Source organism: Levilactobacillus humaensis (genome assembly GCF_024345185.1).
GTDB lineage: Bacteria > Bacillota > Bacilli > Lactobacillales > Lactobacillaceae > Levilactobacillus > Levilactobacillus humaensis.
Genome location: NZ_BROB01000019.1, coordinates 1 through 57,671, shown reverse-complemented (window position 1 = coordinate 57,671; position 57,671 = coordinate 1). Strand labels below are relative to the sequence as shown.

The window sequence follows — 57,671 nt, the reverse complement described above, 5'->3', positions numbered from 1 at the left end:
TGGTTTTGAATCAAATAGGTTTTAGCCATCGCCTTCCGGGGGTCTGCTAGGAGGCTGGAACGCGGTGGGCGCGACTTTGAGCCCGAAGGGCGGTCTCAAAGCTCGGCCTTTTCGTAACCTGAGAAGACCACTCAGCTAACGAAAACGACACGGCTGAGCCTCCTATCAGACCCCCTCCAGGCTTAGATCCAGCTTTGCCAGAAGTGAAGCAGTTTATTGGAGTTTATCAAATTGAATGGTCTGAACAGGACTACCCAATTATTAATCGGAATTTGGAAGTAGACCTAGCGTTGTTGGTAACGAAGAGTTGGGATCATCCTTCAGAGTGATCGGATCACTTCCAGACGTGTTCCTTTGCAGACTTAAAGCCACTAGAAAAGGGTCGAGACCAGACGTCTCGACCCTCATTTAAATTGTTCAGTTTTGTTGATTGAAAGCGCCAAAGGTTGGCAGTTTCGAACACCAGCGTTGACTTGAAGGACCAGTCTTAGCCGGAGGAGGCCAGGGATGGAGCCGGCCGTGGCGGTAGTGTTAGACCGAGTGTTCTTCTCGGCCTTACACTACGGGCGACTTTGAAGACACGTAGTCTTCGTGGCTTCAAATCGAGCGAGAAGCCCGGTTCTCAGGCTGAAGCGTCCCCACAGCAGGCGTAATCCCTGGCAGCCGCAGGCGGCCAATCTTACTCAAACCTAAGTTTAAGAACCGAAGAGCCGGCCTAACGGCCTTTAAGATTCCGAAGAAGTCTTTGGCGTTAATCGTTTTTCAATAAAGGACAGCACGAGGTCGGTGATGATTGCCATTAAGGCAGTCGGTAAGGCACCGGCCAGGATGATGGCCCCACCATTGGTGGCGTTGGTCCCGCGGACGATAATGTCCCCCAGACCACCGGACCCAATAAAGGACCCAATCACGGTAATCCCAATGCCCAAGACCAGGGCATTTCGAATCCCAGCGATGATCACGGATAGTGACAACGGAATCCGAATGGTCTTCATGACCTGAAACCGCGTCATCCCCATGCCTTTCCCGGCATCCAAGACGTCGGGATCAACACTGAGCATTCCCGTGTAGGTGTTCTTGATGATGGGCAATAGGGAGTACAGGAAGACGGTGGCAATCACCGTGTTCTGCCCGAGTCCTAATCCCAACATCAAGATGGATAACATCGCCAGGGAAGGAATGGTTTGAATCACATTGGCAATCCCAATGATAATTGGGGAGAGCTTGCGGTTCTGTGAAATCCAGATCCCAATTGGAATCCCCACAATGGCCCCGAACAAGACCCCATAGATTGAAACGAGGAACGTCAGGTTGAATTGATTGAGGACGTACATGCCGTTATGTGAAAAATAGTAAATTAACTGACTGAATAAGCCCATGTCTTTCATGCCTAGTTCCCCCCTTCAAAGTAGTGGTGTTGTTTCAGATAGGCCTTGGCCACGGTCTGTGGTTCTTGGAGTTGATCGTCGACCTGGTAGTTCAGCTGTTGCATGGTCTTCAGTGAAATCTTACCCACCATCCGGTTGATGACGGGTTTGAGTTCGGGGTGTTTCTTCAAGATGGCATCGGTGGCAACTGGACTCCCATCGTATGGTGGGAAGAAGTCCTTGTCATCCTTTAACAACTTCAAATTGTAGCTGCCGACCCGGCCGTCAGTGGAGTAACCCAGCACGGCGTCCATCTTGTCGGAGGCCAAGGCATCGTAGAGTAATCCCAGTTGCATCGGGTAAACGGTGCCAAAGCTAAACCCGTAGTCCTTTTGGAAAGCGGGGTAACCGTCACCGGGACGGTTTTGCCAGATTTGGTCAATCCCGACCTTCATGGTTGGGGCGAGCTTCTTCAAGTCACTGACATTTTCCAGATGGTGTTTCTTGGCATAACTCTGCTTGACCATCCAGGCGTAGGTATCGGCGAACCCATAGGACTCAAAGTAGGTCATATGGTAACGATCCTCGAAGGCCTTGGTGACCGTCGACTTTACGGTCGAGGGATCCCGTTCGAATTTTTCGTCCAGAACGGTGGTCAAATCGGTGCCGTAGAACCGGATAGAGGAGATGTCGGCGTTGCCGTTTTTGAGGGCGTTGAAGCTGACATTTCCAGATCCCAAATTATTAATAATGGTTGAATCTAAATTGGTGTAGTGGCTAATCATGCCTTGAATCATGTAGGCCATGATCTGTTGCTCGGTGGTATTCTGCGCGGCAATCCGAACGGTATTGTCACCGGAACCAGCCAACCCGGGCAGGCTACAGCCACTCATTGGTATGATCAAAATGACTAACAGAAGTCCGGCTAGCCATCGACGTAAGTGTTTTCGCATGACGGACCTCCTATCGTAATTCGCGTGGGGTTACGGTCGCTTCCAGTCTACCCAAGAGGTAGTCGACCACCAGTGCCAGGATGATAACGGGGATCGATCCGCCTAAGATCAGGTCGGAACGATATAGATTTAACCCGTTGAAAATGAAGTCACCCAAGCCACCGGCACCGATGTAGGAAGCCAGCGTGGCCCACGCAATGACGTAGGTCGCGGAGAGCCGAATGCCGGACATGATGACGGGCGCGGCCAGCGGAATCTCGGCGCGCACCATGGATTGCCACCAGGTCATCCCCATCCCCTTAGCGGCGTCACGGACGGCAGGGGAGACCCCCTCCATCCCGAGATACGTATTCCGTAAAATCGGCAGTAACGAGTAGATAAATAGGGCGACAATGGCTGGCGTGGACCCGATCCCAAAGATGGGAATCATCATGGCTAACAGTGCCATGGCGGGGATGGTTTGCAGCACCCCGGCCAGGGTAATCACGGCGTTGGCCCCGTGCTTCATCCGCGTGAGCAGAATCCCCAAGGGAACAGCCACGATGACCCCAAGTCCCAGCGCGGCGGCCGAGATGTAGAGGTGTTGACCGGTCTTACTGATTAATTGCATCCCATAAGTTTGCAGAAAGTGAATCATTGTGATGATTCGCCCCCTTCATGAGTTGCGGCAGCGTGGATGTCGGCGTTGATTGGTGAGGCTGGTTCCTCATCGGTTGCCGGTGCCCCGCGTAAGGCATCGTAGACGATGTCGACTAAGGCCGTCCGCGTGACGATCCCAACCAAGTGTTTCTTGGCATCGACAACGGGGACGTTTTTAACCCCCTGTTTCAAAATACGATCGACGGTGTCGCCGATCAGCGAACTGGCTTGAACGTAGAAGACCTCGCGATTAGTGAACCGGCTGACGGGGGTGGTGGCGTCCGTGATCCGGTTGATGTCATCCAGATCGACGTAGCCCTCGAGCACGCCGTCAGTATCGGTGACCAGCAACGTATCAACCCGCCGGCTATGCATCAGATCAATGGCGTCGTCCAACGTTTTGTCTGGTGTGATGGCAACGGGGTTCTTTAACATAATTTGACTAACGGAGAGAATATTTGGTTGCGCTCTGATCAGGCGTTCTTCCCCAATTAAATTGGTGACGAACTCGTTGGCAGGGTGCCGCAGAATATTATTGGGTGTGTCGACCTGAACCTGCTTCCCGTGGCTCATGATGACCACGCGAGTGGCGAGGTGGAGGGCTTCATCCATGTCATGGGTCACGAAAATAAAGGTCTTGCCCAGATCTTCTTGGAGCCGCTTGACCAGCTCTTGTAAGGATTCACGGGTGATAGGGTCCAAGGCACCGAAGGGTTCGTCCATGAGGATGATGTCCTGGTCGGCAGCTAAGGCCCGCACAACCCCGATCCGTTGTTGTTGCCCACCGGAGAGTTCCCCGGGGTAACGGTTCAACATTTCTTGGGGAAGTTGGGCAAGGTCAATCATCTTGACCGCCTGTTTGGCCCGTTTTTCTTTGGACCAGCCCAACAACTTAGGTACGATTTCAATATTTTCCTTGATGGTCATGTGGGGCATCAGACCGACGTTTTGAATCACGTAGCCGATCGAGCGCCGCAGCTTGACGGGGTCCATCTTGGCGATGTCTTTCCCGTTGATTTTGATGGTTCCTGACGTTTGATTTAACATGCGGTTGATCATCCGCATTGTGGTCGTCTTTCCGGAACCAGACGTCCCAATAAAACAAATAAATTCGCCGCGATCGACTTGTAAGTTGAAGTCGTCAACGGCGAGTTTGCCATTGGGATATTCTTTGTTTAAATGTTCCATTGAAAGTAGCATAGATTAACCTCCTGTATAGTGGTGTTGCGCCCGAGCGATCCCCGGGAAAAGAAATAACGATCGGTGTGCCAAGGTGGCGCACGCACGGCGGGCAACCTGGAGACCGGTCGTATTTGATTGTGAGACTAGCGAATTTAGTTGCTATCCATTGTACATGAAAGCAATAGTTTTTCCAAATGAAGACTATTGCTAGTGTTGATAGTCGCAAGGCCTATATGGCCAGCGATCCCTTAACGGCAAGGGGTTTAGCGACCGGATGACCGTTATCTGGGGATTTTATCTATTTAAGCATAACATATTTAGCCAGATGGTGGATAAGAATGGCCTAATCACGCGGGACTGTAGTCGCGTGAATTGGCCAAAACTTTTTTCAAATGAGGGCTTGCCTTCGACCTACTATAACCCCTTATAATAATGAACATAATCAAAAAGAGAGGAAGATCACCTTTGAAAAATATCTTAATCGTAGGTGCCCTGGATTCGTCCGGGCAAGCCTTTATTCGCCAGCTGAGCGACCTGAATTCGGTCAATTTGACCGTCTATACCCCGAGCGACGTGACGTTACCCGCTAACGTTGCCGGTCTAACCGGAGAACAGATTGACGAAGGTGGTCTGAGTGCCGCCATGTTGGACCAGGATGCCGTCGTGGCCTTGGTGCCAACGATTCGCCTCGTCGCCGTAACACAGACCATTGTCACGGCAGCTAAAGCCACTGGCGCGTCACGTGTTGTGGTCAGCCGTACCGATGACATCGAAGAACTTCCAGGTGAGTTACGTACCGCCCAACGCGCGCTGATTGACCTGCCCGTCGCCGATCTGGTGACCGGACTCGGCAGCGTGCGAGCACTACTAGGCCTGCCGATGGTAGTACCTAGCAGTCAGCCGTTGGTATCTGGGTTAGCTGGATAATAGGGAAAAGCCCGTTCACTGGTTGTGAGCGGGCTTTTTGCATGGTGCATGAATTAAAAAGATATGGGACTGTTGGTTCCTTGATAGGTGGCTGGAGATTAGTTAAATATAGTTGTATCCAATTCCTGGAACTTTGGCGTGGACGAAAGTACCATTACCACTCTTCACATTTTTCTTAAATTGTTTGTAGCTGTATCCCAGTATTATATAGTAGTGGCCATCTTCCTTAAAATGGGCAATATAGTCCGTCGTGTAGCCTTTGCCGATGCAATCTTTAAGTTTGATTTTGTAAAGTTTGCCATTGGTGTACTTTTTAAGTGTTTTTACTTTTACGGGCCGGTCGGGATAGGTATCGCTTTGTAGCATGCCAGTTGAAATGTACTTCTTTGTAACGACAATTGTTTCACCCGAATAATATGTTTTTCCATTCCAATGCTCTTTGGTTAACATCCCATGGTAATGGCCTCGTAAGGCTTTAGGCGTGTGGACATAGTGAATTTTGGCTTGTGCTGGTTCAGGGTTAGAATTCAGGGCGACTGTGCTTAAAGGGAGTGCCAATAACCCCACCATTAACATAATCTTTTTGTTCATATTTTCTAGATCTCCTCATCTTGACTATTGCTATCAGTAATATTTGAAACTGGCCAGAAGTATTGTTGTGTCGAACTTAATAAATGGGTTGGTAGTTTACTTTTACTTATAAAGGTTATACCGAATTCCAAAGTCTTTGAATGTCACATGGTGTTTGCTAACAAAGTGCATGGTTGGCGTCGATTGGTTTTTCTTTGCTTCAAACTCATAGCCTCTGAACTTATAGCGACGGTGGCCGACCTTTTTGTACCGTAAATGAGACAAGTGCGGATCGTTGTCACAAAAAACTAATTTGTTTTTAGAGATCCATAAAACGGCACCCATTCTTCCCTTTAGCGCATCTTTATCTGCCCACGTACCACGGGTAATCTTGGGTGCTCCTTTGTGCCAACTAGCTGCCTGTGCCGAGGCATTGCTGAGTGTGGTGGTTCCTAATCCTAAGCTCCCTAAAACTAGCAATGATGCAATAAATTTATGACGCATCTTTTGACATCCCCAAATCTACGTATTTTTAAATACTTTCTTGCCTTGACTATTACTATAATACATGTTTGTAAGCGTTTCAATCGTAACATAAGATGAATCCTCGGGTTCGATAAGGCTTTATGAATGGACTCGATTCTTCATAACTACCGGTTGGCGCAGGTGGAGTATTGAAACCGATATTGTTTACGCCCATAAAAAATGCCTACCCAATCAGTCCAATTAAGGATTGGTTGAGTAAGCATGTGTTTTTTATATTGTTGGTATGTCAGTGCTTCATTATTTTCATCAAGGCTAGCCTCTACGGAACCAACCGGGGGGCACCAACAACGACTGAGCCTAGTCCGCCACCTGAGCCTGAGGCTTCCGGATTTCCGGAACCAACCACCAGACTAGCCCGAGGTTAATCAGCATCAACATCGCCGTGGAGATGAAGACCGCGTTGTAGTTGAAGACCCCGGCGATCCAGCCACCTAGCAGAGAACCCATCATGTTACCGATCGATTGGAAGGATTGGTTCCAACTGAAGACGGTGGAGGTGAGCTCGACTGGTGAGTTTTTGGTCAGGAGCGTTTGGATTTCTGGGAACAGCGCCCCATCGGAAATCCCGATCATGAAGCGCAAGATCCCCAACATCCAGACGCTGGTGACGAACCCTTGGGGCAGGTACATCAGTGTGGCAAAAATATAGCCGAAGATGAGGACCCGTCCGGACCCGTGCTTATCCCCGTAACGCCCGAGGCGTGGGGAGGCAAAAATATTGGAAACCCCTGGCAGGGCCGCGATAATTCCGGCAACCACGGTGATGGGGCCCACGTTATGCATGAGTTCCTTGACATAGAGACTGATGATAGGGGAAATGGAAATATTCCCAAATTGCACGATTAACGTCGAACTCAACAGAACCAGAATCAATTTTGGATTCGGGAAGGCCGCCAACGGATTGTGACTCTTGTGGCCGTCGGTACTGGTGGCAGGAGCTACCGGCTTGAACTTTTCTTCCACGAAGATCCAACTCAGAAAGAAGGTCGACAGCAGGAGTAGCGCCGTGATGAAGAAGGTCAGGCGAATGGAGAAAATCTGCGCCAAGACCCCACCAATCACGGGTCCCAGCAACATCCCACTGGTCACTCCGGTCATCAGGGTACTCAGCGAAGCCCCGGAGTGTTTCCGCGGCGTCTGGGAGGCCACGAGGGCCTGGGCATTAGAAATGAACCCGGCGAAGACCCCTTGTAGCGCCCGCAAGGCCACCAATTGCCAGACGCTGGTGGCGAAACCCATCAGGGCCATGGCAAACGCCGTCCCCAATGAGGCCCGCAGTAACATGAGCTTACGGCCTTTACGGTCGGCGACCATGCCCCAAAGTGGGGATGCGATGGCGCTGACAAAGAAGTCGGCGGCGTAAACTAGGCCACTGTACATGGTGACCTGGGATTTGGTGTAGTCACCTAAGCTACTAATATATAATGACAAAAACGGCATGATTTCACTGAAAGCCATGCCGGCAACAAACGTACAGAACCAAAGAACCCGTAGATTACGACGCCACGGGCCACTTTCTCTCTCGGCTTCATCCAATGTGAGTCAACTCCTTATGGGGATAGATTAATTGATGATCTGACCAAAAGTCACACCCACCAATTTGATTTATTCGTTAGTATTAACCCCACTAACATACCCTCATAAGCCCGAAACGTCAATCTCCCGGCGACTTTTGTATGCGCTCGCAATTGTTTAATAATGCCCGGTTCCGCGATAATTATTTTTATTTCACATCAGGTGCTGAACTGCCTAACTGGTCATGATCGGTTAAAGTCGCGGCAGGCCGGGAAACATATACAGTAAACCAAAAATTCCGGGACCGTTTCCAAGTGAATGGAAAGTTTCCGGGATTTTTAGCATTTAAAGGGCGCTATTCGTCCGGATAGTCTACCGGGAAGAGATCCCCATCCGCGATACGGGCCAGTAGCGACCGTGCGGGGATGAAGAAGGCATTTCCTGTGATCGGCGTACTGAAGTCCAGCAACCGGTCGCTTTGGCTAAACATATTCTCCAGCATACGTTGCGTAACAGTGAAGTGGCGGGCATAGCCGATAAAGTAGGTACCGGCCACGCCGCGACTCGGGTCGCCATACGGTACGTTCATGCGGACAATCTTGTGTTCCACACCGTCATCGTTGTCTTGGGAGGCCAGGTTGTGGGCGTTGGGAAGTTTGTCATCATCGTAGAGTTCCTGGTCACTGAACTTGTGACGACCGATGGCTCGCTCCTGGTCCTCGGTGGCCAGATTGTTCCAGGCATCCAGGTTGTGGGTGTACTTCTGGGCAAAGGCGTAGGACCCGTTGATGAAATCGGGGTCCTCGTCGCCAATGATGGCGTAGTCCGGTGCCTCGGGTCCTGACGGATTCTCAGTACCGTCGACGAACCCAATGATGGCGCGACCTTCAAAGTAGCGGAAGCCGACCGTCTCATCGACGACGCTGGTCCAGCTACGGAGAAATTCGCGGAGTTCGGCGGCGACTTCGTAGACGATGGCCATATCATTGGCCCGGATATGCAAGAAGAGATCGCCCGGCGTGGCGGGTGCCGTGTACTTGGGCCCGACCACCGGTTGAAATTCGACGAGTTCTTTCGGTGGTCGAACGGTTGGAAATAGAAGTTGCCAGGCGCTGGCCCCCAAGCCAAACGCCACGCGGAGATCGGCCTGTGGATAGCGAACGTTTAAGCTGCGTTCGGTGGCCCCTAGGCGATCGGCGAAACAAGCCATGGCCTCACGGGCCTTGATGCGGTCTTTTCGGTCGATGAGAAAAGTGGTAAATAACACGTTTTTGCCGGCATCACGAAAGACGTCTTGTGCGTCGGCAAGGTTGATTTGTGGCATAGTGACTCCCCCTCGATATCAGAATGTTCAATCCTAGGTCGAGTATATCAGGGGACCGACAAATGATTTCGCTAGCTGACCGCTAAGCGGGTGGAAAGTTGGGGAAATTTAAAAACCAGCGACCGAAATCGCTGGTTTTTTATTAGTTATTTTGTTGACGGAAGGCTTGTAGACCGCGCTTGAGTCGGTCTAAACCATCTGCGAGTCGTTCGGCGGGACAGGCCACATTGATACGGACAAAGTCGTGGCCGTTGCCACCGTAAACGGCACCGGCGGTAATGAAGAGGCCGGTCGTCTGCCGAATAACTTGGCAGAGGGCCTGAGTGTCCGTCGTGACGTCACGACAATCGATCCAAACCAGATAGGTGGCATCGCCGGCAATGACGTGAAGTTCAGGCAGATTTTCCTGCACGAACGCGGTGACGGCTTGGCGGTTAGCGGTAATCTGGCGGTTTAAGTCGTGAACCCAGTCGGCACCGGTGGTGTAGGCCGCGATACTACCATCGATGGCAAAGGCGTTGGGTTCAGCTAATTCATCGGTGTTGATGCCGCGGTCCACCACGTTGCGGCGGTTCTCATCGGGGATGATCAGGGTTGCGGCGTGTAAGGCCGCAACGTTAAAGGTTTTGCTGGGCGAAACGGCCGTGATGCTAACGGCGGCACAGGTGTCACTTGCCGAGGCAAAAGGTGTGTAACCCTTGCCAGGCGTGGTGATGTCGCCATGGATTTCGTCGGAGAAGACGGTGACGTGGTTGGTCGCGGCTAGTTCGCCGATTCGGCGCAACTCGTCCGGCGTCCAAATCTTACCGACCGGGTTGTGCGGGTTACAGAGAATCATCATGCTGGTTAACGGATCCGCCATCTTAGTGGCCAGGTTGTCCCAGTCGATACTGTATTGGCCATCGGCGTAGTGGAGGTCACTAGAAAGGACGTGGCGGCCGTTGTTCACGATGGAGTTATAGAAGATATTGTAAACGGGCGCCTGAACCAGAACATTGTCACCCACGTGACTCACACGGCGCACGGCCGAGGAGATAGCGGGAACGACACCGGTAACAAAGCGCATCCAGTCTGTCTGGGGCGTCCAGTTGTGTTCCGTAGTCAGCCAATGTTGCACGGCGTCAAAGTAGGCTTGCGGGACTTCTTCGTAACCGAAAATCCAGGTGGCAGCCTTCTTTTGAATCGCGGCGACAATGCCAGGTGCGGTGCGAAAGTCCATGTCGGCAACCCACATCGGCAGTTCATTGTCAGCCACGTCCCATTTCACGGAGTTGGTATGACGCCGATCGACCATTTCAGAAAAGTTATGGCTCATGGGTGGCCTCCTCGGTGGTAATGGTGGTCTGACGCCGATCGATGGCGGGATCGTCAAAGATGATATCGCCAATAGCTGGGGCCGAGATGTGGCCGTTAATCGGGTTCTTCACGCTGTCGATGGTCGTGTTGATCGTGGCATCGATATCGGAACAGTATTCAAAGGACAAGTTGGTGTTGACCAGCGAACAGTTGCGCATGGTCAGGTGATCTACGTAACACAGCCCTTGTTCACTTTCCAACCAACAGTTAACGAAGGTGATATTCTTCGTATTCCAAGCGAGGTATTCCCCGATGATGGTTGAATCGTAGATCGTGACGTTGTCACAATTCCAGAAGGCATCGTGGGTGATGAAGGTTGAGTTGTGAACCTCGACGTTCTTACTCCCGTCAAAGGCGTAGTTCCCGTTGACCTTCAAGTTGTTTACGACCACGTTGGTACTGTTCATTCCGAAGTAGTCTCCGGTAGCGGTGACGTTGTCCAAGTGGAGATCGTCACACCACCAGAGGGTTTCGCCAGCATCGGCGAAGGTCACGTCGTCTAAGTGAAGGTTCTGGGCGTGCCGGAAGGTCTTGGTGGCCCGAATCATACTGTGAGCCATCGTCATATCCTTGGCATACCAAGCGCCAGCGTGGGCATCTGGCTGCCAGGTCGTGTGATCCAGTTGGGTGTGATCGGTGTACCACAAGGGATATTTGTACTTGAAAATGGTGTGGTCAATAGCGAGATTCTTCCCGTGCTTGAGGGGAGATTCACCGTCGACGAAAATACTGTTGGTAATGTGGAGATCGTGACCTTGGAATAAGGCCCGTTCACCAGTCAAGGTTTGTTGATTAACTTCTTTCAAATTATTAGCTCCTTTGGATTAACTCATCTGGATCCATTGTAGGACCTTCGAGCCACTCGAGGGCAAGTCATTTGTTAGAAATTGTTAGATCTGTCGACGATACCAGTAGAACCGATCGATAATCAGCAAGCCGCCGAGCCAGACGGTTCCCAGGATTAACCAGAATTGGCCCCGATCGATGACGGGCGCCACGTTTCGTTGCGTTAGGTGGAAGCGTAGATACTGGTCGGGGTGGCCGACGATTGGTTCTGGCAGAACGGGGTACGTCGCTGGAACCGTCACGAATTTAACCGGAGTCGGTTGAAGATTGGTGATCGTCAGGCGGTAGTGACCCGCGGGTTGAACCGGCAGGTCCTGTTTGAGCTGGATGAGCGGATCCGGCTCGAGTGTGTGCCAGACGATGCGACCTTGGTCGTTACGCAGGGAAATTTGGCCACGGAACGGGAAGGTCGGATCGATTGAGAGCCGGTCAAAGGCAATTGGGGCTGTCAGTGGTTGGGTGAGGCTCTGACCTGGTTTGAGTTTGAAGTGGTGGTTCTGGAAGTAGCGCCCCTCATTTTGATTGATCACGTAGATGGGATTGTCGACGGGGGTTGTGGTGAGCCCGTAGTTCTGCCAAGCACTGACCAAAATGAGGCCACTGAAGGCCAGGGCCATCCCCAACGGAATCCACCGACTACGGGTTGACCAACGCAGGAGGTTCAGCGGTTGGCGATAGCCCGCCGCGGTTCCAGCTATTAGAAGGGGCAGAATTGGCAGGGCGTAGCGTTCCTCGGTTTCCCAGAAGATGACGTGAAAGCAAATCAGGCCGATAACAAAGAGGCCCCCGATAAGATAAATCGCGCTCAGTCGGCGACGACGGATCTGCTGGACTCCCCAACCACAGGAGACGATGAGGAGCGCGAGGTAGTTGATCTGGCTCCAATTGGCCAGGAACCATTCAACCGTGTTGCGATGTTGTCGGTACCAGTTAGGGGCTTGCTCGAAGTCCGCCGTAATCTGAAAGGCATCGAAGGTTCCCGTGGCCAAGAAGAGTTTCGTTTTTTTAACGAGGTGATAAATAACCCCGCCAATGCCCAGCGTGTGCCAGGACTCCTCCAAATGTTTCTTGGCCAAGGCTTGTTTGCGAGCGGCGGTGGGTTCATCACGAATAGAATCCACGTCAGGACGACTGTATTCACCGTGCGTCGTCGGGTTCCAGCTCATGGCGATCCAACTGGTTGCTGGCAGAGCTAACGATGGATCTTCTTGGTAGCCAGCAGCGCGTTGAACAGCATGGCTGCCCCCGATACCGGCGCCGAGTATGGCGATCAAGAGCACCGTGATGCCAGTCCGAGCTAGCCAAGGCCGGGGACTGGCATTATTGACCAGCCAGAGACCTAAGATAACGGCAATGGCTAGGACAATAAAGTTGGCCTTCATGAGGATGGCAAAGGTGAGAAAGACGCCAACGAAGAGGGTCCAGCCCAACCGTTTCGGCCACGTAGTTGCGCGCAATAGGTTTGATAAACCGGCCAGGACAAGCAGGCCAATTGGCAACACGGCGAGGTCGCTATACGTGTTGAGCGCGTAAGCATAGAGAGGTACCGTACCCATGATGATCACCAAAAAGAGGTGTCCACGAGCAATGCTGCGGCGTCGCAGAACACACCAGAGGGCCAGCAGACCACAATCCAGCCAAGCAAATTGGATGAGGTTGAGATCGATGCCACTGAGGGTGGTTCCGAATAGTTGGGCGACCTTCATGAGGCCGGTCAAGACCAAGGTGAAGTTGATGTTATTAGGATAGGTGTAGAAGTAAGTCGACCAGTCAGCGTGACCGTGAAGCAACGTTAAGGCCTGCTGGTGAACGAAGTAGAGGTCGGCTCGCGGGGCACTGACCCAATTGAAGGCGACAAAGAGTTGAATGGCCAGGAGGACTCCCCAGAGTCCCCAGCTGAGCCAGCGGTGCTGAGTCGCGGTGCGGCGGTGAAACCAGCGAAAGAGTAGACCGATGATGCCGAGATAGACCCCGGCTCCTAAGAGGATGACCAGTGGGCTCAGCCAGTTGTGATCGGTACGAAAGGCAACAGGAGACACACCAGCCAACACGCCGGTCAGAAACAGAGTCAAACTGATGAGGCCGACTAAGCCAGTCGTTAAGCGTTGGCGTGTGGTCATGAGAGGTCCCTCCTTAGTTAACAGATTGATGCTCGTGGTGTGGTGTCACCGTGAGCGGTGCGGCTAGGAATGCCGTAGAAAAGGTTTCCGTTTGGATGATGAAATGCGGTCGGTGTTGCGTTTCTCTGAGAATCTGACCGACGTATTGGCCAATGACGCCCAGGCCGATCAGTTGCAGGCCACCGAGTAGCCATAGTGAGGTCAGAAGCGCACTGCTGGTGGTGAGACCATTTAGATGCAGGCCTAACAGCCATAACAGGGCAATTGTTGCGGCGGCACAGATGGTGAAGCCCAGGTACATGATGGCCCGCAGTGGTGCCAGGGATAGCGAGAAGATGCCACTTAACGCGAAACGCAGCATGCGCTTGAGTGGGTATTTCGAGGTTCCCGCCGTCCGTGGCTGGCGCTTGTAATAGAGCTTCGTGCTGGGAAAACCCAGCTTGGGGATGATTCCCCGGATAAAGGGCGCAGACTCAGTGTAGGTCATCAGTGCGGTGACTGCCCGGTGGCTGAGTAGGCGGAAGTCAGAGTGATCCGGAACTAGTTCGACACCGAGCTTGCCCATGGTCCAGTAAAAAGCCTCGGCCGTGGTGCGCTTGAACCAGGTATCGGTAGACCGGTCATTGCGGACGCCATAGACGATATCGAAGCCTTCCCTGGCTTGTTGAACCATCGCGTCGATGACCCGCGGGTCATCTTGCAGATCGGCATCGATGGTGATAATGAGATCAGAGAAGGGATGGGCAACTTGCATCCCTGCCATCAGCGCGGCTTCTTGACCGAAGTTGCGGCTGAATTTCAGTCCGGTAAACAGGGTGTCTGCCTGTCGGAGTTGCGTAATGATGGCCCAGGTATGGTCGCGGCTGCCATCATCGACAAAGAGAATCTTACTGTCAGTGGCAATCTGGTTGCTATCCATGAGGCGATGCAGAATGGCGCTTAAAACCGGTGCGCTCTTGGGTAACATTGGTTCTTCGTTATAACACGGCACAACTAAGGTCAGCCGTGGTGCAGTTAGTGTTTTCATTCAGATCAACTCCCCCAGTAAATCTAAGTTCGAACAACTTATTCTGAGTCGATGATAACTGGATAATCCCATTATGGGGTAAATTGCGCTCGAATTAAACGACTTTCTTCGGCAAGTTACTAATGGGTCTCAAGTACTTTCTCGATATCAGTGAAAGTGTTCTGGTTAACGTTAAATAAAGCAATCGACAGAAAAGGCGCATGGCAGTTCCAAACGATGAAACCGCCATGCGCTTAGGTGTGTGTGTTTTAATGTCTGAAGTGACGATGATTCGTGAAGACCAACGCCACACTGTGTTCGTTGGCCATGTCGATGGAAGCCTGATCACGGATGCTACCACCGGGTTCCGCAATGACGCGAATCCCATGTTCGGCGGCGTATTGAACGCAGTCGGCCATAGGGAAGAAGGCGTCGGAAACTAGCACGGAGCGATCGTAATTCGGTTTCTCTTCGGCCTTAGCCACCGCAATCTTTAAGGCGTCGATCCGATTCATTTGTCCGGGCCCAATACCTAAGGTCTGGTCGATGGTGTTGACGACGATGGCGTTACTCTTGACGAACTTAATTGCCTTTAAGCCAAACGCAATGGCTGCGAGTTGTTCCGGCGTCGGCTGAGCATTGCTGACGGTCTGAAAGGTTGCCGGATCGTCGATGATTTCGTCACGTTCCTGGCGCAGGAGGCCACCGCGAACGCTGACCAACTCGTCAGGCTCGGGATCGTTGGCCGCGCTGAAGTCGACCGTCAACAGCCGCAGATTTTTCTTCTTCGCCAACACATCGTAGGCATCATTGTCGAAGGCTGGCGCAATGATGATTTCCAAGAAGAGCTGATGCATCTTCTTGGCAGTTGCCAAATCGACCGGCCGATTGAGGACAATGATGCCACCAAAGATCGACATGGAGTCGGCGGCGTAGCATTTGTCCCAAGCGTGTTCGAGCACATCGTCGGTTCCAATTCCACACGGGTTCATATGCTTTAAAGCCACGACGGTCGGGTCGCTGAATTCACGAATAAGGCCTAGCGCGGCGTCGGCGTCCTTGATGTTGTTGAAGGACAGCGGCTTGCCGTGAAGTTGTTTAGCCGCGGCGATAGAGAACGGAGACGGCTGGCAGTCTTGGTAGAAAGTGGCCGTCTGCTGCGGGTTCTCGCCATAGCGCAGGGCTTCCTTGCGTTTGTAGGTGAGGGTCAGGGTATCGGGCTTGGCTTCGTCCGTCAAGTAGGTCGCGATCACGGCGTCATAGTGGGCCGTGTGGTGGAAGACCTTGGCGGCCAGATGCTTTCTAAATGTCAAGGTATCGCTGTGGGCCACTAAGGCCTGTCCGACCTGATCGTAATCGGCGACATCGCAGACCACGAGAACATCCCGATAGTTTTTGGCGGCGGCTCGGATGAGGCTTGGGCCACCGATATCAATCTGTTCAACCGCCGCGGCTAGCGTGACATCTGGTTGACTGATGGTCTCGGCAAAGGGATAGAGGTTGACGCAGACCAGGTCGATTGGGGTAATTGCATGTTCGGCCAACGTTTGTTGGTGATTAGGATCGTCTCGTTTAGCGAGAATCCCGCCGAACACCCGTGGATTGAGGGTCTTAACGCGGCCGTCTAACATTTCTGGAAATTGAGTGACGTCTTCAATGGGAATCACGGGGATGTCGGCATCGGCCAGAACGGCTTGCGTCCCGCCGGTAGAAACCAGTTCAAAGTCATTGGCAATCAACGTGTGAGCAAAGTCGACAATGCCAGTCTTGTCGGCAACACTGAGTAGGGCACGGCGCATAAGATAACCTCCTAAATGTGAGTAAAAGCTGTTAGAGTTATCATACGGGAATTATCCTGAACAATCAACGGGAACAAATTATAATAATTCGTATATTTAGCTAGGAAGCCTAACGATAGAAAGTAAAGTGACCAATCTATAAATTCACTTATAATTGGACTTTGTTTTGGCCCATCTGTTATTAGTCACTGACAGGCTGCAAAACACTATTGTTCGTGATTTACGAACAACACTGATTGAAAAGTGCTAATTGTCATGATTTGTCAAAAAGGCCGTAGATTACCTGATAAGTAATTCACCATCTCGCCAATATGACTACTTTTCCTATTAAACCAGCTAATCATTTTTAAACCGGATAATCACTACCATCGTTGATTTAACAGCGTTCCTGTAATAAATATAATTGTAAAATGCGGTAATGAAACTGAAATCCTGCTGTTATCGAATGCACATTTAAGAAGCCTATCCTTAAAGATGAATTTAAGCGTGAGGTGGTGAGCAAAAGCGTCGGGGAGATTTCGGTGTCGGGGAAGCATCAACACCAGTTTTTAGGAGTAGGGCACACCAAATTTAAGTAGGGAAGTGCCAATTATGTCAACTAATCATCGTTGGGCCAAGCGGTTAACCCAAGCAGCGGTTGCCGCCAGTGCCCTCGTTGGAATCGCCTGGGGCGGTCAGACCGTCGCCAGTGCCAGCACGCTCGCCATTCCAGATATTTCCGAATGGCAGGGGAAGTTAACGTCAACGCAGGTTTCAAATTTGAAGAGTCAGGTGTCATTTGTCATCAACCGGCGGCAATACGGGTCATCCTACGTGGATAAGTATGCCGCTAACAATACCTCGCTCTATGCGAAGTATGGAATTCCGTTTGGGGAGTATGATTACGCCACCTTTACCAGTGCGGCGAGTGCCAAGACGGAAGCCAAGAATTTCTACAATCGGTCGAACAAGAATGCCAAGTTCTACGCGCTGGATTTCGAAGAAAATGATGTGACGTCGGGGACCACGAACGCCGCCGTTAAGGCCTGGTATGATGAAATGAGTTCACTGACCGGTAAGAAATTAATCTTCTATTCTTACCAATCATTCGCGACAACTTACGCTAATAGTGCCCGGACTAAATTCGATGCCCAGTGGATCGCTAACTATTCTTATACGCCAACGATTTCCTTTGCACTGTGGCAGTACACAGATAGTAACTACCTGTCTTCATTAGGTGAGGCCACGGATAATAGTCGCGCCGAAACGTCGGTGCACCCAATTAGTTGGTGGACGGATGGAGTAACGACGGCCTTAGCGCACACGTATTCGTACAGTAGTTTCCGAACCGGGCAGCACGTTTATCTACATAAAGGGGCTTCCAAGTACGTTGACCGCACGAAGATCGACACGTCCGATCGGCAGAAATTTTACACGATTTCTGATGTTAAACCACTGACCATGTCGAATTCTAAACAAGAATTGTATATTAAGGAATTGGGTCAATGGGTCCTGTCCCAAGACGTTACTGGCTATTGGGTCGGTCAACATGGGTCCTTCAATTTACACGATAATGTGAATATTTATTCTGATTCTAGCCTGACCAAGAAGACGGGGCAGAAGTACAAGAACGGGACGCAGGTTGCGGGTAAGGTCGTCAAGGCACCGGATGGTAAGTCCTACCGGATCAAGACCGACAAGGGGTACATTACCGCCAATTTAGCCCGGTTAAACCATGCCTATTTTGAAAGTATGAATTCTTCAAAGACGGTTACCACCAAGCAAAAGATCTATGCTTACAATAAGACGTCGATGACCAAGGCGAGTCGCGTTAAGTCGTATAAGAAGGGCACCACACTTAATGTCACGGCGATTAAAAAGCGGTCGACAGGTTCCCGTTACTACGTCTTAACCAATGGAAATTACGTCACGGCATTGCATGGTCACGTCGATAAATAAGCGGAGAGAGGTTGGATAAAGATGCAACGTAAAACAAAATTAATTACGGCCGTTACGGCGGCTTTGGCGGTGCTGGCACTGGGTTCAGGCAGTGTACTTCAAATGCATGCGGCTAACGATGTCAGTTCCACGGGTCAGACGGTGGCGCCGAATTCGGCATCCGTTGATGGGACTAAGGTGACGGCCACTACGGCTAGCGGAACCAAGCAGAATTACACGGTTAAGTACACAGATCAGAGTACTGGCGATCAGTCCACGACCCTCCAAAAGAAGACCTATGGCACGAGTGCTACGGCCAAGGATCAGGTGGATTACGTCGGTAATGCTGACGGTGAAACGGTCAAGTTGAACAAATCGACGAGTGCCGTGGTTCAAGGCGTCATGGGCCATACCTACGTCCATTGGACCAAGGGGGATTGGTCGGTCACGGCGGTTACCAGTAACGCCGATCAGACGGGAACCCCAACCCAATTTGCCAAGCAAGTCAATCAGCAATTGAGCAAGAGTAGCCTGCCTAAGAGCGCGGATACCGGGGCGGTCACGGTCTACAGCAAGAGCGATGATGACAAGGACAATACGGTGACCTGGCAAGATGGCAAGCAAACTTACACCGTCAAAGGCCAAGCGGCCGATACCACAGTTAAGGTGGCCCAGAACACGAAAGACTAGTTTATTAAAAGCATTGTCTTCGGACAGTGCTTTTTTCTTATTCTGAAATTGGACCGCCGCAGGTGGCCAGGGATTCCACCCTGTTGGGGCCCGGGTAAAGCCTGAGGAGCGGTCTTCATCCTCGCTTTAAGCCCCACAAAACCCGTGAGTCTTAAAGTCGTCCCAGGCTGTAAGGCCGGCAGACCACCGACCAAACAGCCTCGACACGGGGTTTCATCCCTGGACACCTGCGGCTAAAACTATCGGAATGGCTTGTTGGAATTCATGAGAGGACTGGCTAGTATTTCATACGAGTAGTCTGCGCTTTTTCTGGAACAGGTGGTTCAGAACGCTGATCCGGCGCTAATGGCTGGCCATGACTTGCCAAAAGTGTCAGCCATGATTGGTGATTGGATATTATCATGGAACGCTCGGTGTCAGAAAATGCCATCAATCCCAGCCGGAGGACACCAGACAGAACCCCGTGTCGGTGGTCTTAGCCGAGGTTTTGTCTCGGCTTAGAGCACGGCCAACTTTGAAACTCGTGGTCTTCGATGTTCAAGGTTGCCCTGAAGACCGCTCTTTGGCTTCAGGTCTGCCTCACGGGGTGGCGTCTGGTGGCCGTAGGCGACTCGGACAAAGACAAGGTTCAAGATAAAATCTAAGAGTTAGGATCAAGTCCTATCGGACTTTCATTAATTTCAGAATGAGAGATGTGGAAGAATTCGCGATTCGGGCTAGTCACGGCCGCCATTGAGCCGTAAACTAGGAGTAAGCCAATTTTGGGAGGGGTCGTTTTGAATAAACTGCGACAGCCAGAGTCGGGATTTTCCTGGTTCTACCAACGGTTTTTAAACAATCATATTACAATATTATTGCTAAATATTTTTTTGCTTTTATTAGTGGTCAATGAGCTCGTCCAAAACGCCGGTCTGTTGGATCCGGTTTGGAAGTTTATCGGCATCACGGCGCCGGCGATCGTGGTGGCGGGGATCCTGTATTACGTCCTCGATCCGTTCGTTCATTTTATGGAACGCCGGTTGAAGTTAAAGGAAGGTCTGGCGATTACGATCGCCATGCTGGTGACGATTGCTATTATCGTCGTGATCTTCCTGATGTTGATTCCCTTTCTCACGAAGCAGACGACGGGGATTATCGCGGCGTTGCCGCAGTTTGCCAATGACGTGATGCGAAAGCTCAGCACGATGAATCATAAGCATCACTGGGTGTCGGCAGCTAATCTCGCTGAAGTTAACCACCGGGTGACGACGTATTTTTCCCAACGGGGTTGGAATATTCTGACGGGGACCTTGAGCTCGCTGGGGAATGTGGTAACGACCGTGAGCGACTGGATTATCACGATTATCACGGCGCCAATGGTGCTCTTCTTCATGTTGAAGGATGGGTCACGTTTCCCGCACTACATCAGTCAGGTGGTCCCAACGGCCTATCGGGAACGCTTTGTGATCATGCTCGACAAGATGAATGCCAAGGTTAGTTCCTATGTGCGAGGCCAACTCACCGTGGCGTTATGTGTCATGATCATCTTTACCACGGGCTATTCAATTATTGGTTTGCCCTATGCGATCCTGATTGGACTCATCGCGGGACCACTGAACTTGATTCCTTACTTTGGGTCGGCGATTGCGCTGGTCCCAGCGATTATCATGGGGGTGGTGACGAGTCCCTCAATGCTACTGGGTGTCGTGATTGTCTACCTGATTGAATGGGTCTTGGAGACGCAGGTCTTGTCACCCCTGATTATGGGAAACAGTCTGGCCATGCATCCGATTACCATCGTCTTTGTCTTGCTGGCCAGTGGTAAGATGTTTGGCCTGATCGGGGTCATCTTTGGGGTACCAGGTTTTGCTGTGCTCAAGGTGTTGGTGACCACCGCCTTCGAGTGGTATCAGGAATATTCGGCGCTCTATCCAGACGTCTTCCCGCCCGAAGATAAGTTGGGTGAGCCTTAACGTTTTATTAACAGATCGATCAATTTTAGAAACGCGTTGAAACGGCGGTATCCTGCGGGATGCCGTCGTTTTTTAGTCTGCGATTAGAAGTCGTCCAAGTTCGGGTTTTAGGTTTGCGATAAGCCCGGTTTGCCATAATCGATCACATGTTATGAATGGAGGCGACTCGCATGAATTTTTTCAAACGAGCCTGGTTAAATATTTGGGCGAAGAAAGGGCGGTCAATCTTACTGATCCTGGTATCGTCCGCGATTTTAATGTTTGTGTTGGCGGGGCTACTGATTCGTAGTGCGGCGGTCAAGGCGACCGAGACGGCTAAGAATGATGCCGGTGCCACCATGACCCTGTCGGCCAATCGACAGGCAGCGTTTAAGAAGATGAGTCAGAGCAGTAGTAGTTCCAGTAGTAAGACGAGCCGACCGAAGCTGACGCTGACGCCGGTGAAATTGAGCGATGCGACGAAGATTGCCAAGCTCAGCAATATCAAGAACTATAACGTGACGAGTAGTACCTCGGCAAATGCCAAGTCCTACGATACGGTCTCGACGACCACCGGTATGGGTGGTAACAGTGGTGGCCCGGGTGGAATGAAGTCATCCACGAGTTCCGGTGATACCCAGATTGATGGGGTAACCGCCACGAGTTTGACCACAACCTTTAGCGATAGCCAAAGTAAGATTACCAAGGGTCGCGGGATCACCGCGAGTGACAAGAATACGAACAATGTGGTTATCGAGAAGGAACTGGCTAGCCAGAATAATCTGACGGTCGGCGATACCATGACGTTCAAGGAAACCAGTGGCGATAAGGCTACGGTGAAAGTTAAAATTGTTGGGATTTACAAGGCCAGCTCGACCAGTTCCGCTAGTGCTGGGCCAATGAGTACCGATCCGTCGAACACGATCTACGCCTCATACACCCTGGCCAACACCATTAAGGGGAGTAAGTATGCGGGCACGGCCGATTCCGTTACCTTTAACGTGACCAATCCGGCCAAGGTCAGCGCCACCAAGAAGGCTGGCAACAAGCTGATCAGCAGTAAGTATTCCCTGAGTACCGATGATGCCAGCTACCAGTCCGTCAAGGCGTCCATGGATAACGTGGAAGGTTTTGCCAACAAGATCGTCTGGTTGGTTGCCATCGCCGGAACCATCATCTTGGCTTTGATTGTCATCCTGATGATTCGCGAACGTCGCTTTGAAATCGGGGTGCTCTTATCCCTCGGTGAGGCGCGTTGGAAGATTGTCGCCCAGTTCTTTACGGAAATGTTGATGGTGATCGTGGTGGCCATTGCGATTGCGGGTGCCGGCGGGAAATTTGTCGGTAATCAACTGGGTTCACAGCTAGTCTCACAGAGTACCACAACCCAGACGACCACGAGCACTACATCCGGTCAACCGGGTGGCAGTGGTCAACCCGGTGGGACTAAGGGTGGCTCTGGTGGTCCGGGCAATATGCAGGCCACAAGTACCAAGACCAAGGATCCTAATTTAGAAATTGCGGTGAGTGCCGTTGACCTGGCCGAACTCGGTGGTTTTGGTTTAGCCATTACCTTCCTGTCGATCATGATCGCTTCCGGTGGGATTCTCCGACTGGAACCGAAGAAAGTACTGATTTCTTAAGGAGGACTGTCGATGTTAAAAACACAAGACCTGGGTTACTGGTACCAGGATAAAACACAACCGTTGTTTCAAGGCATTAACCTGACCTTTGAGCCGGGCAAGTCTTACGCGATCCTGGGGCACAGTGGGACCGGGAAGACGACGTTTCTGTCGTTGATTGCCGGCCTCGACAAGCCCAAGGAAGGTGACATTCTGTTGGGTGACCGGTCATTAAAACAGATCGGTCTGACCAATTACCGTCGCCATGACGTGGCGATTGTCTTTCAGGCGTACAACCTCTTTACCTACATGTCGCCGATGAATAATCTCCTGACGGCTATGGCCATCACGGAGGCGGAACATGCCGGGGATCGGGCGTATGCCAAACAGATTCTAAATGACCTCGGGATCGGGGATGACCTGATCGACCGTAACGTCCAGCACCTCTCTGGTGGGCAACAACAACGGGTGGCAATCGCCCGGACCATGTGCTGTGATGCGCAACTGGTTGTGGCCGATGAACCAACTGGAAATCTGGATGAGGACAATACCAAGGCCGTGATTGACCAGTTTCAACGGATTGCCCACGAACAGAATAAGTGCGTGATCATTGTGACCCATGAACCGGATGTAGCCGCTCAGTGCGATCATCAATATCGGTTGGAGAATAAGCAGTTTACGCAGTTGGCTTAATTTGGCCGCCTGCGGCTGCCAGGGATTCCGCCTGCTGTGGGGAACGCCTCCAGCCAAAAGCAGGCTTCCAGCTCGCATTGAAGCCCCGCCAGGGGCGCGGGTCTCCAACGTCGTCCCAGTCTGTAAGGCTGAGAAAATCACTCAACCTAACAGACTCGTCACGGCTGGCTCCATCCCTGGCCTCCTTCGGCTAAGATTGCGTGTAAACCACAACTTTGTAAAACAGATTGTCGCAAATTGGCTCTCAGGCCGCACAACGGAGGCTCGCCAATTAAATTTGTCCGGTGGTTCATCGGACATGAAATTTCTTGTTCGTATTCATTTTACGTACGTTTAAGTGTCCTCAAAACTTAACAGATACAAATAAAAAAATCACCACAGATTCTGTCATTGTTGACGGAACTTGTGGTGATTTTGATTGAGTAACTAATTCAAGGAATGAATTGCTAGTCGTTGGATATAATACTAGTTGACCATTAAGTGTCACTAACGGTCATTCAAAAAACAAGTATAGCCGGAGGAGGTCAGGGATGGAGCCGGCCGTGGAGGTGGCGTTAGACCGAGTGACTTTCTCGGCCTTACACCACGGGCGACTTTGAAGACCCGCGCCCCTGGCGGGGCTTCAAAGCGAGCGAGAAGCCCGACCCATAGGGCTGAAGCGTCCCCACAGCAGGCGGAATCCCTGACAGCCGCAGGCGGTCACATTTAACAAGACCTTTGAATTAAGCCTAGTCCACCAAATTAGTGGAGGCATGGTCGGCGGTTAAGAGAGTGGTCGTCCCAGTAACCTTGAAGTAGTGTTCGCAAAGGCCCTTCAGTTCCTGAATGGCTTCGCTAGCACGTGCTGCTTGGTCGGCATTGATGGCTTCGATGACCAGCACGGCATTCGTCGTGTCTTCCGTCAACATGGTCCGTTGGGCTTCACGCCAGTTGAGGCTGCGGCAGATGGCGCCGTCGTTATCATAGTAGATCATTTCGCCCGGCAGAGCAGGAGAGTCTTCGGTGTCACCTAAGGGACGGAAGCCTTCGCCACCCTGAGCGAGACCGAGGTGGAGGTCACCGGCGATGGCGTCGATATTTTCCCCGCCACAAGGTGAGGCATATTTTAGTGAAATACTGTTGTAGATGTCGACCAGGGGATTGATGGGACTGAGATGCTTGCCTTGGCTGATCCGTTTGAGAAGGGCTTCGATTGAAGAACGGGCGCCCTTCTTCGTCTTGAACTTCCGTAAGGCATCCCGCCATTCGGCGATGACGGCATTTTCTCTAAAGGTCTCGTCGGTGATGAATTTTTCGGATTCGCGGGCCCCATCGTTAAGGAGTTCTTGGAAGTAAGGGTCGTCGGCTTCGTTGACGTGGTTGTCGATGCCTTTGAGGGTTAAAATACTGATTTGACCTTGAGGGAACAGTTCCCAGAAGGAAGGATCGATGATGGCTTGTTTCATAAATGAACATCTCCAAATTTTATATTTTTTTGGTCATGATGAGATCGGTTTGTGTGGCGGAGCCCAGCTGAAAGGGATGACTGCTGGTTTGCTGGAAGCCCTGAGAGCGGTAAAAAGCGATGGCAGCTAGATTGTGTTCCCACACGCCGAGACGTAGCTCAGATTTGTCAGCTAACTGGGCGCGACGGGCCGCAAAGACAATGGCCGCGGCGCCATAACCTTGGTGTTGGACCGCAGAGGTGAGATAGAGTCGCTGAATTTCCAAATAGTCCGTGTGGCTGACCAGTTTGAGATACCCGCGAACCGCATTCGCAACCTGGATAAAGTAGAACTGACTGTTAACGTCAGCTAACTCACTGGCCAACTGGCTAGGACTGAAGGCCTTCGTCAGGTAAGCTTGGAGGTCGGCTGCGGTGTTTTGAGCCCCAAAGGCATCTGTGAAGGTGTCAATGCTGAGGCGTCGTAATTCAGCTAGTTGGTCGGTGGCCACAATGGTGAAAGTTGGTTTAGTCATGAGTGAACCTCTTAATACTGACGTTTCTCACCGCGTTTGACGGTGTTGTAGTCGTCTTCGATATTTTTCGCAACCTGTTCTAGCAGATCATGTAGTCTCACTTGATCGTCAGGTGAGATGCCGGTCAGGGCAACCTCGTTAGAGTACAGGTTCTCCCGGTGAATGAGGGGGTAAACCTGACGGCCCTTGTCGGTGACGTAAATCTGTTTTTGCTTCTTGTTAGCGGGATTCATCTTGCGTTCTAGCAAGCCGTTTTTCTCCATCTTCTGAATAGCGCGAGCCGCCGTGGTCTTGTCGACCTTGATGAGGTTGGCTAGGCGCTCCAGGATGATGCCTGGGTGCTCGTAGACGCGGACCAGGTAAAGGTACTGGCCGCGGGTGAGATTGACTTCCTTGAACTCGATATTGGCGATGGTATCTAACGCGCGATCGATGATGCCAATGGATCTTAGAATATCTGGCAAGTGCTCACTTCCTTTTATTTCTAAAAAAACGCGTAGGCCTAGTATAAAACGATTAAGTTGCATTTGCAACAAAAAGCTCAAATAAAAAAATCTGGGTATCAGCCCAGATTTTCATAAGTTAATTTTTGTCTTTAGTGGCTTCCTTGGCAGTCATGCCAGTCACGTCGATCCGGATAACCCCGGTATATTCGACGTCGGCAGGCTTTAGGGACTCGTCACGGCTACCCAGCTCGTGATCTAGAATCAGTTCTAAGGCTTCGCGCTTTTCTTTCAAGTCGGTGACCAGGCTGGCATTCCCGGTTCCCATGATGCTCTGGTAGGCGTACCCGTTGTTCGACAATTCCCCATCAGGGGTGTCGTAACGTTCTGCCTTGGCAACAATGGAGAAGGCGACGTGACCGTCCTTGGCGATTAAATCACGCTTCTTGCCTTCCGGTGCCCCGTGAAGGTAGAGGTGGAGTAGGCCGTCTTCATCAAATTGGAAACCATAGTTTGTTGGTACCACGTAAGGGTAATCACCATCGTGCATAGCCGTATTGATGACGTGACCTGTCCGTAAGAATGCCTTGAGCTTGATTAAATCGGTAACCTGTAGATTTTTTCGACGCATAGCTAAATACCTCCTAATTCGATACCTCAATTATAGCGCATTTCATCACAATGGAACCGCTTTTTCCAAACAGATCAAGTTGGCCGAGAAATCAATAAGGTATTCTTTTTGAAGTGGTGCTATGATGACCTTGATTCCAAAACACAGAAAGAGGTCCTACAAATGACAGTATTCAGTGCATACTCTGATGAAGAAATCCTCGAGTACCTGACGTCTCAAGTTAAGGATGGCACGGTCGAAACCGATATGGCCACGCTCAAGAAACAATCGTTTAATTCGAATGCTTCTGGTGGTGAAAGTGGGTTGGCTCGGGCTTTTGTCGAGGTTGAAAGTGTCGCGGATATTCAAGGGGTCTTGCGGACAGCCCGTAAGTTCCACTTACCTGTCATTCCGCAAACCACGGCAACCAGTACCGTTGTCGGTTCCGATGGCCAACCGGGTGCCTTGATTCTTTCGACTCGGCAAATGAATCGAATTCTAGAAATTGATAAGGAAGATTCCGTGGCGGTTGTCCAGCCCGGCGTCATTAATGGTGATTTGGACCAGGCTGCCAGAAAACGGGGCTTGTTCTACGCGCCAGACCCTGGTTCTAAGCCAATCTCATCGATTGGTGGGAATGTGTCGACCAATGCTGGTGGGATGAGTACCGTGCGCTACGGGGCAACCAAGGATAACGTCTTGGGGTTGAAAGCCGTCTTGGCAGATGGCCGTGAAATCAAACTGGGGGGCCGGACTTTAAAGCAGGCCTTTGGCTATGATTTGACGCAACTCTTCGTGGGATCCGAGGGAACTCTCGGGATCATTACCGAAATTACCGTAAAATTAATGCCAATCCCATTGGGGCAAACCGTCATGGGTGTGGCCTTCTTCAGTAACATGGGCTCATTGGCGAAGGCCGTGACCGCCATTCGGATGTCCGGGGTCTATCCAACCATGTTGGAAGCCTTGGATGGCAATACCGTGGTGGCCTTGGACAAGTTTGAACACACGCACTACGCGTCAAATAGTGGCGCCATGCTAATCTTTAAGCTCGAAGGATCTAGCCCTGAATCCATGGCCGTGGTTAAGGATCTCTTGGCTAAATATGATGGCCAAAATGTCCAGGTCACGGATGATGAACAGGAACAGACCGATCTGGAACAATTACGGCGTGACATGTTGCCCGCCGTCTTCGCTGGTCAGAATCATTTGATGCGGAGTCAGACGATCTCGAGATTCAACCTTGGGAAGCCCGCCTGTATCATTTAAGAAAACTGGAGTAAAGTTTTAGCGGGGCGGACCGGGTTTAAAACGCGGCCGCCTTTTTTATACCCTAAACTTTTTTACAAATTAGTGAATTCCTATTGCATTTCTGCAAATTGTTCTTTATTATTAAATGTATAGATATTTCTATGGGGTCAACCATTTTGCGTATTGCTAATCGTGTTAATTATCTTAGCGGTTAGCGAGTGAAGATAAGGATATGATGAATACTATGGCAAAGAGTAAGGTCGTTCATGCGGAAAGTTTTTTCGAATCTTACATGGAGTTAAAGCGAGAATTGGAGAAGTCAGCGACACGGTTCCAACGGGCAATGGGGATTTCCGTGGATCAGTACGCGATTCTACACCATATTTTGGAGGAACCCGGTAAGCTAACTTCGGCTACAGTCGCTGACAGTCGTGGGATTTCTCGCGCGGCAGTTTCACGCGGAATCTCGCAATTAATTCGCCGGGGCTATGTGCTGCAAAGCTATCAGTCTTCCGATCGCCGAGTACGTCCATTATCATTGACGGCCAGCGGTGAAGCCTTAGAAATGGCTTGTCATGACCTCTTGGTCAAATCGGCCAAGGTCATGAGTCACGCCGAGTTGGCAGCCGGTGGCAGTCAATTGACTGTCAGTGAGCTGACTCAAATGTTGGCGGTGGCTACGGCCAAGGCGACCTCAGAAACACCCGAGTCCTAATAACCAACGCATGAATTATAAGCTAGGATCAGTCGCTTGCGACTGGTCTTTTTCTTTTCCCTCAAACCAACGAATATGTGCAACCCCTGGGACTGTTTATTTTTGTTTCACGGCTGTGACTGCCTAAACGTAAGCGCTTACGACGGCCAAAAGCGGCATGAAACAAATTTAAAAAGAGGCCGCAGAATGGAAATTTACGTGCTATAATCGATCCTGTTGTTCAAATTGAACGCCACAACATGTTGTGCTAAATGACCACTTCACCGGTGATGAAATACTAGATGTGGTTAAAGAAAATGAAGAGGGAGCGCAATTAGCATGAAGCATTATATTCAATTTTTATCCCACCAACTCAAAGGGTGGCCACAACAAAATTATTACCTGTTCTTCTTTAGCCTAGGGTGCCAAGTCATGACGCTGGTCGGCCAACAAATTACGTTGCTGACGGTCTTGACGTTTATTGGGACGACGCTGGGGGTTCTCTGTGTCCTGGCGATTAACGCGGCGAAGTCAGTTAATGGTTTTCTTGGCGTGCTTTCTGCGATCTGCTTCATTATCACGGGGTATGCGGCGAAGAACTATCTGAGTATTTTCGAACAGGTGGCCTATGTGGCGACGCTGGATATTCCGGTGCTCCTGAGTGCTAGCTGGAACGTTAACATGGCATCTAAGATCCGCAAGTTTACCGGACGGACCTGGGTCATTGCGCTGGCTTCAACGGTGGCCATCTACCTGGTCTCTGGCTGGGGGATTGGCACCTTCACCGACGATCCACGGCCTTGGGTCGATGCCATTAGCTTCGCTATCAGTCTGACCGCTGGGGTTATCTGCTTCCTGCGGTTCAACAACCAGTATGTCTGGTGGATTGCTTCTGGCCTGGCACAAATGGTGCTGTGGTTCATTTCTTTCCGTCAGGGTTCGGCAACGTTGGCGATGTTTATCAACAGTTCTGTTTACCTGGTTAACGACGTCTTGGCCTTCACCATCTCGCCTTGGTATAACGAGAAGGAACGGCAACGGGTCATCAAACAGGAAACGGCCTATGCCGCCAGCTTGGAGAGTAATAATTAATTCGGTGTCAAAATTTAGTGATTGAAGGGGTCGTCATTTTCGGGCGTGGGGTCCGGGTGTGACGACCTCTTTGTATTTAGTTGGCGTCTAAGTGCGTGAGATTGGCCGCCTGCGGCTGCCAGGAATTCCGCCTGCTGTGGGGACGCTTCAGCCCCTTGGGCTTCTCGCTCGATTTGAAGCCCCGCCAGAGGCGCGGGTCTTCAAAGTCGCCCGTGCAGTAAGGCCGAGAAGAACACTCGGTCTAACTGTACCGCCACGGCCGGCTCCATCCCTGGCCTCCTCCGGCTAAGATTGTCGGTGACTTGAATATAGAGGAAAGGTCATCCAGCTGCTGGACGTACCGAGCATCAACCCACAACCTCCCCGACAAATGTTCCCAATAAGCATTTCTAACTGAAATTATGGTTACCTTGACCGACTGGATCGTCCCTAATCGCGATAGTCCAGTCCGCCGCACCTGACCGGTAGTTGGGGTGCCAATCACCAAAATTTGGCGGTAAAAGTTAGTCCCTCGTGGTACACTGTAAACAGCGTTTTAACAAGGAGCGGAATGACATGATTGTTGAAAGAAAGATTGGGACGGGGGAACAAGACCTGGTCTGGGTAATGGCGATGGTTGAGGACGATGCCGATCGGGAGAATTTACAGGTTAATTATGGCCTGACCGATGAAATTCTAACCTACGTTACCGATGAAAACGAACGGTCCCACTATGACCGTGACGAGTATTTGAACACGCAACTCTTCGTGTTCCACGTGCCAGTTGTCGTGGATCAGGTGTCGCAACGTTATATCACGCGACCGGTCACATTTTTACTGAAGGGCCATCGGGTCTTTTCCATTACAACCAAGAATACCCAGTGGGTGAACCAAACGTTGAGCGAACGACTAAAGTTGGAACAGATTATGGATACCAATGAATTTGTTTTGGTTGGGCTATTCATTTTGTTTGACCAGTTCATTCCACCCATTCGCAAGATTAATGCGGAGCAGAATCGTTTGGACCGGCAACTTAATCAGTCACCGGATAACAAGGATTTAATCGCGTTGTCTAACCTGCAACAGAGTCTGGCGTACTTCGTCAGTGCCACCCGCAACAATGCCATGATGGTGGTTAATCTCAACAATACGCCCTTTGGCAAGCAACTCTCGGATACCAACAACGAGCGTCTGACGGATGCTGTCATTGAAGCACGCCAAACGTCCGAAATGACGGCGATCGAAGCGGATGTCGTCGACCGGATTTCCAAGACATTCAACAATGTGCTGAATAATAACCTGAACGACACGATGAAGTTCTTGACTATTTGGTCATTGGTTTTGACGATTCCCACCATTGTGACGGGATTCTACGGGATGAACGTTAAACTTCCATTTGCCAATCAGGGCGTTTCCTGGCTAATTACCGTGGCGATCATGGTTGGCGTCATGGCCTGGGTGGCCTTGATGCTGAAACACCGGCATTTTTGGTAAAGAAAAGAGTGTGCCAGAGGGCGCCTAGTCGGCGAGCATTAACGTCGTCAAGAGAATCATCCCGAACCTGGATGATTTTCTTGACGGGGTTAAGCGGAGTCGGCTGCCCTCTGGCACACGTTTCGACAATCTAAATTCAAAAAAATGAAGGGCCTGGGATAGATTCCAGACCCTTTTGCGTCTCCAAGCTTATCAGACTTAATGCTCGCCGGCTAACCGCCTGATGTCACACTCTTTAAAATTGAAAGCGCTTCATAAGTGAAACCTTTCACTAACAAAAAGTAAGTACAGTTACTGGTATTCACCGTGAGTTGGGACTATGATGTGACTAATCAATGATTTTGGGGTGCTGAATGACTGACACCTACACCAAAGGAGCGCGGTTCAAATGACAAAGATGATTGCGGGTCAAGCATTGGTCAAAGTTTTAGAGGCATGGGGTGTCGATCACCTCTACGGCATTCCTGGGGGTTCTATCAACCATACCGTTGAAGGCCTTTATCTGGAAAAGGATAAGATTCAATATATCCAGGTCCGCCACGAAGAAGTGGGGGCTTTAGCCGCTGCGGCTGATGCCAAGTATACCGGTAAGGTCGGCGTTGCCTTTGGTTCCGCCGGTCCTGGGGCCACACATCTCTTTAACGGCCTCTACGATGCCAAAATGGATCACGTGCCAATGTTGGCGTTAGTCGGTCAAGTTCCTCAGCCAACCATGAATACGAATTACTTCCAAGAAATGGATGAGACGCCAATGTTTAGCGACGTGGCTGTCTACAACCGGACCGCTACCACGGCCGAACAGTTGCCTTACATGGTCAACCAGGCCATTCGTGAAGCTTACCGGCAAAAGGGCCCAGCCGTGGTCATCATCCCCGAAGATTTGTCAGCAACGGAGATTGACTACGAACCTGTCAAGACACCCAACACGGTCTCAAACACCTACACCCAAACGATCGATCCCGCTGCGGTAACCGCCACACTCGACCTGATCAAGGATGCCAAGCACCCCTTAATCTACGCTGGTCGTGGGTTACTCGGCGCCAGAGACGAACTGGTCAAATTCAGTGAACAGTTCCATATTCCCGTGCTCAACACGGTACCTGCTACTGGCGTGATCCCCACCGATCATCCCAACGCTATTGGGACATTTGGTCGTTTAGGCTCCAAGTCTGGGTTTGAAGCGCTTCAGCACACCGACCTGATTCTCTTCCTCGGGTCCGAGTTTCCATTTGCCCAGTTCTGGCCAAAGAATATTAAGATCATTCAAGTTAACGATAATTCCTTTGATATTGGGAAAATGGTCCCGATTGACTATGCCGTAATCAGTGATGCCAAGAGTTATCTCCAGGCCATGATCGCTACCGGTGAAACCTTGCCAGAGACAGATTGGTTGCGCGCCAACCGACAGAACAAGCAGAACTGGAATACCTGGTTGGTCCAACAGGCCGATGACGACAGCAAGGGTCTCGCACCCGAAGCTGTCATGAAGAAGGTTGCCAGCATGGTTGGCCCTAAGGATACCTATGGGGTCGACACCGGGAATGTTTCCGAATGGTCTGTTCGTGGTTTACCAATGGATAAGCAACAACGCTTCGTACTTTCTGGTCTGTTTGCCACGATGGGTTATGGCTTGCCAGCCGGTTTAGCCGGGGCCTTGAGCGTGCCCGATGGTCAAGCCTGGTCCTTCTCCGGTGATGGTGGGTTCGCCATGGTGGCCCCCGACATCATTACGGAAGCCCGCTACGCATTACCAGTCATTAACGTGGTCTTCAGTAACCGGCGTTTCGGATTCATCTATCGTGAACAAGTCGACACCAAGCAACACTTGTACGGGGTTGATTTGACCGATGCCGACTGGGCTAAGGTTGCCGAAGGACTCGGTGGGATTGGCTTCACCGTCTCCAACAACGCCGAAGTCGAAGACGTCTTCGATCAAATCAAAGACCTGCAGGCTAAGGGAAACCGCAAGCCAATCGTGGTCAACGCCGTTATCAAGGACGACGACCCAATCGGCACAGCCTTCATGCCACTCGATGCCAAGCTCTACGGCCAAGAAATGGTTGATGCCTACGCCAAGACCAGCCACATCGATCCTAAGGCACAACCAGCTTTAGGTGAACTGTTACGGGCCAAGGGTGACAATCTCTAAACTTAAATTTAACTGTCGCATGTGATCACACTTGATCATGTGCGGCTTTTTTGATCTGTTGTTTAAGTTGGTCGCCTGCGGCACCTAGACAGAAGCCCCCATGAGGCAGACCTGAAGCCTGGAGAGCGGTCTTCAGGGCAACCTTGAACCTCGAAACCCACGAGTTTCAAAGTTGGCCGTGCTCTAAGCCGAGACAAAACCTCGGCTAAGACCACCGACACGGGGGTTCTGTCTAGGTGCCTTCGGCTGGGAAGTGTAGGATATGCCGCGATTCCGTTAAGGGTTAGAAAACTGACAGGTCAACTTTGTCGGAAGTCATGCCGAGGTGGGCTTATCGCACGTTTGGGTTGCTGTTATTGTCGCCGTTTAGTAAGGATTAGCTATTCAATATTAGAGGGTAGTTTATCATCGAAATAGAGTTGGTGGTGGCTGGGAGTGTAGTCCTGTGTCGGTTCTGTTGATCCGGTGGTTTTCCGGGTCTACAGAACGGGACGCCTTTAAGACCCACGCCCTTGTGGGGCTTAAAGCGAGGGAAAAGACCGCTCTTTGGCTTTACCCGTGCCCCACAGGACGGAACTCCTAGCCACCGCCGACGGTAATTAACCCTTGCATTTCCTAAACATTCAGGTTAAAATTGTTAGCTGACTAACAAAAGGAAGTGTGACATGCCAAATAGAAGATTGGGAGCCTGGCTACGAGATGCCGAGCACCAGATGGATTTTGAAATGAATGAGTTTTCTAGACAATATGACCTCACAGGGATGCAGATGTCCGTGATTGATTTTCTCGGTCGGCAGGGAACGGCCGATACCTATCAGTTAGACGTTGAGCGGGAGTTTCACGTGCAACGTTCTACGGCGTCGGTGATGATCAAGCGAATGGTGGAACGTGACCTGGTTTCTCGGGTAGTGGCTAGCGGTGATAGTCGCAAACGACAACTGCAACTGACGGCCAAGGGGCAACAATTGGTCCCGATCGTCACGACCTATTTGAAACAACAGGATGCCAAGATGTTGGAGGGGATGACGGCCAACGAGGCTGCCACCTTTCGTCACGCGTTACAGAAGGTTTCACAGTGGGGAAAGTCCATCCCCGGAGAGGAGTTAGCTAATGGCAAGTGAAAAAATTGAACCACGCGTAGTCGGGGCCGTTCTGGCCACTGGTCTGATGTCTTTGAGTGGGGTCATCGTGGAGACCGCGATGAACATCACTTTTCCCACGTTGATGAAGCAGTTTGATGTGACGACGGGGACCGTTCAATGGATGACCACGCTGTATCTCCTGATCGTGGCCTGCATTGTGCCGATCTCCTCGTATTTGAAACGACGTTTTAAGTTGAAGTCGCTGTTTGTGACGGCCAACCTTCTATTTATCGCGGGTTTGCTACTAGATGCCATGGCACCAACCTTTACGTGGTTGTTGCTGGGCCGGGCTGTTCAAGGACTCGGAACGGGGATTGCGTTACCTTTGATGTTTAACATCATTCTTGAACAGGTGCCACTGAGTCGGATTGGGTTGATGACCGGGATTGGCACGCTGATCACGGCCGTGGGACCCGCTATCGGGCCAACCTACGGGGGTATTCTAGTGACCAATTTCAACTGGCGCTATATTTTCTGGATTCTGGTGCCCTTTCTGATCATTTCATTCTTTGTGGGAATTCGGACAATCAAGCAGGTTGTGCCCACGAAGCGGGAGTCTTTCGATGTTCTCAGTATGATTGCCGTGATTATGGCCTTCGGGGGCCTGATTTACGGGTTCAGTTCGCTTAGCAGTCATAATTGGCTGAGCTGGTCGGTTCTGGGATCCTGGATCGTCGGCATCGTTGGGGTGATTGGCTTTGTTCGCCGATCAGATCACGTTGACCATCCCCTGATTCAGCTGGCCGCGGTGCGCAACCACGCCTTTGCCTGGTATTTACTGGCCTTCTTTCTGGTGCAAACAACCGCGCTGGGACTATCCTTCATCCTGCCAAATTACCTGCAATTGGTCGATCAACAGACGGCATTCGTGGCCGGACTGGTGGTCCTACCGGGAGCTGTTATCGGGGCTGCTTTTTCGCCGATCGGGGGTCAAATCCTAGATCACTTCGGGGCTAAGCGGCCAATTCTCTTGGGCTTGAGTGTTGTTGTCATCACGTTGATTCTGATGACGGTCTTTGCTAATCATCTGTCGGTCGGGGCTGTGTTGTGGCTCTACGTGGCCTACATGATTGGGATCGGCGTCGCCTTCGGGAACATCATGACGGCTGGCTTGAAACAACTGGGGGCCGACCTTAAGGCGGATGGTAATGCCTTAATGAACGCCCTCCAGCAGTTTGCTGGGGCCATCGGGACCGCTGTGGTTTCCGCGATTATCGCCGCTAGCCAGGCCTCTGGGACCGGCAGTACGGCGTTGAAGACGGCACTGGGGTCTAAATGGGCCTTGCTGGTGCTGGTAGTGACCGGACTCGGGGCCTTACTCAGCATGCTGGGAGCCTTTCGATCCGAAAAGAAATCGACTGAACGTTAGTATTGCAACTACCCTAACCAGGTCAGTTTCCGTTAGCCTATTGTTAAGCTTTCCTGTGCTACACTGGGAGTCCAAAAGCGGAACCCAACTTGGAAAGTGAGGCGATTCAGATGCGGTTTGATTGGCGCTATGCGTTTCATTCGTTCTGGTTTCTCCTGATGTTGATGCTGATGATGAGTCCGTTGATTTTTGAACCCATCGCATCTAGCAAACAGTTGGCGGTAGGGGCAATGCTCGGACTGGTCATTGTTGACGGCCTGTTCACTCGCCAGTACCCGTACTTCAGTCGGTTTGGTCGGCAGGGATTTGAAGGCTTAGTTGGTTTTATTTTCTTCACGATCATCGCTTGCGTGGCACCTTATTTTCCAAATTGGTCGCCCGCAATTTGGGGGTTTATGAGCTTTTGCGTCGCCAGCTTTGGCGGGACCTTGGATGGCTACCTGGTCTATCCGACGAAAATTATGGTGGGACAGACCCGCAAACAGTTGCGGCGGCAGTCGGAGTTTACCCACAAGCCGATTCCCCATTAAGAATTGATAGTCAATTTGATTGAGAGTTTGGGATGAAACCCAGGCTCTTTTTTTCGTGGTGGCTACCTAGTCGAAACGTGCGCCATCAGGCAGTCGGTTCCGCTTAACCCCGCTAGAAAACTAATCCAGAACCGGGATTAATTTCCTAGCGACGTTAATGCTCGCCGACTAACCGCCTGATGGCGCACTCTTTTAATAAAAAAAAGCCCCCAAGTCAAGCAGCTTGGGGGCTAAGGTTAGGGGTCGATTTAGTGGTGAATGGGAACTCTCTCTGGAGATCTTTAATTCACGCTCGGCGATTAATTTTTAAGGGGGATGTTACATGGCATACGTCCAATCGTAGGCTAAGAGTTGGTGGAACTTTTCGCCAATTGGGACCCAAAGCTTGGCTTTGGCAATGTTAGCGATGGATTCCCAGAACAAGGGATCCTTGCGTTCCTGGTCGCTTAAGTTCAGGTTGACGTAACTCCCGGCTTCCGTCTTGGCGATAACGTAAGGGTAGAAAACCTTCGTAATCTGGGCGGGTGTTACCGTATGAATTTGCGGGTTGTCATCAATCAGCATAATCTCACGCTTCCTTTCAAATTATGACGTCTGAGTGGTCGCTCTTTGGTCGCCTCGGTTGGTCAGGAGCGCCGTCCTGTGGGGCGCGGTCGAAGCCCAAGAGCGGTCTTCGACCGCGCCTTGAAGCCCGTAAACCAGGTCTTCAAGGCGTCCCACGCTGTAAGGCCGGCAGATCACCTACCTAACACCGTCGACACGGGACTCTGCTCCTGCCCAACCGAGGCTGAACGACATTCATAACATAATAGATGAACCTAAAAGATATGATGTTATGAATCCAATTTCAGCCGGAGGCAACCAGACAGAACCCCGTGTCGGTGGTCTTATCCGAGGCTTTTTCTCGGCTTAGAGCACGGCCAACTTTGACACTCGTGCTTTTCGAGGGCCAAGGTTGCCCTGAAGACCGCTTTTCAGGCTTCAGGTCTGCCTCACCGGGTGGCGTCTGGTTGACGTAGGCGGTTATACAGGTAGTGGTAAGTGCCACTCAGATATCATCTATGGACCCAGTATACCTGGGAAAGGTCGCTTTAGTCCTTGGTTTCAATTAAGGATTACCTGAGAATTTCTTATTTTTCTTTTGCGGTGGCCAAGGTCACAGTAAATCGGCTACCGTGAGGGGCATTGTCAGTGACGGCAATGTCCCCGTGATTGAGGTTGACCAGTTGGGAAACGATGGCGAGTCCCAGGCCACTACCCTCAATCTTGTTGGATCGTGCGGCATCGACGCGATAGAATCGTTCGAAGATGTGCTCGCGGTTCTCCGGAGCAATCCCCGTTCCCTGGTCGGCTATCGTGAGGGTGACGTGGTCGTCGGCTGTGGCAACGGTCACCGTAATCGGTTGGTCTGCCGGTGAGTATTTGTGGGCGTTGTCGAGAAGGGCCGTTAGGATTTGATGGAGCATGTCCTGATTACCCAGGGCCATGGCCGGCGTTGTGGGGCCATTAAACGTTAATGGTTGGCTGACCAGGGGTTGGTAGTGCTCAACGACGCCCTGGGCCATGAGCGCGATATCTAGGGGTTCTAGGGTGACCGCAGCTCGATCGGCGCGCGACAGGTGGAGTAAATTCTCAATCAGATGTTGCATCCGCAGGGATTCCTGGTCGATGAAACCCAGTGATTCGGGGATGACCTCGGGATGTTGTTCCCCACGCCGTTCAATTAATTTAAGATTACCGCGAATGGTGGCGATGGGGGTCCGAAGCTCATGCGAGGCGTCGGAGATAAATTGACGTTCACGTTGTAGCCGACCGTTCTGAGCGGCGAGGAGTTGGTTGAAGTCGCTGGCCAGTTGGGCCACTTCCACCGGCTCCGTTGGCCGTGGTAATTCTGGCTGCGCACTCTCGGGATTGGCCGCGGCTTGTTGGGCCGCCTGGGCCAAGGCAATGGTGGGGGCACTGATGCGGTTGGCCAGCCGGCGAACGTAGACTAACCCAATCAGAAAACTCAGGCCGATAATAATGATAAGCACGGCAATTAAAATGTGGAGATTACCGACCAGCACGTGCATGCCAATGAAGAGATCGTAGGTTCGGCCCCCGGTTTTGAGCGATTCGGAGAAGTAGAGCCCCCAGCCTTTGAAATAGGTCAGATGGGTAAAGGGAATCGACCAGGTCTTGGCCGCGGCTAGTGCTGCCCCTCGTGGAAGTAGTGAAGTTGTGGTGCCATCGGCCTGTTTGATGAAGACAAACGTGTTGTGGGAGTTCAGCCCACTGGCCTGATTAACCTTGAGCCAATCTTGAAAATTACTGACCTGAGAGGTCTGGAGGCTGGCACTCAGCTGAGCCGCTTGGTTCTGGGCACGGGTGAGTTGATCGACCACTAGGGTGATACTGACCGTGAGGACGATGACGATCCCAATGGTTACGAGCAGACCGGTAAACGAGTGACGAATGATATCCGCATATGATCGCGGCTGTTTATTTTGCATCAGCATCATCTTCCTTTAGGCTATAGCCGACGCCACGCACCGTGTGAAACAGATGTGGGGCGTCGCCCACGTCAATTTTATTGCGAAGGTAGCCGATATAGACATCGACCACGTTCTGTTGGCCAAGGAAGTCGACCCCCCAGACATTGTCGAGGAGTTCGTCTCTAGTGAAGACTTGGCCGGGATGTTGGAGTAAAAAGAGTAAGAGATCGTATTCCCGTTGGGTGAGTTGGAGGTTACGCCCGCCGCGGTCGACCTGGCGGGTCTTGGTAACCAGGGTGAGGTCGCCTAGATGGTAGGCTTGATCACGACCGGTTTGATGTTCGGATCGTCGTTGGATGACCCGAATTCGAGCAAGGAGTTCTTCGATTTCAAAGGGTTTTGTGATATAGTCGTCGGCGCCAGTATCTAGGCCGGTGACCTTGTCGCCTAGGTAGTCGCGGGCCGTCATCATGATCACAGGAAGGTCGTCGTGCTTGCGAATCCAACGGAGAACCTGCATACCATCCATCTTGGGTAACATCCAATCTAATAGGATTAAAAGGAGGTCGTCGCGTTTTTCCTGATACGTCTCCCAGGCTTCCTCGCCGTCTGCGGCCGTGATGACCGTAAAGTCTTCAAAAGTGAGTTCCTTGGCAACGTAGCTGGCGAGGCCTTCCTCGTCTTCGACCAGTAGAATTGTATTTTTCATAAACGCAGTTACTCCTTCGTGTGGTGGTGTTTAATGGCATAATAACACAATGCCACGAGTGGAAAATAAGAAATTCTTATGTCCGGCTTATTTTAACCTCAAGATTAGCGGGCGCGTCGCATGGTATAACTAAGTCATCGAAAGCAAACAGCCAAAACAACTAACTGAGGAGTGGTTAAAATGACTAAAATTAAAAAGATGATGACTAAAGTAATGCTCGGTGCAATGACGGTGACAACGCTACTGGCGACCTCTGCTGGGGCCTCTGCCGCAACCAAGACGACGACCAGTGACAATGCCCCTGAGATTCGGACGTCCATCCAGCTGAGTGACCGGCCCAACGCCGGTATCCAACCCGCCAAGATCCACTTACAACGGGTCACAACCAAGAAAATCTCCAGCCAAGTCCAAACGGCCGTCGATGCCAGCGCCCTAAACCTGGACAACAAGCACGACGACCGTCAATTAAAATAACTATAATCAGTAGAATAGAAGCTAATTCGAGCGTGATTGTCGGCTAGAGCCGGGAGTTACGCTCCTTTTAGTTCGCGGCGAACCAAATCGATGAAGGCCTGAGTGGCGGCGTTGGGGTGTTGTCCCTTACGGGTGACCAAGCAAATGCGGAATGGGGGCACGTCATCTAGTAGGGGTAACGCGATCAGCGGATCGCTCTGCGAGATGGCGAGGTCAATCAGCAGGCTGACCCCGGCATTGACCGCGACCAGCTGTTTGATCAGCTCGACCTGACTGGTTTGAAACCGAATCTGAGGCGTGATGCCAGCGTCAGATAGCTGGTGGAAGACGTTATCTTGCACGTAGCCGGGTTCCAACATGATGAAGGGGTCGTCAACGAATTCGCTGAAGCTGACCCGGTTACGGTTGGCCAGGGGATGTTGTTGGCTGACGATGATGGCAAATTCGGCGGAAGTGAGTTCCTCCACATCCAAGGTATCGGCTGGTAGGCTACCAGCGGTCCCAATGAACGCGGCGTCCAGTTCGCCGGCCAGAAGTTTCTGGAGGATCTGGTTAGATCCGCCTTCGACGGGCTTCAAGGCACTGAACAAATCAGCCTCTTGCAAGGCTGGTGCCAGTTGAGGTAAAAGGTTTTGACTAATAATGGGTGGTAAACCCAGACGAACAGTGCCCTTCTCCAGACTGACTAAGTCTTGCTGGGAACGGTGATATTCATTTAAGATACGGCTAGCGTGAGCGTAGAACTGGTTGCCAGCAGGGGTCAGCGTGACCTCGCGGCGGGATTGCCGGCGATCGACCAAGGGGATGGCCAATTCCTTTTCCAGCCGGCGTAGCGCAGCCGATACCGCGGGTTGGGTCACCTGAAAATCTTCGGCGACGCGAGAGAAGCTCTGACGGTCTACTAATCGGGTAAAGTATGCTAAGTCTTTAAAATTCATGCGCTATTTCCTTTCCAGTTGTTAATCATTTATAAACTTATTTTATCACATCGGGGATAAACAATTTATACCAATTAGTGGGTTATGTACTGTTTTGCGTGGCATGGAAAAGCAGACAAATGGTCAATTTTGCCGGAATGCCGGTCTTTCGGGAAAGAAAAAGCACGTCACCCAAGTTGGCTGACGTGCTTAAAAAGTTCTTAAATTTAGTGAATGATGGCGTCAATGGCCGTGTCGCCATTAACGAATTCAATCGTTTGCTTTGATTGGGGATGTGCCACGATGGCGGCAACCACTGCGGCCACGTCGGTCCGACTGACGGACTTCGTGGTGCTATCGGCCGTCTGGGTGGTGATCTTGCCAGTTGGGGCATCATTGGTCAGGATCCCAGGACGGACAATGGTGTAATCAAGGCTGGTGCGGTGCTTGAGCCATTCGTCGGCGTAGAACTTTGCCACGTAGTAAGGACGAATACCAGACTTGCTCCAGAGGGACCGGTCGTCGGTACCCATGGCACTGACGATAATAAAGCGTTTGATCCCGGCCTTTTCCGTGGCAATCATGGACTTAACGGCCCCATCGAGATCAATGTTTAAGGTCATGTCGTCGCCAGTACTGCCACCGGAACCGGCAGAGAAAACGACGGTGTTGATACCAGCCATGGCGGCGGCCAGGTCATCAATACTTCCCATCAGATCGACCGTGCGGGGTTGGCCCCCTAAGGCCTTTAATTCTGCGGCCTGGGCGTCGGAACGAATCCCGGCATAGACGGTTTCACCCATAGTTGCAAGTTGTTCGACAATGTGCTGGCCAACGTGGCCGTGAGCACCAATTACTAATGTTGTCATGAAGAAATCCTCCTTGAATGGTTTGGCTTCTGGTGTTCCGCCTGCGGTGATCAGCGGGCCGTCCTATGAGGCACGCCCGAAGCCAAGAAGCGGTCTTCGGACTCGTCTTTAAGCCCCACAAGAGGCGTGGGTCTCAAAGGCGGCCCCTGCTGTAAGACCGGAAGAACACCGGTCTAACACCACCGACACAGGACGGCCCGCTGATCACCTCCGGCTAAAGGATACCAACCGTTAATAGTGATAGTTATATGCGGTAGACGCAACCGGAGGTCACGAGACAGAACCCCGTGTCGGTGGCCTTAGTCGAGGTTGTTTCTCGACTTAGACCACGGCCAACTTTGAAACTCGTGTTTCTCGAGGGCCAAGGTTGCCCTGAAGACCGTACTTTGGCTTCAGGTCTGCCTCACAGGGTGGCGTCTCGTGACTGCAGGTGGGAACAACCACCAAACCTAATTAACTTAACTAACCTCTACCTTAAAGGTTTCGTGAGGAGATTTCAGCTAAAGCGACTCGCTAAGGTCTGGGGTGACTGCCACACTGGGTTAACCAATTCGCTGGCCATTTAGTCGAACTAAGTGTTGGATTTGTGAAATATTTAATAAACCGCTTTCAATGGCTTTTCACCTGATAACTCGTATAATAGAAGTAAATCATCCCTGATGATTAGGTCACCCGCTGATTTCTCCGGGGGGAGTGGTCGTTGGCTAAGGGATTATGACCTTAGCCAATTAACGGATTAACAAACTAACCGAACTTCAGGGAACTCTAGCAGAAAAGGGGTCGTTTAATATGGCAACGATTTTAGTTCTCGGTGGTGGCTACGCAGGCATGCGGGCAATCAAGTTCCTACAACGTGAGGTACCCAGTGAAGATAAAATTATTTTAGTTGATAAGACGAGTACCCACACGGAAAAAACCAATCTGCACGAGGTGGCGGCGGGGACCATTGCGCCTGACCGCATCACCTATGAAATTAATGATGTTATCAGTAGTCGCGTGGACTTCATTCGCGACACGGTGACCAACGTGGACGTGGACCAGAAGCAGGTTACGTTGACGGATCACGAACCCATTACCTATGATTATTTGATTGTGGCCTTGGGCTTTCAGTCCGAAACATTCGGATTGAAGGGTGCCGAGGAGAATGCCTTGCCAATGGATGACTTGGCAACCTCCGAAGCCGTCTACCAACACATTGAGGCCAAGGTGAAGGGCTATGCCCAGAGCCAAGATCCCAACGACTTGGTTGTTGCGGTCTGTGGGGCTGGGTTTACCGGGATCGAACTCCTGGGTGAATTGACCCAGTCACTGCCAAAACTCCAAACCCGCTATAATACGCCAGCCATCAAGCTGGTTTGTCTGGAACGGTCACCAGCCATCTTGCCAATGTTTGACAAGTCCCTGGCAGACTATGCGATGGCCTTCATGGCAAAGCACAATGTCGAAATGAAGTTAGGGTCCAACATCAAGGAAATCAAGCCCGGCGCAGTGGTTTACAGTGACGGCAATGATGAGGAGCACGAAGAGACAGCCAACACGATCGTCTGGACCGTGGGGGTCAGTGGATCACAAGTTATCGCAGATTCTGGTTTCGAACAACGTCGGAACCGGGTTGTGGTTGAACCTGACCTGTCCTTAGCCGATCATCCTGAGGTTTATATCGTTGGGGACGTGGCCGCTGTCATGGATGCCGACAGCGAACGCCCATACCCCACCACGGCCCAAATTGCCTTGGCCTCTGGTGGTCAAGCAGCCAAGAATATTGGTTTACAACGGCGTGGTCGTGAGACCATCCCATTCGTTTACAAGTCTGTCGGAACCGTGGCCTCACTGAGTGACCGCGACGGGATCGGAGAAATTTTCAGTAGCAACCGTAAGATCAAGGGCTACATGGCTTCTGCCATGAAGAAGGTCATCACCGACCGTTCCTTACTGGAAAGTGCCCACCTGAGTACCGTCTTCAGTAAGGGTCGCTTCGACTTGTACCACTAAAATTTAAATAAATAACATAAGATAACCACATTAGATCGTCCTAGGTTTGGGCGACTGATGTGGTTATTTTCACCTTTTGCTATAAATGTCCGCGAGTGGCTGAGATAATAATTTTGTTGATTTGGGTCAGCCCCATTGGTTATAGGAGAGTTGTATCACTGAACAAGCCGAGGCTGGATAGTTGGCATATTGTGATGCGTTGCCATGACCGTCGATCTTAGCCGGAGGAGGTCAGGGATGGCGCCGGCCGTGACGAGAATGTTAGACCGAGTGGTTTGTCTCGGCCTTACATTCTGGGCGACTTTGAAGACTCACGTTCTTGGTGAGGCTTCAAATCGAGCGAGAAGCCCAAAGGGCTGAAACGTCCCCACAGCAGGCGGAATCCCTGGCAGCCGCAGGCGGCCAACCCAGAAAGTCTAACAACAATCACCTTATTTTTTCAACCAAGTTAAGGAACAATTAACAGCATTAGTTTGCGGATAGGGTGCGTGGTTGGCGGGATTGCAAGCCAATAGGGACCCGAAGACCGGTGGATTAACCACAACGCCGATTGCTTTCGCTAAAAATTTAATTGACTAATGTTAGCCTATCGTCTTTTTTAATGATAAAATAAGTAAAAAAGGGTGATCATGATGTGGCAAAAGCAATTTGACACGCCACTGGGATCAATGACCGCGGCCAGCGATGGATCGGCCATTACCGGTTTGTGGTTCAATGATCAGGAACACTTTGGGAGCACGTTGCCTGACGCGACGCCAACTGGCGATTATCCGGTATTTGACCAGTTAGCGGCATGGCTGACGGCTTACTTCGATGGGGCACAACCATCCGTTACTTTCCCGGTTCGGCCTGATGGAACGCCCCTGCGGCGTCAAGTTTGGCAAGTGTTACGAACAATCCCATATGGTGAAGTTTGGACTTATGGCAAGATAGCGGACAAGGTCGCGATGCAGATTGGCCACAATCCCGGAGCGCGTGCTGTCGGGGGTGCGGTTGGTCACAACCCGATTAGTCTGGTCATTCCTTGTCACCGCGTAGTTGGTAAAAATGGGGATTTAACTGGTTATGCGGGGGGCCTAAAGCGGAAACAATGGCTATTAGAGCTGGAGGGACCGTTACAATGACCCATTGAATAGGTAATTGACGAAAAAGATTTCGGAATTTTCAGAAAATTTACGGATAAATTACCTATTGTGCACAAAAGTATCGTACAATATATCAGTGGTTATGCTATAATCAAGGCTGTTTAAAGGATAATCGAGGTTATAGTTGATAGATATAACTAATGAGCAACTAACTGACATTTTTCTCTGAAAAGGGTTTTATCTGGCGTGAAGACGCGTATAATTTTAGTCAGCTTAGGATGTTAGTTAAGGTTACTAGCTTCCGGGGGGGATGCTAGTAACGTGCAAAATAAAAATCTAAATGGTGTGTATGATTGGAGGTATCACGATGGCTGCATCGGAAACTAAGGAGCGTATTGCGGAGGCCTTGGCTTCGCTGTTAAACCACAATACGTTTGACAAGGTCACGGTCCGTGAGATCGCTGACGAAGCGGAAGTTCATCGGAAAACGTTCTACTACTACTTTGCCGACAAATATGAATTGTTGGGCTTTGTTTACGAACATTTTATCGTGGACGCCCCACGGCACGAACAACCCACGGCATTGACGCTGGAAAACTGGCGGCCGGCAACGATCCAATTATTGGAACGGATCGCTGACCATTCGAAAATTTTCCTGAACGCTTACCCCTACGATGGGGGCGTCTGGCGTCAGTCTGCGAATGAGTTTGTGGCGTCGAGGTTGTCAATTCTACTCCACGCAATGCCTGAGTACCGTTACTTAAAGGAAGACGTGATCGACACGTCCGCGGAATTCATTGCCGCTGGCGCGTTGGGAATAATTAATAAGTGGGCAAACGATAATTTTACCGCTAGCCCCCGGACGGTATTGGACCAGATTACGACGGCCAACCGCCTGTTCAACGGGATTTTGGACCGTTGGAAGTTAAGCTAAATACTTACGGAGCGACTCTCTTCATGAGGGCCGCTTTTTTGATCCACCTACCCGTGCCTCCGGACAGTTCCAGACGGGCTGGAACGTTGTGGACGCGACTTGAAGCCTTTCTGAGAGGCGAAAGTCTACAAGCTCGGTCTTTGCCTAACCGGAGAAAATCACGCCGCTAAGGCAAACAACACGACTGAGCTCGTCTGGAACTGTCCTCCGGCGGATACGAGTTGGCCCAATTACTTATTCCTTTTTCGGTCGGCTAGTTCGGATAACTGGTGAACATTCTAACCCTTGTGATGTTTGAACATATTCGCCGGTTTAGCCGTCATTTTTGAGGGAAATCAAGCAGTCATGGTTGCGGAATATTACCCAGGATTCGGTCATAGACCAATTTTGTTAGAAAATTATGATAGCGCTTTAAATCCGTTCGCAATTTCACAAGGAATCTTGAACAGAAACTCACAAACGAAATACTAGCGTTCCACAATCTATGAGGGTATAGTGGCAAATGTAAGGGGTTACTTTGTGAACGTGAATGACCCCAATAAGGAGGAAAAGTAGAATGGCTTATCAAACAACCAATCCCTATACCAATGAAGTTGTGAAGACTTATGAGGACGCAACTCCTGAGTATGTCGAAGAAAGTTTAGCAAAGGCACAAAAACTCTATTTGAAATGGCGGAATGATCCGGTGTCCAGCCGTATTCCCGTACTCCACAAGTTGGCACAAATCTTTAGAGATGAGACCGATAGTCTCGCTAAAGTGTTAACGGTGGACATGGGTAAGTTGATCGGTGAAGCTAAGGGTGAAGTGATTCTGTGTGCGATGATTGCCGACTACTATGCCGACCACGCCGAGGAACTCCTGAAGCCTCGGACCATCGAATCCATCGCTGGTGAAGCCCAATTGGAGAACCATCCACTGGGTGTCATGATGGCGGTGGAACCTTGGAACTTCCCTTACTACCAAATGATGCGGATCTTTGCCCCGAACTTTGCCGTGGGTGACCCGATCGTTTACAAGCATGCCGCTATTACCCCAGCCTCAGCGTTGGCTTTTGAAGACGCCGTTCGCCGGGCCGGTGCGCCTGAAGGGGCCTTAACCAACTTATTCTTATCCTACGACCAAGTATCCGATGTCGTCGCTGACAAACGGGTTCAAGGGGTTGCCTTGACCGGTTCCGAACGTGGTGGAGTTGCCGTTGCCAAAGTCGCCGGTGAACATCTCAAGAAGACCACGATGGAACTCGGTGGGGTCGATGCCTTTATCGTTGCGCACGATGCCAACATGACCGATGTGAAGAACATCGCACCACGGGCTCGTTTATACAACGCGGGTCAGGTCTGCACGTCTTCCAAGCGGTTCATCGTGACTGAAAACAACTACGATGAATTCCTAGCTTCTTTGAAGGATGCCTTCTCATCCGTTAAGATGGGCGATCCAATGGATCCAAGTACGACGTTAGCGCCAATGAACTCCAAGCGGGCTAAGGAAAAGTTACAGGCTCAAGTCGATGAAGCCATTGCTGGTGGCGCGACAGCCTACTACGTTCACGAACCAATCGACGACGATGGCCAGTTCTTCATGCCAACCATCTTAACCAACATCACCAAGGACAACCCAGCCTACGGGAAGGAAATGTTCGGTCCCGTTGCGCAGGTTTACAAGGTTAAGGATGATGACGCAGCCATCGCCTTGGCTAACGACGCCGACTATGGTTTAGGTGGAATCGTCTTTGCCGGCACTGCCGAATATGGTGCCGAGTTGGCTTCCCGGATCGAAACAGGAATGGTCTTCGTCAACACCTTCTTCAGTTCTTTACCAGAACTCGAATTCGGTGGGGTCAAGAAGTCTGGCTTCGGCCGTGAACTTGGCCACAGCGGGATCTTCAGCTTTGTCAACCAGGAACTCGTGGTTAAACGCGACCATCCAAATGAGGACGAAACTGGTGGCTTAGTCTTAGCCCACAAGTTTTAATCGAAACGACTAAAAACTGAAATCCGGGGCGCGCAGGTCCCGGATTTTTTTGTGGATCGGGTGTTGTTAGTCGTTGCTCGACTACTTAAGAGTGAAACAGAACGTGGCCTGTTGAGGAAAAAGGTCTGGCGGGTGGTGTCTGAGCGGACTCAGCCATGTCGTTCCAGCCCTCTCAGGCACCACCCGGAAGGCCCACTGCGCAAATCCTAAATAGGGCATTGTTCGTAAGACCAGTTTTGCCGATCAACGACTAAGAGGAGTAATTATTTTCCCCCGTCAGCCGAGTGTGATATTCTGAACAATAGAAAAGATTGAAAGGATGATTTGATATGACTGATCGTTTAAAGGGTAAAGTTGCCATTATTACCGGTGGGGTTGCCGGAATCGGCCTCGGTATCGCCGAATGTTACGTTCGCGAGGGTGCCAAGGTGGTTATCACTGCCAACCACAACGTCGATGGAGGCCATGCCGCCGTTGAAAAGTTTGGGGACGACGTCAGTCTCTTCGTGCAACAAGATGTTGCCAAGGAAGCCGACTGGCAGAAGGTTATCGATGCGACTGTTGAAAAATTTGGTAAGCTGGATATCCTGGTTAACAACGCCGGTATCGGTGGCCCGAACACGGCCATTGAAGACCTGTCATTAGAAGACTGGCAAAAGGTGATCGACATCAACCTGACCGCTAACTTCTTAGGTGAAAAGGCCGCTATCAAGACGATGCAAAAGACCAACGACGCCAAGGGTTCCATCATCAACGTGTCCTCAGTTGCCGGTTTGATTGGGTTACCAATGGCCCCAGCTTACTCCGCAAGTAAGGGTGGGAGCCGGATGTTGAGCCACGCTACGGCCTTGAACTTAGCCCAACGCGGGATTGATATCCGCGTTAACTCCGTTCACCCAGGCTGGATCGACACGGCCATCATCCCCGCAGCTGCCAAGGAACAAATCACCAAGACGGTACCAGTGGGCCACTTAGGCAAGCCACAAGATATCGGTGAAGTTTGTGTCTACTTAGGTAGCGACGAATCTTCATTCGCTAACGGTGCTGAGTTTACTGTGGACGGCGGGCAAAGAGCGTAAAGAGAAGAGTGTCAGCCAGGACGCCTAGCCGGTGAGCATTAACGTCGTAAAGGGAAGCATCCTGAACCTGGATGATTTTCTTTACGGGGTTAAGCGGAACCGGCTGCCCTGACTGGCACGTTTCGGCCATGTAAATTCAAAGAGACCAAAACAGGCGGTGTGCTCCCAACAAAATCGGGAACACACCGCCTTTAATTTACAAAAAAATTCAGTCTAATCCGAAGCCAACTTCGCAAACAACACCGCGTCCCGGTAACTCCCATGGCCATTCGGAATCTGTTGCCGCAACCGACCCTCCACCTGAAAGCGGCGGCGTTTTGCCACGCCTTGACTGGCGTAGTTGGCACTAGCCGCTAGTAAGAAGAGCTTCCGCAGGCGGAGTGTCCCAAAGCCAATCTGCTCAACGGTTTCAAGGCACTGCGTCATGACACCGCGGCCTTGAAAGACGCGTCCCAGCCAGTAGCCAACCTCGGCCTGGCCATCGTGGATGTTGTGCAGGTCAATCATGCCAGCCGGCCGATTGTCGACCCAAATCACGGCCAGCCAGAGTTCACCATGCGCCATGTGCCGCTGGCAAACGCGGAGAAAGGCGGCTTCGTCCGCTACCGTTTCGGTATCATCCGTCCAGGGTAACCAGCGGCGTAACGTTTGGCGGTCGGTATCGACGAGTTCAAACAATGCCGGGGCGTCGTCAGGTGTGGGGGACTTGAGGACAATCGTTTCAGAAACCTGATATGCTGTCATGGGACTCACCTCACTTTTTTACTAGTTATAGCCCGCTAACGGGGATAAGTCAATGCCCAATGGGGTGCCGGGCCAGCTGCGAGCAAAAGAAAAGCCCGACCAAGCCGGCCGGGCTACTCGTCATAGTTAGGCGAGATGTAACGTATTTAAGATCAGGTAGATGTTTAAGATAATCAGAATCACCGCGATGATCCAGCCGAGAATTCGGGACCAGGTCTTGTTCACGAACTCACCCATGAGGTCCTTACTACTGGTGAACATCACCAGCGGAATCATGGCGAACGGTAACGCGATACTCAGGAACACTTGCGAGAGCGTCAGGAGGTTTTCAATCTTCGCTTCATTACCGTGATAGTAAATGGCGAAGATAATCACTGGCGTCACGGAGAGCAGACGGGTGATAACCCGTTGGGCCCAGAGTGGCATCTTCAGGTTGATGAATCCTTCCATGATGATTTGACCAGCCAGGGTCCCGGTAATCGTGGAACTTTGACCGGAAGCCAGTAAGGCTAAGGCAAACAACATACTCAGGATTGGACTGGCAATCGCCCCGACAATCTTGCTGTCGCTTAAGGCGTTGAACAGGTCGACGAATCGGCCCAGGTCACTGTTGGTCCCGAAGAAGAGGGCCGCCCCTAAGATTAAGAGCAAACTGTTCACGACGAAGGCTAACGTCAATTGAATGTTGGAATCGATCGTGGTGAAGCGAATAGCCTTAGCCACACTCTTGCGATCCTTGCGATCGAAGTTCCGTGTTTGTGAGATGGATGACCCGAGGTACAAGTCATGCGGCATCACAGTCGCCCCGACAATCCCTAAGGATAGGTAGAGCATGCCTTGATTGGTAACCACCTTGCTGGAAGGCAGGTAACCTTTCAACATTTGACCAACGTTTGGTTGGGCCAAGATCACTTCGTATAAGAAGACGAAGAGGATCACGGCAACCAGTGTGGCGACGATGGCTTCAATCTTTCTGAATCCTAACTTCATCAGGATTAAGAGGATTAAAACGTCGGCGGTGGTAATCAGAATCCCAACAATCAGTGGGAATCCGAATAACAGCTTCAAGGCGATGGCCGACCCGATGATTTCAGCAATATCGGTAGCCATGATGGCCAGTTCGGTCACGACCCAGAGGAAGAAACCAGTCTTCTTACCGGTTCGTTCTCGCGTGAGTTGCGCTAAATCTTTCCCGGTCACAATCCCGAGTCTAGCTGACATGGCTTGTAAGAGCATGGCGACCAGACTGGAGAGCAAGACCACAGTCAGTAACGCGTACTTGTAGTTGGCACCACCGGCGATGGAGGTAATCCAGTTACCGGGGTCCATATACCCCACGGCAATCAGGGCCCCCGGCCCGGTATAGGCCATCAGGGTTCGCCAGAAGCCGGCGTTTTGCGGCACTTCGACAGTGCCGTTAACTTCGTCGAGACTCTTCTGGTCGCCGCCAGTGGATTGGATCATATGGTGCTTGGACTTTGGATCGGATTCGTGATTCTTCATAAAAAAATCCCTCTTTTCTATTGGCTTAGAAATTCAGGCAGTCGAGTGACTTCTGTCTTTCCTATAAAGTCCGGAGAAGTCCCAGTCGAAACGGTGCAAATAAGTGCAATTACGTGAGACTGGGTCGTACGACAGACTTTGATTCCATTCGTAAGTATAGGCTATTGAGCCGCAATGTCAACCTTGAGGGGCGTTAATTTTGGGTACCCAAACATTTATGTTTATAAAATGTTGTCTTTTAAGTCACCCATGATTTACGGTTGTTGTGACAACCAAAATATTTCTGATTCCGGTTTCATGGTTGCCAGACGTGGTCGTTGCGTTTGTCGGTGAGGGGAGTCCCGACAGTCAAATCACCTTAAACGAATAGAAAGAACGAATACCTGAATTGGCGAAAATTGATAGATGCTGGCCAAAATATTTTTTGATTGCACTTAGTATAGGGGGAAACTATCGAATTAGCCGGTTTGGCGAAGGCAAATTTACTGCTTGGTAAAGGGACTTCCAGAACAAACAACAGATGATCTAGTTTCAATAACTAGGTAATTGCGTTATAATTACGATTATTATCCAAGAACGATACTAGGAGAAACGAGGTAACAGTCATGTCACAAGAAAAGATTGCCATTTTGGTAGACTCATGTTCTGATGTTCCGGCCGCCGTCCTTGAAGCCGCGGACATGGCGTTAATGCCCATGAACGTGATTTTCCGCGACCGGGCTTATGAGGATCGCGTCACCATCACCCCAACCGAATTCTATCGGCGTCAAGCCAATGAGAAGGCCACCACGGCGAGTCCCACCGGCAAGCACATTATGGATGCTCTGGAGCGGATTCAGGAGTCCGGCTACACCCACGTGATTGCGGTCTGTATCTCGGCGGCACTGTCCGGGACCTACCAGGAGACGCAACTGTTGGCGGCGGATACCGATCTGACGGTGCATGTCATCAATACCCGTAGCGTCGGAATCGGCAGTGGGTTTGCGGCCATTTATGCGGCGCAACTCCGTGACGCCGGCAAGTCTTTCGATGAGATTGTGGCGGAGGTGGAGCGGGTGACCGCTCAGACCAAGGTCTTCTTCTACGTGCCATCCCTGAAGTACCTGCAGGCGGGTGGCCGAATCGGTAAGGTGGCCGGCATGGCCGGAACCCTATTAAATGTGAAACCAATTATTTCGTGTGATGAAGAGGGGATTTACTATCCTATCGCCAAGGTTCGCGGGACCAAGCGGACGCTAGGCAAGCTGTTAGACCTAGTTAATGACGCCATTGGTACCGCTAAACGGGTTAACGTGGCCGTCTGTGACGGAGCCGACCCGGACCTGCGAGAACGCGTTTTAACGGCCTTAAAAGCCGCCCATCCGAACGTGGTGGACTGGTATGCCGGGGATGTGTCACCCGCACTTGGGGTGCACACTGGGCCGGGGCTGATTGGCGTTGGCGTTCAGGTGTTGGACTAAAATTGTCGTTTAGAGGCGGTGAAGGCCGCCTCCCGGCGCCCAGCTAGGGGGCTGGAACGCGGTGGGCACGTTGGGGAGCCGAAGAGCGGTCTCCCCAAGCGGCCTGATTGTAAGGCGGCAAAGAACGCCACCTTACAATCACGACACGGCTGAGCCCCCTAGCTGGGCACCTCCGGCTACACTTGTGGAGAAATCAACACCGGTTTCTCCACACCCTGGTTGAGGAGGATAGTTTCCTAACTGGACTGATGAAACTGAAACGGGCAAGCTAATCGACGACATTTTCGAGTCGCAATAGATGCTGTGTTTGTGCTCCATCAGTTAGGCTAAATCTGGCGGTTAGGGGTCTGGGCAGCTGACAGGCCCTGTTAAGCGGTTCTACTAGCTAATCCATGATTTCTGCGACCCCTCTCCGATGACACAAAAAAAGCCACGATATCGAGCTATCGCGGCTTGAGGGGGGATACGAGCAGGTTTCTTAGAAACTTTGGGGGAGTGCTAATTGCTGCTCGTAAAAAAGAGTAATAAGAATTGATGCAACTCAGCTAGTAGCGTCGTTGCTACTAACTTGCTTGTAGTGTAACCCCTGGCAAGATTAGGCGCAATTGATTGGTTTCATAAATTTACTAATAACTGGGAAGGGGCGTAATTAAGCCACTTCGCGGGCCTAAATTAGCGAGTTGCTAAAAAATGTTGGGGCACAAATATTAGCGTAATTTGCGTAGGGTATAACTGAATTTAACGCCCATTTGATAAGGGTTGACGGCCGCTGGAAAATAATCGGCGGTCGTTTTATCTGGAAAAATAGTCACCGACTTTGTTGAAAATAACCGTATAATAGACCTACGGGATAGAAAGGACGGGACTTAGCGACACTTTCGACGCTGTGAGGCATGACCTGCCGCTGGATTTTACCAGTAGGGGTTGACCGTTGTTCGGAAATAGGTTTCGTTAAAGTCTGGTCGCAGTTGGCAGCCTGACAAGACCGTGTCACCTGACTTGATGAACCATGTAATTGTTTGGCGGCTTGACTATTATTGGTGATTTTGTCCCTGGAAAAGACTGAAATTTGGCTATTTGTCGCGATTAAAGTTACAATAATCACCTGTTAATTGTTTATAGATGTTCGGCTAATTTGAGGGATTTTACCCCAATTAGCGATGGAGGTTGTGGCATGACGTTACTCGCTGAGATTTGGGCGATCATTTGGCATCCACTGAGTGTGCTGGTGCCCCTAACCAATCAGTTAGGGACCGGCATCTACCCGGTGCTGTTCTTCTTAATATTTTTAGAGTCGGGGATGCTGATCTTTTCCTTTATCCCCGGCCAATCACTCCTGTTTATGGCGGGATCGATTGCGGCCGCGCCAGAGTCGCGGTTGAATATCTGGTGGCTGATCGTGATGTTTACGATGGCCGCCACCCTGGGCTCGGTCATTAAGTACCTGAGTACCATTCGCTGGCATGACCGGCAAGCCAAGCTCATTGCCCGGCTGCCCGATCAGAAGGTGGCGGAGGCCACGACGGCCTTTACCAACAACGAAGGCGAAACCTTGTTAATTGGGCGTTTCATCCCCTTCGTGGGCCTCTTCGTTCCCATCATGGCGGGGACGGCAGACATGGCCTGGCGGCAATTTCGGATCTACAACCTCATCGGCAGTTTCTTATGGGTCTTTAGTTGTTGTGCGGTCGGGTACTTCTTCGGCAATACCCCGTTTATTCGTCAGAACTTCACCTGGTTATTCTTGGTGCTGATGGCGGTTCCCGTCGTGGTCAGACGCGGCGTGACGTCTTGGCGTCAACGGGCTTAGGCATCCTTCAGGGGTGTCTTTTTTTTGAAAAAAGGCAAAAGAAAAGCCCCAAGCAACATGCGGATTGCTTAGGGCCATATTTAGGAATCTGTTAATAAATCACTTGTTTTGGGGGGAGTGCATCTATAGACAGTGATTCCTAACTTCTATCACAGTGCTTAAGGTCAGAACGTATCGCGAACTAACTAGTGTTAATCATAATCACCGGCCAGTTTGTTAGCAAGCAAAATGTAACTCTTTTGAAAAAGTGGCTAGATAATTAACTTTGCCGGAAATTTAGGGGAGAACCTATCACAGTTTAGGTGAGGTTGATTAACGGCGACAAACAGTTACTAATTGCCATTATCACGCGATAAATGGCAAGAACAAATTGCGATGAAAACGCTTGAAAAATCTCCATTTTGGCAAGGGGGTAGATCGGTCATGGTATCGACGGCCGGTGTGTGGGCCGATCATGAAGCTTGCAATACAAATATTCATGTAATAACGCTGAAACCGTGTCATACCGGGATTTGTAGCTAAAACGGTTCAGACCAATTCTCAGATTCTAAGCTAAAATTTATGTGTAAGTTGCACATGATGCCGTCATTTTCAAGGAAGTGTGAGGAAATAACGGCTATTTTAATGTTTTTCAAGACGAAGTCATTTATCTTTCGCTAACTTTCAAGTAGACTAGCGGTAGAATCGTTTTTCGTGTAGGAGGGTAAACATGAAAGTCATCATTGTTGGTAGTACACACGCTGGTACTAATGCAGCGTTACAAATTTTACAAGATCATCCAGAAACGGAAGTTACCATTTATGAACGGCATACGAATGTTTCTTTTCTGTCTTGTGGGATTTCTCTGTTCCTAGACGGACAAGTCAAACATCTAGAAGACATGTTTTATTCTTCCCCGGAGCAATTAACCGAAGCTGGGGCAAAGGTGTTGACGCGTCACAACGTCATCAAGATTGATTCCGAGAACAAGACCGTTCAAGTGGTCGATATGGACTCTGGGGACATGAAGACGGATACCTATGACAAATTAATTATGGCCACTGGGTCAACGGTGACGGTCCCACCAATCTTTGGGATCGACGAAGACAAGGTCATGTTATGTAAGAATTACGAACAAGCCATTGCCATCGACAAGGCCGCTAAGAACAACAAGCGGATTGCCATCATCGGGGCCGGCTATATCGGAACCGAATTGGCTGAAAGCTATGCACGGACGGGTCACGACGTTCAGTTGATTCAATCCCGTGATATCATCTTGAACCACTACGTCGACAAGGGGCTCTCAGATCACATCGTCAGCATCCTTACCGATGAGGGGGTCAAAGTGCTCTTAGATCGGCGGGTCACTTCCTTTACTGGGAATGACGATGGCGAACTGGTTATCGAAACCACGAACGGCGACTTCACGGCCGACTTAGCCGTGGTCTGTACCGGGTTCGTGCCAAACACCGAACTCTTACGGGGTCAGGTTGAAATGAACAAGCAAGGCGCGATCATCATTAATGATTACGTGCAAACGTCAAACCCAGACATCTTTGCCTGTGGGGACGCCAGTGTCGTTAACTTCAACCCAACGGGTAAGCCAGCTTACACGCCACTTGCCACCAACGCCGTTCGTCAAGGGATGTTGGCCGGGATCAACGTGTTTGGGAATATCCAAAAGTACATGGGGACACAAGCCACATCAGCTATGGTCATCTTCGGTCGGACGTTAGCTTCAACCGGATTGACCATCGACCATGCCTTGAACGCCGGCTTTGATGCCGACCAAGTCACCTTTAATGGTACTTGGCGGCCAAGCTATATGCCAACGACTGACGACCTGACGATTAACCTGGTCTACAACCGGAAGAATCGGCGGATCTTAGGGGCCCAATTCTTCAGTAAGCATGAAGTTGCCCAGTCCGCTAACGCCATCTCGATTGCGATTCAAAACCGCAACACGATTGATGACTTGGCCTTCGTTGATATGCTGTTCAATCCCAACTTCGACGACCCATTCAACTACCTGAACTTGGTAGCCCAACAGGCCGTGGAAAAGGAAACGAAACGTGGAAACAACCATCCACGCCTGACCGCTGGTGTCGACAAGGACCCAGAGGAAGCTTAATTTGATTTGAATCTTTGAGCCGGGACCTAGTGTCTCGGTTTTTTTGATCTTGTGAGTATTGGGCCGCCTGCGGTGGCCAGGGTCTACGTCCTGTGGGGCACGCCCGAAGCCAAAGGGCGGTCTTCGGACTCGCGCTAAGCCCCACCAAAAGCGTGGGTCTTAGCGACGTCCCGGGCTGTAAGGCCGGCAGGATCGCCGACCAAACAGCCCCGACACAGGGCTCCGACCCTGGCCCCTCCGGCTGGGAATAGTCGTTGCCAAATATCGAGTCGTGCACGGTTCTTCAGAATGGATGATGTGTGACCTCTGTGTTTTTGTCGGTTGTGTGCCGACGTTCAATGAGCTGTGAAAATCGTGGTTTCGGTGTTACTCTTCCAAGTCTTGAGTTGGCTAGTCAAGTACAATGTCGGGGAAATCAAGCGACCACGGAGATATGTTTATGGTTGGAACCAGCAAGTTTTCGAAGTGACTCTAGTGTCAGCCTGGAGGGTGGTGGCTGGGAGGCTCAGCCGTGTCGTGATTGTTAGGTGGCGTTTTTGGCCGCCTTACAATCAGGCCGCTTGGGAAGACCGCTCTTTGGCTTCCCAACGTGCCCACGGCGTTCCAGCCTCCTAGACACCGCCCGGAAGGCGCGGCAGAGCACTTCGCAGCCATTATTTAACATGAAAGTAAATCAATAAAAATGCAAAACCCTAGCCAAAACATACCTACGGGGGTATACTGATTTCACGATCAAATTTGAAAAGGGGTACGCAGACATGCAAGCAATTACCGGTAAGGATTTCGAACACGTGGGGGACGACACTGCCGTCACTGTTGTCGACTTTTGGGCCACTTGGTGTGGGCCTTGTAAGATGCAAACGCCAGTCTTAGAGGCGTTGGATAAGGAATACGGCGACCAGGTGAAATTTGCCTCCCTCGACGTGGACCAGAACCAAGACCTCGCGCAGTCCCTGGGAATCATGAGTATTCCTTCCCTAGTGGTTTTCAAGAACGGTATGCCAACGGAAAAGGTCGTGGGTTTCCATCCTAAGGCTGCATTGAAGAAGTATATCGATGAAAAATTAACTGAGGTGAGTGCTTAATGGTTCAAACGACTTCTAGTCAATTGAAGAATCGCCTGCACCGGGCCGATGGCCAGCTGCAGGGAATTGTAAAAATGGTCGATGAAGGTCGTCCCTGTCAGGACATTCTGACCCAACTCGCCGCCGTTCGTTCCGGTGTGGAACGGATGATGGGCGTCGTGGTGGCCGAAAACGTCAAGCAGTGTGTCAGTCAGGACCAACTCACTGATGACCAACAGACGGAGTTGCAAGCCGCTTTGGATTTGGTGGTTAAGACACACTAACTCGGATTATTCAGCAATAAGTTTTTCCATACAAATAGGCCAGTTCGAATCGTGTTTTCTCGATTCGGACTGGTCTATTTGACTGACAATGTGGAAATTCAAGAAATCGTCTCAAAGTAGCCTGATGTAGGGATTACTCTGATTCAAAAGAAGAACTATGATTCATTTTCTCAATTCTTTTCATGATCGTTGTTTCCCTCTTTGAATAATGCGAAAGAGCTTAAGATTAAAAGTAAGACAGAACCGTAGATAGAGAAACTAGCCTTCTTTTCGGAAGTTTGTGGTAGCGTCTGGGAACTTTGATATTTATCCTCAGAATGTATTTTTTCTGAACGTAACAGTTTGTCTTTTGTGCTTTTTTGTTGAACGGCAAACTTGTTTTGATAACTTTTAATAAACGGGAGATTGCAAGAATTATCCGAACACTTATTAGAACCTCATCTGTTCCCAGAAGACCTCTAATGGTGTACGCCAAT

General features: G+C 50.9%; 48 protein-coding genes and 1 pseudogene. 25 read left to right on the top strand and 24 right to left on the bottom strand.

Going from position 1 to position 57,671, the window contains the following annotated elements:
- Window positions 1-725 precede the first annotated feature (725 nt).
- The 4 genes from OCU14_RS07600 to OCU14_RS07585 are packed head-to-tail and all read right to left on the bottom strand — an operon-like array spanning window position 726 to window position 4,159.
- Entirely contained in the window at window positions 726-1,388 is a 663-nt protein-coding gene (locus tag OCU14_RS07600) for an ABC transporter permease (protein ID WP_309296925.1), read from the bottom strand.
- Window positions 1,389-1,390: 2 nt separating this feature from the next.
- Entirely contained in the window at window positions 1,391-2,320 is a 930-nt protein-coding gene (locus tag OCU14_RS07595) for an osmoprotectant ABC transporter substrate-binding protein (RefSeq protein ID WP_261810499.1), read from the bottom strand.
- 10 nt (window positions 2,321-2,330) lie between these two features.
- Window positions 2,331-2,957 carry an ABC transporter permease gene (locus OCU14_RS07590; RefSeq protein WP_261810498.1) on the bottom strand — a complete coding sequence of 209 codons (627 nt, stop codon included), beginning with the start codon at window positions 2,955-2,957 and terminating at the stop codon, window positions 2,331-2,333.
- Window positions 2,954-4,159 (bottom strand): betaine/proline/choline family ABC transporter ATP-binding protein, encoded by a 1,206-nt coding sequence (locus OCU14_RS07585; protein ID WP_261810497.1) that lies wholly within the window; start codon window positions 4,157-4,159, stop codon window positions 2,954-2,956. The genes OCU14_RS07590 and OCU14_RS07585 overlap by 4 nt, the downstream gene beginning before the upstream one ends.
- A 447-nt stretch (window positions 4,160-4,606) precedes the next feature.
- On the opposite strand from OCU14_RS07585, the gene OCU14_RS07580 reads away from it, so the two are divergent.
- Window positions 4,607-5,068 (top strand): Rossmann-fold NAD(P)-binding domain-containing protein, encoded by a 462-nt coding sequence (locus OCU14_RS07580; RefSeq protein WP_261810496.1) that lies wholly within the window; start codon window positions 4,607-4,609, stop codon window positions 5,066-5,068.
- Between the two features lie 102 nt (window positions 5,069-5,170).
- On the opposite strand, the gene OCU14_RS07575 is transcribed toward OCU14_RS07580, so the two are convergent.
- From OCU14_RS07575 to purH, 9 genes are all read right to left on the bottom strand, one after another.
- Window positions 5,171-5,659 (bottom strand): hypothetical protein, encoded by a 489-nt coding sequence (locus tag OCU14_RS07575; RefSeq protein ID WP_261810495.1) that lies wholly within the window; start codon window positions 5,657-5,659, stop codon window positions 5,171-5,173.
- A gap of 102 nt (window positions 5,660-5,761) precedes the next feature.
- A complete protein-coding gene (locus tag OCU14_RS07570; protein WP_261810494.1) occupies window positions 5,762-6,142 on the bottom strand; it encodes a hypothetical protein in 381 nt (126 codons plus the stop codon).
- Between the two features lie 339 nt (window positions 6,143-6,481).
- A complete protein-coding gene (locus OCU14_RS07565) occupies window positions 6,482-7,720 on the bottom strand; it encodes an MFS transporter (protein ID WP_261810493.1) in 1,239 nt (412 codons plus the stop codon).
- A 334-nt stretch (window positions 7,721-8,054) separates the two neighbouring features.
- Window positions 8,055-9,023: a Dyp-type peroxidase gene (locus OCU14_RS07560; RefSeq protein WP_261810492.1), complete on the bottom strand. Its 969-nt coding sequence runs from the start codon at window positions 9,021-9,023 to the stop codon at window positions 8,055-8,057.
- A 142-nt stretch (window positions 9,024-9,165) separates the two neighbouring features.
- Window positions 9,166-10,338, bottom strand: coding sequence for a MalY/PatB family protein (locus OCU14_RS07555; RefSeq protein ID WP_261810491.1), 1,173 nt, complete (start codon window positions 10,336-10,338; stop codon window positions 9,166-9,168).
- Complete coding sequence (locus tag OCU14_RS07550; RefSeq protein WP_261810490.1) at window positions 10,328-11,185, bottom strand: DUF3737 family protein; 858 nt, start codon at window positions 11,183-11,185, stop codon at window positions 10,328-10,330. The genes OCU14_RS07555 and OCU14_RS07550 overlap by 11 nt, the downstream gene beginning before the upstream one ends.
- 84 nt (window positions 11,186-11,269) lie before the next feature.
- Window positions 11,270-13,345 carry a glycosyltransferase-like membrane protein gene (locus OCU14_RS07545; RefSeq protein ID WP_261810489.1) on the bottom strand — a complete coding sequence of 692 codons (2,076 nt, stop codon included), beginning with the start codon at window positions 13,343-13,345 and terminating at the stop codon, window positions 11,270-11,272.
- 13 nt (window positions 13,346-13,358) lie between these two features.
- Complete coding sequence (locus tag OCU14_RS07540; protein WP_261810488.1) at window positions 13,359-14,372, bottom strand: glycosyltransferase family 2 protein; 1,014 nt, start codon at window positions 14,370-14,372, stop codon at window positions 13,359-13,361.
- Between the two features lie 248 nt (window positions 14,373-14,620).
- Entirely contained in the window at window positions 14,621-16,150 is a 1,530-nt protein-coding gene (gene purH, locus OCU14_RS07535) for a bifunctional phosphoribosylaminoimidazolecarboxamide formyltransferase/IMP cyclohydrolase (protein WP_261810487.1), read from the bottom strand.
- A 591-nt stretch (window positions 16,151-16,741) separates the two neighbouring features.
- On the opposite strand from purH, the gene OCU14_RS07530 reads away from it, so the two are divergent.
- The 5 genes from OCU14_RS07530 to OCU14_RS07510 all read left to right on the top strand — a co-directional run bounded on the left by OCU14_RS07530 (window position 16,742) and on the right by OCU14_RS07510 (window position 23,003).
- The gene (locus tag OCU14_RS07530) at window positions 16,742-18,088 is read left to right on the top strand and encodes a GH25 family lysozyme (RefSeq protein WP_261810486.1); all 1,347 of its coding nucleotides are present in this window, start codon (window positions 16,742-16,744) and stop codon (window positions 18,086-18,088) included.
- A gap of 21 nt (window positions 18,089-18,109) precedes the next feature.
- Window positions 18,110-18,757, top strand: coding sequence for a hypothetical protein (locus tag OCU14_RS07525; RefSeq protein ID WP_261810485.1), 648 nt, complete (start codon window positions 18,110-18,112; stop codon window positions 18,755-18,757).
- Between the two features lie 776 nt (window positions 18,758-19,533).
- Window positions 19,534-20,709, top strand: coding sequence for an AI-2E family transporter (locus OCU14_RS07520; RefSeq protein WP_261810484.1), 1,176 nt, complete (start codon window positions 19,534-19,536; stop codon window positions 20,707-20,709).
- 170 nt (window positions 20,710-20,879) lie between these two features.
- Window positions 20,880-22,331: an ABC transporter permease gene (locus OCU14_RS07515; protein WP_261810483.1), complete on the top strand. Its 1,452-nt coding sequence runs from the start codon at window positions 20,880-20,882 to the stop codon at window positions 22,329-22,331.
- 12 nt (window positions 22,332-22,343) lie between these two features.
- The gene (locus OCU14_RS07510) at window positions 22,344-23,003 is read left to right on the top strand and encodes an ABC transporter ATP-binding protein (RefSeq protein ID WP_261810482.1); all 660 of its coding nucleotides are present in this window, start codon (window positions 22,344-22,346) and stop codon (window positions 23,001-23,003) included.
- Window positions 23,004-23,731: 728 nt separating this feature from the next.
- Here the strand turns inward: OCU14_RS07510 and OCU14_RS07505 are convergent.
- The 4 genes from OCU14_RS07505 to OCU14_RS07490 all read right to left on the bottom strand — a co-directional run bounded on the left by OCU14_RS07505 (window position 23,732) and on the right by OCU14_RS07490 (window position 26,036).
- Entirely contained in the window at window positions 23,732-24,448 is a 717-nt protein-coding gene (locus tag OCU14_RS07505; protein ID WP_261810481.1) for a B3/B4 domain-containing protein, read from the bottom strand.
- A 19-nt stretch (window positions 24,449-24,467) separates the two neighbouring features.
- The gene (locus OCU14_RS07500) at window positions 24,468-24,962 is read right to left on the bottom strand and encodes a GNAT family N-acetyltransferase (protein ID WP_261810480.1); all 495 of its coding nucleotides are present in this window, start codon (window positions 24,960-24,962) and stop codon (window positions 24,468-24,470) included.
- Window positions 24,963-24,973: 11 nt separating this feature from the next.
- On the bottom strand, window positions 24,974-25,426 hold the full coding sequence (locus OCU14_RS07495; protein WP_261810479.1) for a MarR family winged helix-turn-helix transcriptional regulator: 453 nt from the start codon (window positions 25,424-25,426) through the stop codon (window positions 24,974-24,976).
- 118 nt (window positions 25,427-25,544) lie between these two features.
- Entirely contained in the window at window positions 25,545-26,036 is a 492-nt protein-coding gene (locus OCU14_RS07490) for a pyridoxamine 5'-phosphate oxidase family protein (RefSeq protein ID WP_261810478.1), read from the bottom strand.
- A 162-nt stretch (window positions 26,037-26,198) separates the two neighbouring features.
- Between OCU14_RS07490 and OCU14_RS07485 the strand changes: the two are divergent.
- The 8 genes and pseudogenes from OCU14_RS07485 to OCU14_RS07450 form a co-directional block, all read left to right on the top strand.
- Window positions 26,199-27,245: pseudogene (locus tag OCU14_RS07485) on the top strand (FAD-binding oxidoreductase); the annotation flags it as partial.
- A gap of 265 nt (window positions 27,246-27,510) precedes the next feature.
- Window positions 27,511-27,981: a MarR family winged helix-turn-helix transcriptional regulator gene (locus OCU14_RS07480; RefSeq protein WP_261810477.1), complete on the top strand. Its 471-nt coding sequence runs from the start codon at window positions 27,511-27,513 to the stop codon at window positions 27,979-27,981.
- Window positions 27,982-28,299: 318 nt separating this feature from the next.
- A complete protein-coding gene (gene pnuC, locus OCU14_RS07475; RefSeq protein ID WP_261810476.1) occupies window positions 28,300-29,052 on the top strand; it encodes a nicotinamide riboside transporter PnuC in 753 nt (250 codons plus the stop codon).
- Between the two features lie 555 nt (window positions 29,053-29,607).
- A complete protein-coding gene (locus tag OCU14_RS07470; RefSeq protein ID WP_261810475.1) occupies window positions 29,608-30,525 on the top strand; it encodes a magnesium transporter CorA family protein in 918 nt (305 codons plus the stop codon).
- Between the two features lie 388 nt (window positions 30,526-30,913).
- Entirely contained in the window at window positions 30,914-32,674 is a 1,761-nt protein-coding gene (locus OCU14_RS07465) for a thiamine pyrophosphate-binding protein (protein ID WP_261810474.1), read from the top strand.
- 665 nt (window positions 32,675-33,339) lie between these two features.
- A complete protein-coding gene (locus OCU14_RS07460; RefSeq protein WP_261810473.1) occupies window positions 33,340-33,795 on the top strand; it encodes a MarR family winged helix-turn-helix transcriptional regulator in 456 nt (151 codons plus the stop codon).
- Entirely contained in the window at window positions 33,785-35,185 is a 1,401-nt protein-coding gene (locus tag OCU14_RS07455; RefSeq protein ID WP_261810472.1) for a DHA2 family efflux MFS transporter permease subunit, read from the top strand. Before OCU14_RS07460 ends, OCU14_RS07455 begins: the two co-directional genes overlap by 11 nt.
- Window positions 35,186-35,295: 110 nt before the next feature.
- Window positions 35,296-35,715 (top strand): hypothetical protein, encoded by a 420-nt coding sequence (locus OCU14_RS07450; RefSeq protein ID WP_261810471.1) that lies wholly within the window; start codon window positions 35,296-35,298, stop codon window positions 35,713-35,715.
- Window positions 35,716-36,033: 318 nt separating this feature from the next.
- Here the strand turns inward: OCU14_RS07450 and OCU14_RS07445 are convergent, their stop codons facing one another.
- The 3 genes from OCU14_RS07445 to OCU14_RS07435 form a co-directional block, all read right to left on the bottom strand.
- Window positions 36,034-36,279 (bottom strand): hypothetical protein, encoded by a 246-nt coding sequence (locus tag OCU14_RS07445; RefSeq protein WP_261810470.1) that lies wholly within the window; start codon window positions 36,277-36,279, stop codon window positions 36,034-36,036.
- Window positions 36,280-36,845: 566 nt separating this feature from the next.
- On the bottom strand, window positions 36,846-38,207 hold the full coding sequence (locus tag OCU14_RS07440; RefSeq protein WP_261810469.1) for a sensor histidine kinase: 1,362 nt from the start codon (window positions 38,205-38,207) through the stop codon (window positions 36,846-36,848).
- Window positions 38,197-38,898 carry a response regulator transcription factor gene (locus OCU14_RS07435; RefSeq protein ID WP_261810468.1) on the bottom strand — a complete coding sequence of 234 codons (702 nt, stop codon included), beginning with the start codon at window positions 38,896-38,898 and terminating at the stop codon, window positions 38,197-38,199. Before OCU14_RS07435 ends, OCU14_RS07440 begins: the two co-directional genes overlap by 11 nt.
- A 180-nt stretch (window positions 38,899-39,078) precedes the next feature.
- Here OCU14_RS07435 and OCU14_RS07430 point away from each other — a divergent pair, with 180 nt between their 5' ends.
- Window positions 39,079-39,372: a hypothetical protein gene (locus OCU14_RS07430; protein ID WP_261810467.1), complete on the top strand. Its 294-nt coding sequence runs from the start codon at window positions 39,079-39,081 to the stop codon at window positions 39,370-39,372.
- A gap of 56 nt (window positions 39,373-39,428) precedes the next feature.
- Here the strand turns inward: OCU14_RS07430 and OCU14_RS07425 are convergent, their stop codons facing one another.
- Window positions 39,429-40,310: a LysR family transcriptional regulator gene (locus tag OCU14_RS07425; RefSeq protein WP_261810466.1), complete on the bottom strand. Its 882-nt coding sequence runs from the start codon at window positions 40,308-40,310 to the stop codon at window positions 39,429-39,431.
- Window positions 40,311-40,516: 206 nt separating this feature from the next.
- A complete protein-coding gene (locus OCU14_RS07420; RefSeq protein ID WP_261810465.1) occupies window positions 40,517-41,158 on the bottom strand; it encodes an SDR family oxidoreductase in 642 nt (213 codons plus the stop codon).
- A gap of 789 nt (window positions 41,159-41,947) precedes the next feature.
- Between OCU14_RS07420 and OCU14_RS07415 the strand changes: the two genes are divergently transcribed.
- The 5 genes from OCU14_RS07415 to OCU14_RS07395 all read left to right on the top strand — a co-directional run bounded on the left by OCU14_RS07415 (window position 41,948) and on the right by OCU14_RS07395 (window position 48,220).
- On the top strand, window positions 41,948-43,150 hold the full coding sequence (locus OCU14_RS07415) for an NAD(P)/FAD-dependent oxidoreductase (RefSeq protein ID WP_261810464.1): 1,203 nt from the start codon (window positions 41,948-41,950) through the stop codon (window positions 43,148-43,150).
- Between the two features lie 629 nt (window positions 43,151-43,779).
- Window positions 43,780-44,274: a methylated-DNA--[protein]-cysteine S-methyltransferase gene (locus OCU14_RS07410; RefSeq protein ID WP_261810463.1), complete on the top strand. Its 495-nt coding sequence runs from the start codon at window positions 43,780-43,782 to the stop codon at window positions 44,272-44,274.
- A gap of 328 nt (window positions 44,275-44,602) precedes the next feature.
- Window positions 44,603-45,169, top strand: coding sequence for a TetR/AcrR family transcriptional regulator (locus OCU14_RS07405; RefSeq protein WP_125573540.1), 567 nt, complete (start codon window positions 44,603-44,605; stop codon window positions 45,167-45,169).
- A 556-nt stretch (window positions 45,170-45,725) separates the two neighbouring features.
- A complete protein-coding gene (locus OCU14_RS07400) occupies window positions 45,726-47,141 on the top strand; it encodes an NAD-dependent succinate-semialdehyde dehydrogenase (protein ID WP_261810462.1) in 1,416 nt (471 codons plus the stop codon).
- A 329-nt stretch (window positions 47,142-47,470) separates the two neighbouring features.
- Window positions 47,471-48,220: a glucose 1-dehydrogenase gene (locus OCU14_RS07395; protein WP_261810461.1), complete on the top strand. Its 750-nt coding sequence runs from the start codon at window positions 47,471-47,473 to the stop codon at window positions 48,218-48,220.
- 213 nt (window positions 48,221-48,433) lie between these two features.
- Here the strand turns inward: OCU14_RS07395 and OCU14_RS07390 are convergent, their stop codons facing one another.
- Together OCU14_RS07390 and OCU14_RS07385 are read right to left on the bottom strand one after the other, a co-directional pair.
- Window positions 48,434-48,964 (bottom strand): GNAT family N-acetyltransferase, encoded by a 531-nt coding sequence (locus OCU14_RS07390; protein ID WP_261810460.1) that lies wholly within the window; start codon window positions 48,962-48,964, stop codon window positions 48,434-48,436.
- A 126-nt stretch (window positions 48,965-49,090) separates the two neighbouring features.
- Window positions 49,091-50,467 (bottom strand): Nramp family divalent metal transporter, encoded by a 1,377-nt coding sequence (locus OCU14_RS07385; protein WP_261810459.1) that lies wholly within the window; start codon window positions 50,465-50,467, stop codon window positions 49,091-49,093.
- Window positions 50,468-51,072: 605 nt separating this feature from the next.
- Between OCU14_RS07385 and OCU14_RS07380 the strand changes: the two genes are divergently transcribed.
- The 5 genes from OCU14_RS07380 to OCU14_RS07360 all read left to right on the top strand — a co-directional run bounded on the left by OCU14_RS07380 (window position 51,073) and on the right by OCU14_RS07360 (window position 57,195).
- Window positions 51,073-51,927 carry a DegV family protein gene (locus OCU14_RS07380; RefSeq protein ID WP_261810458.1) on the top strand — a complete coding sequence of 285 codons (855 nt, stop codon included), beginning with the start codon at window positions 51,073-51,075 and terminating at the stop codon, window positions 51,925-51,927.
- Between the two features lie 1,174 nt (window positions 51,928-53,101).
- Complete coding sequence (locus tag OCU14_RS07375; RefSeq protein ID WP_261810457.1) at window positions 53,102-53,737, top strand: VTT domain-containing protein; 636 nt, start codon at window positions 53,102-53,104, stop codon at window positions 53,735-53,737.
- Between the two features lie 709 nt (window positions 53,738-54,446).
- A complete protein-coding gene (locus OCU14_RS07370; protein ID WP_261810456.1) occupies window positions 54,447-55,847 on the top strand; it encodes an FAD-dependent oxidoreductase in 1,401 nt (466 codons plus the stop codon).
- Window positions 55,848-56,605: 758 nt separating this feature from the next.
- A complete protein-coding gene (trxA, locus tag OCU14_RS07365) occupies window positions 56,606-56,932 on the top strand; it encodes a thioredoxin (protein WP_261810455.1) in 327 nt (108 codons plus the stop codon).
- On the top strand, window positions 56,932-57,195 hold the full coding sequence (locus OCU14_RS07360) for a metal-sensitive transcriptional regulator (RefSeq protein WP_261810454.1): 264 nt from the start codon (window positions 56,932-56,934) through the stop codon (window positions 57,193-57,195). Before trxA ends, OCU14_RS07360 begins: the two co-directional genes overlap by 1 nt.
- Window positions 57,196-57,671 lie beyond the last annotated feature (476 nt).

Coding starts and splice junctions, on each gene's coding strand:
- OCU14_RS07435 (WP_261810468.1), bottom strand. CDS start 38,898: ATGAAAAATACAATTCTACTGGTCGAAGACGAGGAAGGCCTCGCCAGC.
- OCU14_RS07405 (WP_125573540.1), top strand. CDS start 44,603: ATGGCTGCATCGGAAACTAAGGAGCGTATTGCGGAGGCCTTGGCTTCG.
- OCU14_RS07430 (WP_261810467.1), top strand. CDS start 39,079: ATGACTAAAATTAAAAAGATGATGACTAAAGTAATGCTCGGTGCAATG.
- OCU14_RS07570 (WP_261810494.1), bottom strand. CDS start 6,142: ATGCGTCATAAATTTATTGCATCATTGCTAGTTTTAGGGAGCTTAGGA.
- OCU14_RS07600 (WP_309296925.1), bottom strand. CDS start 1,388: ATGAAAGACATGGGCTTATTCAGTCAGTTAATTTACTATTTTTCACAT.
- OCU14_RS07500 (WP_261810480.1), bottom strand. CDS start 24,962: ATGACTAAACCAACTTTCACCATTGTGGCCACCGACCAACTAGCTGAA.
- OCU14_RS07390 (WP_261810460.1), bottom strand. CDS start 48,964: ATGACAGCATATCAGGTTTCTGAAACGATTGTCCTCAAGTCCCCCACA.
- OCU14_RS07540 (WP_261810488.1), bottom strand. CDS start 14,372: ATGAAAACACTAACTGCACCACGGCTGACCTTAGTTGTGCCGTGTTAT.
- pnuC (WP_261810476.1), top strand. CDS start 28,300: ATGAAGCATTATATTCAATTTTTATCCCACCAACTCAAAGGGTGGCCA.
- OCU14_RS07465 (WP_261810474.1), top strand. CDS start 30,914: ATGACAAAGATGATTGCGGGTCAAGCATTGGTCAAAGTTTTAGAGGCA.
- OCU14_RS07555 (WP_261810491.1), bottom strand. CDS start 10,338: ATGAGCCATAACTTTTCTGAAATGGTCGATCGGCGTCATACCAACTCC.
- OCU14_RS07530 (WP_261810486.1), top strand. CDS start 16,742: ATGTCAACTAATCATCGTTGGGCCAAGCGGTTAACCCAAGCAGCGGTT.
- OCU14_RS07470 (WP_261810475.1), top strand. CDS start 29,608: ATGATTGTTGAAAGAAAGATTGGGACGGGGGAACAAGACCTGGTCTGG.
- OCU14_RS07560 (WP_261810492.1), bottom strand. CDS start 9,023: ATGCCACAAATCAACCTTGCCGACGCACAAGACGTCTTTCGTGATGCC.
- OCU14_RS07370 (WP_261810456.1), top strand. CDS start 54,447: ATGAAAGTCATCATTGTTGGTAGTACACACGCTGGTACTAATGCAGCG.
- OCU14_RS07590 (WP_261810498.1), bottom strand. CDS start 2,957: ATGATTCACTTTCTGCAAACTTATGGGATGCAATTAATCAGTAAGACC.
- OCU14_RS07525 (WP_261810485.1), top strand. CDS start 18,110: ATGCAACGTAAAACAAAATTAATTACGGCCGTTACGGCGGCTTTGGCG.
- OCU14_RS07450 (WP_261810471.1), top strand. CDS start 35,296: ATGCGGTTTGATTGGCGCTATGCGTTTCATTCGTTCTGGTTTCTCCTG.
- OCU14_RS07420 (WP_261810465.1), bottom strand. CDS start 41,158: ATGACAACATTAGTAATTGGTGCTCACGGCCACGTTGGCCAGCACATT.
- OCU14_RS07595 (WP_261810499.1), bottom strand. CDS start 2,320: ATGCGAAAACACTTACGTCGATGGCTAGCCGGACTTCTGTTAGTCATT.
- OCU14_RS07445 (WP_261810470.1), bottom strand. CDS start 36,279: ATGCTGATTGATGACAACCCGCAAATTCATACGGTAACACCCGCCCAG.
- OCU14_RS07505 (WP_261810481.1), bottom strand. CDS start 24,448: ATGAAACAAGCCATCATCGATCCTTCCTTCTGGGAACTGTTCCCTCAA.
- OCU14_RS07510 (WP_261810482.1), top strand. CDS start 22,344: ATGTTAAAAACACAAGACCTGGGTTACTGGTACCAGGATAAAACACAA.
- OCU14_RS07380 (WP_261810458.1), top strand. CDS start 51,073: ATGTCACAAGAAAAGATTGCCATTTTGGTAGACTCATGTTCTGATGTT.
- OCU14_RS07360 (WP_261810454.1), top strand. CDS start 56,932: ATGGTTCAAACGACTTCTAGTCAATTGAAGAATCGCCTGCACCGGGCC.
- purH (WP_261810487.1), bottom strand. CDS start 16,150: ATGCGCCGTGCCCTACTCAGTGTTGCCGACAAGACTGGCATTGTCGAC.
- OCU14_RS07480 (WP_261810477.1), top strand. CDS start 27,511: ATGGCAAAGAGTAAGGTCGTTCATGCGGAAAGTTTTTTCGAATCTTAC.
- OCU14_RS07575 (WP_261810495.1), bottom strand. CDS start 5,659: ATGAACAAAAAGATTATGTTAATGGTGGGGTTATTGGCACTCCCTTTA.
- trxA (WP_261810455.1), top strand. CDS start 56,606: ATGCAAGCAATTACCGGTAAGGATTTCGAACACGTGGGGGACGACACT.
- OCU14_RS07460 (WP_261810473.1), top strand. CDS start 33,340: ATGCCAAATAGAAGATTGGGAGCCTGGCTACGAGATGCCGAGCACCAG.
- OCU14_RS07395 (WP_261810461.1), top strand. CDS start 47,471: ATGACTGATCGTTTAAAGGGTAAAGTTGCCATTATTACCGGTGGGGTT.
- OCU14_RS07455 (WP_261810472.1), top strand. CDS start 33,785: ATGGCAAGTGAAAAAATTGAACCACGCGTAGTCGGGGCCGTTCTGGCC.
- OCU14_RS07585 (WP_261810497.1), bottom strand. CDS start 4,159: ATGCTACTTTCAATGGAACATTTAAACAAAGAATATCCCAATGGCAAA.
- OCU14_RS07400 (WP_261810462.1), top strand. CDS start 45,726: ATGGCTTATCAAACAACCAATCCCTATACCAATGAAGTTGTGAAGACT.
- OCU14_RS07440 (WP_261810469.1), bottom strand. CDS start 38,207: ATGCAAAATAAACAGCCGCGATCATATGCGGATATCATTCGTCACTCG.
- OCU14_RS07545 (WP_261810489.1), bottom strand. CDS start 13,345: ATGACCACACGCCAACGCTTAACGACTGGCTTAGTCGGCCTCATCAGT.
- OCU14_RS07410 (WP_261810463.1), top strand. CDS start 43,780: ATGATGTGGCAAAAGCAATTTGACACGCCACTGGGATCAATGACCGCG.
- OCU14_RS07515 (WP_261810483.1), top strand. CDS start 20,880: ATGAATTTTTTCAAACGAGCCTGGTTAAATATTTGGGCGAAGAAAGGG.
- OCU14_RS07385 (WP_261810459.1), bottom strand. CDS start 50,467: ATGAAGAATCACGAATCCGATCCAAAGTCCAAGCACCATATGATCCAA.
- OCU14_RS07425 (WP_261810466.1), bottom strand. CDS start 40,310: ATGAATTTTAAAGACTTAGCATACTTTACCCGATTAGTAGACCGTCAG.
- OCU14_RS07415 (WP_261810464.1), top strand. CDS start 41,948: ATGGCAACGATTTTAGTTCTCGGTGGTGGCTACGCAGGCATGCGGGCA.
- OCU14_RS07490 (WP_261810478.1), bottom strand. CDS start 26,036: ATGCGTCGAAAAAATCTACAGGTTACCGATTTAATCAAGCTCAAGGCA.
- OCU14_RS07375 (WP_261810457.1), top strand. CDS start 53,102: ATGACGTTACTCGCTGAGATTTGGGCGATCATTTGGCATCCACTGAGT.